34 protein-coding genes and 2 riboswitches (1 of these 36 running past the window's edge) are annotated in these 41,515 nt (G+C 71.8%); of the genes, 18 read left to right on the forward strand and 16 right to left on the reverse strand.

Annotated features, from left to right (window positions below; translation table 11 throughout):
• Positions 1 to 854, reverse strand: the beginning of a protein-coding gene (locus tag ACFQ79_RS11585) for a hypothetical protein (RefSeq protein ID WP_383581620.1). 1,339 nt of this gene lie to the left of the window's left edge; the window shows 854 of its 2,193 coding nt (coding positions 1-854); it begins with the start codon at positions 852 to 854; its stop codon lies beyond the left edge, outside the window.
• Here ACFQ79_RS11585 and ACFQ79_RS11590 point away from each other — a divergent pair.
• The 6 genes from ACFQ79_RS11590 to ACFQ79_RS11615 all read left to right on the forward strand — a co-directional run bounded on the left by ACFQ79_RS11590 (position 853) and on the right by ACFQ79_RS11615 (position 9,192).
• Positions 853 to 1,326 carry a transposase gene (locus ACFQ79_RS11590; RefSeq protein ID WP_383581623.1) on the forward strand — a complete coding sequence of 158 codons (474 nt, stop codon included), beginning with the start codon at positions 853 to 855 and terminating at the stop codon, positions 1,324 to 1,326. The genes ACFQ79_RS11585 and ACFQ79_RS11590 overlap by 2 nt on opposite strands.
• A 408-nt stretch (positions 1,327 to 1,734) precedes the next feature.
• The gene (locus ACFQ79_RS11595; protein ID WP_383581698.1) at positions 1,735 to 3,240 is read left to right on the forward strand and encodes a GMC family oxidoreductase; all 1,506 of its coding nucleotides are present in this window, start codon (positions 1,735 to 1,737) and stop codon (positions 3,238 to 3,240) included.
• A gap of 213 nt (positions 3,241 to 3,453) precedes the next feature.
• Positions 3,454 to 4,272 (forward strand): inositol monophosphatase family protein, encoded by an 819-nt coding sequence (locus ACFQ79_RS11600; RefSeq protein WP_383581626.1) that lies wholly within the window; start codon positions 3,454 to 3,456, stop codon positions 4,270 to 4,272.
• Between the two features lie 39 nt (positions 4,273 to 4,311).
• Entirely contained in the window at positions 4,312 to 4,908 is a 597-nt protein-coding gene (locus tag ACFQ79_RS11605) for an NADPH-dependent F420 reductase (protein WP_383581628.1), read from the forward strand.
• A gap of 350 nt (positions 4,909 to 5,258) precedes the next feature.
• Positions 5,259 to 6,203: a helix-turn-helix domain-containing protein gene (locus ACFQ79_RS11610; protein ID WP_383581630.1), complete on the forward strand. Its 945-nt coding sequence runs from the start codon at positions 5,259 to 5,261 to the stop codon at positions 6,201 to 6,203.
• A gap of 526 nt (positions 6,204 to 6,729) precedes the next feature.
• Positions 6,730 to 9,192 carry a SpoIIE family protein phosphatase gene (locus tag ACFQ79_RS11615; RefSeq protein WP_383581633.1) on the forward strand — a complete coding sequence of 821 codons (2,463 nt, stop codon included), beginning with the start codon at positions 6,730 to 6,732 and terminating at the stop codon, positions 9,190 to 9,192.
• 12 nt (positions 9,193 to 9,204) lie between these two features.
• Here the strand turns inward: ACFQ79_RS11615 and ACFQ79_RS11620 are convergent, their stop codons facing one another.
• The 6 genes from ACFQ79_RS11620 to ACFQ79_RS11645 all read right to left on the reverse strand — a co-directional run bounded on the left by ACFQ79_RS11620 (position 9,205) and on the right by ACFQ79_RS11645 (position 16,122).
• Positions 9,205 to 9,921: a DUF2993 domain-containing protein gene (locus tag ACFQ79_RS11620; RefSeq protein ID WP_383581636.1), complete on the reverse strand. Its 717-nt coding sequence runs from the start codon at positions 9,919 to 9,921 to the stop codon at positions 9,205 to 9,207.
• A 124-nt stretch (positions 9,922 to 10,045) separates the two neighbouring features.
• Positions 10,046 to 11,587: a protein kinase gene (locus ACFQ79_RS11625; protein WP_383581638.1), complete on the reverse strand. Its 1,542-nt coding sequence runs from the start codon at positions 11,585 to 11,587 to the stop codon at positions 10,046 to 10,048.
• Positions 11,588 to 11,847: 260 nt separating this feature from the next.
• On the reverse strand, positions 11,848 to 13,407 hold the full coding sequence (locus ACFQ79_RS11630) for an MFS transporter (protein WP_383581640.1): 1,560 nt from the start codon (positions 13,405 to 13,407) through the stop codon (positions 11,848 to 11,850).
• A gap of 12 nt (positions 13,408 to 13,419) precedes the next feature.
• Positions 13,420 to 14,469: an amidohydrolase family protein gene (locus ACFQ79_RS11635; protein WP_383581643.1), complete on the reverse strand. Its 1,050-nt coding sequence runs from the start codon at positions 14,467 to 14,469 to the stop codon at positions 13,420 to 13,422.
• A gap of 232 nt (positions 14,470 to 14,701) precedes the next feature.
• Positions 14,702 to 15,493 carry a 2-keto-4-pentenoate hydratase gene (locus tag ACFQ79_RS11640; RefSeq protein ID WP_383581646.1) on the reverse strand — a complete coding sequence of 264 codons (792 nt, stop codon included), beginning with the start codon at positions 15,491 to 15,493 and terminating at the stop codon, positions 14,702 to 14,704.
• Positions 15,490 to 16,122, reverse strand: coding sequence for a TetR family transcriptional regulator (locus tag ACFQ79_RS11645; RefSeq protein WP_383581648.1), 633 nt, complete (start codon positions 16,120 to 16,122; stop codon positions 15,490 to 15,492). Before ACFQ79_RS11645 ends, ACFQ79_RS11640 begins: the two co-directional genes overlap by 4 nt.
• Before the next feature lie 137 nt (positions 16,123 to 16,259).
• On the opposite strand from ACFQ79_RS11645, the gene ACFQ79_RS11650 reads away from it, so the two are divergent.
• The 5 genes from ACFQ79_RS11650 to ACFQ79_RS11670 all read left to right on the forward strand — a co-directional run bounded on the left by ACFQ79_RS11650 (position 16,260) and on the right by ACFQ79_RS11670 (position 22,123).
• Positions 16,260 to 17,861, forward strand: coding sequence for a bifunctional 3-(3-hydroxy-phenyl)propionate/3-hydroxycinnamic acid hydroxylase (locus tag ACFQ79_RS11650; RefSeq protein WP_383581650.1), 1,602 nt, complete (start codon positions 16,260 to 16,262; stop codon positions 17,859 to 17,861).
• A 7-nt stretch (positions 17,862 to 17,868) separates the two neighbouring features.
• Positions 17,869 to 18,732, forward strand: coding sequence for an alpha/beta fold hydrolase (locus ACFQ79_RS11655; RefSeq protein WP_383581652.1), 864 nt, complete (start codon positions 17,869 to 17,871; stop codon positions 18,730 to 18,732).
• Positions 18,729 to 19,736: a VOC family protein gene (locus ACFQ79_RS11660; protein WP_383581654.1), complete on the forward strand. Its 1,008-nt coding sequence runs from the start codon at positions 18,729 to 18,731 to the stop codon at positions 19,734 to 19,736. Before ACFQ79_RS11655 ends, ACFQ79_RS11660 begins: the two co-directional genes overlap by 4 nt.
• A 333-nt stretch (positions 19,737 to 20,069) precedes the next feature.
• Positions 20,070 to 20,486, forward strand: a complete 417-nt coding sequence (locus ACFQ79_RS11665; RefSeq protein ID WP_383581657.1) for a DUF485 domain-containing protein — start codon at positions 20,070 to 20,072, stop codon at positions 20,484 to 20,486.
• Positions 20,483 to 22,123: a cation acetate symporter gene (locus ACFQ79_RS11670; RefSeq protein WP_383581659.1), complete on the forward strand. Its 1,641-nt coding sequence runs from the start codon at positions 20,483 to 20,485 to the stop codon at positions 22,121 to 22,123. The genes ACFQ79_RS11665 and ACFQ79_RS11670 overlap by 4 nt, the downstream gene beginning before the upstream one ends.
• Before the next feature lie 93 nt (positions 22,124 to 22,216).
• Here ACFQ79_RS11670 and ACFQ79_RS11675 read toward each other — a convergent pair whose 3' ends face one another.
• The 3 genes from ACFQ79_RS11675 to ACFQ79_RS11685 form a co-directional block, all read right to left on the reverse strand.
• On the reverse strand, positions 22,217 to 22,495 hold the full coding sequence (locus ACFQ79_RS11675) for a hypothetical protein (RefSeq protein WP_383581661.1): 279 nt from the start codon (positions 22,493 to 22,495) through the stop codon (positions 22,217 to 22,219).
• Positions 22,496 to 22,530: 35 nt separating this feature from the next.
• On the reverse strand, positions 22,531 to 22,773 hold the full coding sequence (locus tag ACFQ79_RS11680; RefSeq protein ID WP_383581664.1) for a hypothetical protein: 243 nt from the start codon (positions 22,771 to 22,773) through the stop codon (positions 22,531 to 22,533).
• A 193-nt stretch (positions 22,774 to 22,966) separates the two neighbouring features.
• The gene (locus ACFQ79_RS11685; RefSeq protein WP_383581701.1) at positions 22,967 to 23,713 is read right to left on the reverse strand and encodes an IclR family transcriptional regulator; all 747 of its coding nucleotides are present in this window, start codon (positions 23,711 to 23,713) and stop codon (positions 22,967 to 22,969) included.
• Positions 23,714 to 23,851: 138 nt separating this feature from the next.
• Between ACFQ79_RS11685 and mhpD the strand changes: the two genes are divergently transcribed.
• From mhpD to dmpG, 3 genes are read left to right on the forward strand one after another with little or no spacing between them, the layout of a single operon-like run.
• Entirely contained in the window at positions 23,852 to 24,712 is an 861-nt protein-coding gene (gene mhpD, locus ACFQ79_RS11690; protein WP_383581666.1) for a 2-keto-4-pentenoate hydratase, read from the forward strand.
• Complete coding sequence (locus ACFQ79_RS11695; protein WP_383581668.1) at positions 24,709 to 25,659, forward strand: acetaldehyde dehydrogenase (acetylating); 951 nt, start codon at positions 24,709 to 24,711, stop codon at positions 25,657 to 25,659. The genes mhpD and ACFQ79_RS11695 overlap by 4 nt, the downstream gene beginning before the upstream one ends.
• A complete protein-coding gene (dmpG, locus tag ACFQ79_RS11700) occupies positions 25,656 to 26,687 on the forward strand; it encodes a 4-hydroxy-2-oxovalerate aldolase (RefSeq protein WP_383581670.1) in 1,032 nt (343 codons plus the stop codon). The genes ACFQ79_RS11695 and dmpG overlap by 4 nt, the downstream gene beginning before the upstream one ends.
• Before the next feature lie 41 nt (positions 26,688 to 26,728).
• A riboswitch (cobalamin riboswitch) is annotated at positions 26,729 to 26,916 on the reverse strand.
• A 36-nt stretch (positions 26,917 to 26,952) separates the two neighbouring features.
• Here dmpG and ACFQ79_RS11705 read toward each other — a convergent pair.
• The gene (locus tag ACFQ79_RS11705; RefSeq protein WP_383581672.1) at positions 26,953 to 28,476 is read right to left on the reverse strand and encodes an aldehyde dehydrogenase family protein; all 1,524 of its coding nucleotides are present in this window, start codon (positions 28,474 to 28,476) and stop codon (positions 26,953 to 26,955) included.
• A gap of 43 nt (positions 28,477 to 28,519) precedes the next feature.
• Positions 28,520 to 29,938 (reverse strand): GAF domain-containing protein, encoded by a 1,419-nt coding sequence (locus ACFQ79_RS11710; RefSeq protein ID WP_383581675.1) that lies wholly within the window; start codon positions 29,936 to 29,938, stop codon positions 28,520 to 28,522.
• A gap of 92 nt (positions 29,939 to 30,030) precedes the next feature.
• Positions 30,031 to 30,139: riboswitch (ZMP/ZTP riboswitch) on the forward strand.
• 28 nt (positions 30,140 to 30,167) lie between these two features.
• On the opposite strand from ACFQ79_RS11710, the gene ACFQ79_RS11715 reads away from it, so the two are divergent.
• Positions 30,168 to 31,022 carry a bifunctional 5,10-methylenetetrahydrofolate dehydrogenase/5,10-methenyltetrahydrofolate cyclohydrolase gene (locus tag ACFQ79_RS11715; protein WP_383581678.1) on the forward strand — a complete coding sequence of 285 codons (855 nt, stop codon included), beginning with the start codon at positions 30,168 to 30,170 and terminating at the stop codon, positions 31,020 to 31,022.
• Between the two features lie 441 nt (positions 31,023 to 31,463).
• A complete protein-coding gene (locus ACFQ79_RS11720; protein ID WP_383581680.1) occupies positions 31,464 to 32,345 on the forward strand; it encodes a hypothetical protein in 882 nt (293 codons plus the stop codon).
• Here the strand turns inward: ACFQ79_RS11720 and ACFQ79_RS11725 are convergent.
• Positions 32,326 to 33,708, reverse strand: a complete 1,383-nt coding sequence (locus ACFQ79_RS11725) for an SWF or SNF family helicase (RefSeq protein WP_383581682.1) — start codon at positions 33,706 to 33,708, stop codon at positions 32,326 to 32,328. The two genes, ACFQ79_RS11720 and ACFQ79_RS11725, sit on opposite strands and share 20 nt — an antisense overlap.
• The gene (locus ACFQ79_RS11730) at positions 33,705 to 36,827 is read right to left on the reverse strand and encodes a DEAD/DEAH box helicase (RefSeq protein ID WP_383581704.1); all 3,123 of its coding nucleotides are present in this window, start codon (positions 36,825 to 36,827) and stop codon (positions 33,705 to 33,707) included. Before ACFQ79_RS11730 ends, ACFQ79_RS11725 begins: the two co-directional genes overlap by 4 nt.
• Positions 36,828 to 37,173: 346 nt before the next feature.
• On the opposite strand from ACFQ79_RS11730, the gene ACFQ79_RS11735 reads away from it, so the two are divergent.
• Positions 37,174 to 38,265, forward strand: coding sequence for a fatty acid desaturase family protein (locus ACFQ79_RS11735; RefSeq protein WP_383581684.1), 1,092 nt, complete (start codon positions 37,174 to 37,176; stop codon positions 38,263 to 38,265).
• Positions 38,266 to 38,352: 87 nt separating this feature from the next.
• Complete coding sequence (locus tag ACFQ79_RS11740) at positions 38,353 to 38,898, forward strand: MOSC domain-containing protein (RefSeq protein WP_383581687.1); 546 nt, start codon at positions 38,353 to 38,355, stop codon at positions 38,896 to 38,898.
• Between the two features lie 44 nt (positions 38,899 to 38,942).
• Here the strand turns inward: ACFQ79_RS11740 and ACFQ79_RS11745 are convergent, their stop codons facing one another.
• A complete protein-coding gene (locus ACFQ79_RS11745; RefSeq protein ID WP_383581689.1) occupies positions 38,943 to 40,331 on the reverse strand; it encodes a tannase/feruloyl esterase family alpha/beta hydrolase in 1,389 nt (462 codons plus the stop codon).
• 276 nt (positions 40,332 to 40,607) lie between these two features.
• Positions 40,608 to 41,515, reverse strand: a 908-nt coding sequence (locus ACFQ79_RS11750; RefSeq protein ID WP_383581692.1) for a hypothetical protein, incomplete at its 5' end; no start/stop codon positions are given.

Here is a 41,515-nt window from a genome sequence, read left to right on the forward strand (position 1 = left end):
CAGCCGTACCCGCGGCCCTTGACGCCGGAGTACAGGGGCTTCGACTCCTTCCCGCACGTGGTGCAGCGGCAGTGCCAGCCCACCGAAGCACCGGGATACGGCTCCAGCGGTTCGAAGCCGTGCGCCCGCATCAGGGCGGTGGCCTCGGCCGGGTCGGTACGGCGGGCAGCAGCACGCTGCTTGTACCCCTCCGCCCGGCAGACCGGACACGGGTCGTAGCCGCTGCGGACGCTCGACGCCTTCACCCGGACCACCTCGCCGCACGCCGCATGACGGCAGCTCCACAGCGCTGCGGCGGACAGATACGGCTCCTGCGGCTCGTAACCTGCCTCGCGCATCATGGACTCGGCCCTTTCGGCGTTGGCCTCGCGCTGCCGCCGACCGCGGGCTCGGCGATTGCAGGTGGCGCAGCCTGACGCGACCCCCTCCTTGACCAGGTTCCGGACCGCGGACAGTCGTGGTGTGCCGACGGTCCCGCACGCGGTGCAGCGGCAGCGCCACGGTGTCTGACTGTTGAGATACGGCTCCAGCGGCTCCAGACCGACCGACCGCATGTCCGCCTCGGCCCGCTCGGCTCCGCCGGCCCGCTCCTGGAGGATCGCCCGGCGGCTCTCCTTCGCACACTCCGTACACCCGACCCGGCCTGCGCCGAGGTACGCCAATCGCGGGGAGACGATGCTTCCGCACGCCAGGTGCCGGGACCGCCACGGTTTCCCACTCCCGGGATAGGGCTCCAGCGGTTCGTATCCGGCCGCCTGCATCGCGGCGGTGTGCTTGGCTTCGGCCGCTTGGCTGCGCAGGCGCCCGGCCTCCTCGCGGTCGGAGTCAGAGCTGTGGAAGAACGAGCGAACCATGCCGACGATTCTCGCGCTTCAACGCGAGCAGCGAGACCTGGTTTGTGATCCTCCTCCTCCTCAAGAGTGGCCTTCCACAGGCACTCATAGTCCGCCGGGCAAGCGATCGCTGGCCGTGATGAGCAAGACCAGGGCGAGCCAGAAGCAGCTCCGCACGGTCATCGACATCAGCATGAATGCGCTCTCGTGTGCCTTGCATGCCCGGAGCCAACCTCGTCGTTTCGCCTGGGTGCGGCGGCTGTTGGGGCCGCGGGGGCGCCGGGCAGGGGTCCCCGCCGAGCAGTGGATGCCGCTGGAGGCGGGATCAGCGCACCAGGAATCGGACGGCACTGACGGCGTTCCCAGGACCACCACCGAACTCCGCGACAAGGGCGAACGGGTCGGCCACAAGCGAGTCGCCCGCGTGATGCGGAATCTCGATCTGGCGGGAGCGCGGTTGACGCAGACTGTCTCGCCACTCATATGGCGCTGAGGTTCCGAACGAACGTCGCGCAGGTTCAAGTACGTGCCGTGTCGGCATTCCTAAGATTCGACGGCAGAAGGGAAACCCGGGCTGCTCAGGGACGGGTACACACCAAGGACAAGGAACTCGTGAAACAAGAGAGGTCCAGCCGCGTGGCCGTCAGCACCAGCAGCGCGCGCAGCCTCCCTCCGGACAGCCCTGCTCCATTGGAGCCCGCTCGCTGCTGATCAGCCGGTTCACGCCTTCTGTGCGCCGAGCTGGGGGGCGGCCGAGCAGGCATAGGGCCGACCTGAAGAGAGTCATCCCAACGCTTCGGCCCCTTCTGTATATGCAAGCAATCAGCTCGTTGATCGTCGGGGAGCTCTTTCTCCTGAAACCCGGTGGTCGGACAGAGCTGCCGTGGGAAGCGGAGACATGATGGGCCAGAGTCCTTATGACTATGTCGTTGTGGGAGCGGGGACAGCGGGGTGCGTGATTGCCTCCCGGCTTTCGGAACGCCCCCGCGTGCGGGTGCTGTTGCTGGAGGCGGGAGCCCGGGACGCGACCGAGGCGATGGCATCTCCTTGGGGGTTCCTGGGGTTCGACCAGTCATCCCTCTGGCGGGGCGCCTCGACCGTGCAGGCCGGTACGGGCAGGGCCGCTGAGGTGCTGCGCGGTAAGGCGCTCGGCGGATCGTCGAGCATCAACGGCCTCTACCACCTGCGGGGGCACCACTCCGGTTACGACGAATGGCCCGGACTCGGTGCTCCGGGCTGGGGTTTCAACGATCTGCTGCCCTATTTCCGTCGCAGTGAGAGCACTCGCGGTCGTGATGCCTCCGTGCGGGGCACGGACGGGCCGGTCGTGGTCGCCCCGGTTCCGGAACCCCATCCCCTGGCCGTGGCGGGCGTCGACGCTGCGGTGCAGGCCGGGTTCACACGCGCCGACGACATCGGCGGCGGGCTGGAGACCGGGTTCGGGTGGAGTGACATGAATCTGCCCGGCGGCGCCCGCCAGAGCGCGGCCGACGCCTACATCCGTCCGTTCCTCGACCGGCCGAACCTGGACGTCGTCACGGACGCGACCGTGCAGCGGCTGCGCATCACCGCAGGCCGCTGCACCGGCGTCGAGTACACGGTGGGTGGCGCGCACCTGTCCGCTGAGAGCGCCGAGGTCGTGGTGACCGCGGGGGCCATCGGTTCCGCGCACCTTCTGATGCTGTCAGGGATCGGCCCGGCGCGACACCTTGGCGAACACGGCATCGGTGTCGTCGCCGACCTGCCGGGAGTGGGATCCCATCTGCAGGACCATCCGATGGCGGCAGTGGTGTACGAGGCCAGCCGGCCCGTACAGTTCGTTCCTGCCAACCCGCCGGCGGAAATGATGGGCCTGTCGTACAGTGACCCCGCCGCGGCCCGGCCGGACCTTCAGGTCTATGTCGTCGCCGCACCGCTCCCGTCGGCATGGGGCCGGCCGCCGGCCAACGGCTACTCCATCGCCTTCTCCGCGATGGCTCCGCACAGCAGCGGCACCGTGCGCCTGGCGGACGCCGATCCCGCCGGCGCTCCCGTCGTCGACCCGGGCTACCTGAGCGACGACCGTGACCTGGAGGTCATGCGCAGGGGCCTGGCAGTGGCACGCCGCATCGGGGAGGCCGACGCGTTCGCCGACTGGCGCAAGCAGGAAGCGGTGCCCGGCTCCGGGACGAGCGGCGAATCCGTGGACGAGTTCATCCGGAAGGCTACCGGCCCCTACTTCCACTTCACCGGCACCTGCCGCATGGGAACCGACGCCCATGCCGTCGTCGACCCTGCCAACCTGCGCGTACATGGGATCGCCGGGCTGCGGGTCTCCGATGCCTCGGTGATGCCGTCCATCCCCTCGGCCAACACCAATGCGACCGTCTACGCCATCGCCGAACGGGCTGCCGAACTGCTCGACTGAGCCTTCCCCCGCGCCCTCGGGACTTCCACATCTGGCTTCACCCAACGGCGCGTCGAGCGTGCAGGCAGGTTCAAACCCAATTGATACGAGTGATCCTTTCCGTTCTTCGAATGCATTCGAAGGTATCGGTGGGGCTCGAGCCGAAAGCACAAGAAGCAAAACGCAGTTCGGCCCCGACCGGCCTCATCCCCCTCCTCAGACAGGAGCACCATCATGTCCGAAACGCTTCAGACCAGCGACGTCGCCACCTCCGACGCCGACCTGCTCGATCAGACCGCAGCCGCCGTACGCGCAGCCGGTGCGGCGCTGCGCGAGTCCTTCGGCGGCGTAGTCCGCTACCAGACCCGCCAAGAGCTGATGCGCGCGCTCGCCGTCAACGACAACGCGGCGCTCGACATCCTGCGCCCCCGTCTCACGGACCTGCGCCCGGAGGCCAGTTGGGTGGAGGACGAACTGGACGGCGGGGCGCTGCCGCCCGGCGAGTGGTGGGTCGTGGACCCGGCCGAAGGCAACGTCAACCACCTGCACGCCCTGCCCGAGTGGGCGGTGACCGCCACCCTCGTACGGGAGAACCAGCCGGTGCTCACAGCGGTCCACCTGCCGTTGACGGGCGAGACCTACACCGCGCTCACCGGCGCCGGAGCCTACCTCGACGGCCGGCCACTGCGCGTCTCCGCAACCGCAGACCTCGGCCTGAGCATCGTGGCCACCAGCCAGGCTCGGCCGGATGAGGACGAGAAGGTCGTTCGGCGCGTCGGCTCCTCGATCACCGAGATGCTCTTCGACGCGCTTGTCGTCCGCACCGCCGTGCCTGCGACCCTGCACCTGACGAATGTGGCCGCCGGCCGGATCGACGTCTTCTGGCAGTTCGCCGGCGCCCGCGCGGACCTGCTGCCCGGGGCGCTGCTCGTCACCGAGGCGGGCGGACAGATCTCCGACACCGAGGGCCACCCCTGGACCCCGCAGAGCGAGAGCTTCCTGGCTGCCGCGCCCGGCGTCCACGCCGCGGCCGTCGCCACGCTCTCCCGCTGACCCCGTACACCACGACCGAACCCACGCAAGGACATCACCATGACCACGATCGCAGTTCTCGGAAACGGCCGCGTCGGAGGCAATCTGGCCGCAGCCCTCACCCGCGCAGGACACGAGGTGACGGTGGCGGACCGCGAGCCGGGCGCAGCCGTTGATGCCGCCCGGACGGCCCGGATCGTCATCAACGCCACCCCGGGCGCCGGCTCCCTGGAACGTCTCGCCGCCCTGCGCGAAGAGCTGCACGACAAGATCCTGGTGGACGTCTCCAACGCCACCGTCGACGGCCCGGACGGACTGCCCGCCGACCTCATTCACCCCGGATCGAGCCTCGCCGAGCGACTGCAAGAGGCGCTCCCCGAAACGCGGGTCGTCAAGACGCTCAACACCATGCTCTTCCCGGTGATGACCGCACCGGCCATGCTCACCCAGACGCCAACCGTCTTCCTCTCCGGCGAGGACCCGCTGGCCAAGCAGACCGTCCGCGAACTCCTCGTCGACCTCGGTTGGCACAAGGAATGGATCACCGATCTCGGCGGGATCCAGACCGCGCGCGCCACGGAGGCCGCGATACTGTTCGTCCCGCACGTCATTCGGTCCAGCGGATTCGCGCCCTTCGCGATCTCGATCGCCCGCTGACTGCCGAGCCGTGCCGACTGCAGGTGACCGGAGCCGGCACCGGCACGGATGGCTCCCGGTGGGCCCACTACTCGTACGGGGCTCTCGTTGCCGAACCGGGCGAACCGACCACGGCGGCGCGTACTCAGGCGCTCAGCTCATCTCGCCGCATCAGAAGCATCAGCTCTGCCTCTCGACCGCTGCCATGCGAGCCGTCCATAGGAAGATTGGCACGGTGCCCCCATGGGTCATCGCGGCGTCCTGCGGAACACGATCACCACAGGATGGTGTTGAAGCATGGAATACGAGGGGATCGGAGCGGGATGCACGGCACAGGAGCGGAAGTCGGCGGCAGCCGAGGGGTGTTCACAGTGGACTCGACTGCCCCGGGCTCCGCACCGCGGGGACTCGACGTCTTCCGGCGCGGGTGGGAGACGCAGGTCGGCGACGATGTCTTCCAACTGCCGGCCTTCAGCCCGGACACCATCGGTGACTTCCGGGTCAAGGGCAACGTGGTCAAGGTACACGGCGCGGCGATCGCCGATCTTCACGCCGCGTCGGCAACCCGGACCGCGGATGTCCCGGGCGGAGATCAAGACCTGGTTGCCATGTACGTCGTGCGGCGCGGCGCGTGGACGCTGGGGGGCCCGCCCGGTTACGGCGACCGGACCGTTTCGGCTGGCCAGTTCCTCGTCCGGCACCTCGGGCACCTGACGGCCTTCGAGACGTCGGCGCACCTCACGGCGAAGTTCCTTGTCCTACCCCCCGGCGAGCTCAAGCCCCTGCTCGGGAGCCGGGTCATTACGGGGCCGGCGGACTCGGCCGAGGTGCGCTTGCTGACGGCCCTTGCAGACATGATTCACACGACCGTGGCCGACCTCGGCCCGGCCGGTGTGGAAGCTGCCCAAGGCACTTTGGTCGAGCTGACCAAGGCGGTGGCGAAGGGCCGGTTCGACGACGTGGAACCCCGGTTGGCTCCCGCGCTCGCCCAGGCAGCCAAGGACCTCGCGGACCGTCGGCTCGCTGATCCCGAACTCTCTCCGGCGATGCTTGCGCGTGAGCTCAACGTTTCCGTCCGTACGCTGCACCGGGCGTTCGCCGCGGTGGGTGAGCAGGTGACCACCTACATACGCCACCGGCGACTGCATGAGGCCCGGCTCGCCCTTGTCTCGCCGCCAGGGCGCATGAGCATTTCGGAACTCGCGGCACACTGGCAGTTCGCGGACGGCAGTCACTTCACCCGGGCCTTCAAGAAGCACTACGGTCAGACTCCCACCGAGTACGCCCGCTCGACTTCGGGAGGGAGGGTGGCTTGACCGCCACCAGCTGCCGCGGCGCGGTGGCGGGTGCCTGGCTTCTTCGCGTGCCAGGCGGATCCGGTCGGCGGTGAGCTGACGGAAGGCGGTGTGTGCCTCGGGCTTCCCCTTGCAGCGGCGCCCGAAGGCGTCGCTGACGACGGTGGGCACCGAGAAGTCCTGGACGTCCAGGCGCTGCCAGGACCAGGTGGCTCGGTGACTCCACTCGCACCACGCTCGCCGGAAGGTGTTCTCCGCCTCCACTCCCAACCCGGCAAAGCCGGGATCGTCGGAGAACTGTGGCGTGGGCAGGACGGCCCACCACGCTGCTGAACGCTGCTGTTCGTTCTGAGTCGACCTCCCAGCCCGGTCGCACCGCCGGTGCAATCCAAGCCGACCGCTCCGGCCCCGGCCGTCGCTGGCAGCGTGCCGGAGGTGAGTGCGGCAGCTCTGCCGGAGGCCTCGGCCCTCTGGGCCTTCAAGACGTACCGAATGTCCCCTTCTCCTATGATGGCCAGAGGGCGAGGCCAGAAATGGACTGATGCCGATGAGCGGACCCTTGCACGCCAGGGGGACCGGCGCGGGAGGAAGGGGCCTGCCGCTGGAGCCGTATCCCGCCACCGCCTGGGTGGACCGGGTGGGCACCGTCCAGCTGTGGAGCGCGGAGGCGGAAGCCCTCCTTGGATACTCGGTGAAGGAAGTCTGCGGCACACCGGCGGTGGAGCTGCTGACCACACGCGGGGACCGCGAAGCGGCGCTGGCCGGGCACGCCCGGTCTGAGGCCCGGCAGAGCTGGGACGGCATTCTCGGCCTGCGGCACCGCGACGGGCACGAGGTGAGGGTCGCGCTACGCGTGCGTCCGGTCACGGACCGGGAGGGCCGGACGGGATGGTCGGTCTCCGCAGGAGACGCTGGGCGGATCGAGCGGGCGGACGTCGACCGGGCGATGATGTGCGCCGTGTTCCAGCAGTATCCCGCCCCCATCGCCATCATGGACGACGCGTTGCGGTACCGGTTGCTGAACGCAGCGGCAGAGCGAGCCCTCAGCCACCCCGGACACCAGCTCATCGGCCGGCACGTCGGCGCGGACACCTCCCACGTCGACTCCGGAGCGATCGACCGGGTTCTGCGGCAGGTGCGAGAGACCGGTGAGCCCGTCCTCGGCCTTCCGGTGCGCGAAAGCCCCCTGTCCGGTCCGGACGGCGACCGGATGTGGTCCCTGTCCACGTTCCGACTGACCGACCCGACCGACCGTCCCCTCGGCACGTGCCAGACGTACGTCGACATCACGGACGGGTACCGGGCCGAGCGGCGACTGGAACTGCTGACCAGAGCCGGAGCGGGCATCGGTGCCACGCTGGACGTGGCACGTACCGCGCAGGAGCTGGCGGACGTCCTCGTGCCTGCCCTTGGTGACGTCGCCTGGGTGGCCCTGTCCGAGGCCGTGCTCGAGGGGGACGAGCCCCCGAAGATGCTCGGTCCGGGGCAGTGGAATCTGCGCCGGATCGGCGTGGCCCCGCCGGGTGACGACTGGCCCGCCGGTCTCCCTGCCGTGGGCGCGGTTCCGCCCACGCTGCCGAACCACCCGCTTCTACGGAGAATCGGACAGGGCGAGACCGTCCTGCTGCCTGACCGGGACAGCGTGATCGCCGCAGCGGAGGGGCACTCGGAGCTGGCCCCTCTGTTCGTCCCCGAGCACCGCCACTCGGCGATCGCGGCTCCGTTGTTCGCCCGCGGCCTCGTCCTCGGCACCGTGGTCGTCTGGCGCACCCGCCGACCCGGCCCCTTCGGCCAGGAGGACGCCGACCTGCTGACGGAGATAGCCTCCCGGGCCGCACTCGGCGTGGACAACGCCCGCCGTTACACGCGCGAGCACCGGGCGGCCGTCGCTCTGCAACAGCGCCTGCTCCCCGCCGCCACCACCGACACCCCCGCGGCGGAGACCGTGGGGTTCTACGTGCCGGCGGGAGGCGGGGCGGAGATCGGCGGCGACTGGTACGACGTCATAGCTCTCCCCTCCTTCCGCGTCGCCCTCGTCGCGGGTGACGTCACGGGACACGGTCTGCCCGCCACCGCCACCATGGGCCGGCTGCGCACGGCCGTCGACACTCTGGCCGACCTGGAACTGGACCCGGACGAACTCCTCACCCACGTCGACGACCTCGTCCACCAACTCCAGGCCGAGGCGCCCCACCAAGGGGACACCATCGGAGCCAGCTGCCTGTACGCCGTCTACGACCCCATCACCTGCCAATGCACCCTGGCCAGCGCCGGACACCCACCGCCCGTCGTGATCCGACCCGACGGCACCGTCGAATCCGTCGAGATCTCGCCCGGACCGCTGCTCGGTGTGGGCGGGCTGCCGTTCGAGGCGACCACGTTCGACCTCGAGCCCGGCAGCATCGTCGCGGTGTACACCAAGGGCGTCATCTACCGCGACGACCACGATCCCGACGCCGGTCTGCGACGGCTGACCGACCGTCTCGCGCGGTTCGCCGGCCCCGGCCGTGGTCTGGACGGCGCGGGACACGAGCTTCTCCGCAGCCTGGGCGACGCTCCGGCCCGCGACGACATGGCCCTGCTCCTGGCACGCACGCGTGCCATCGACCCGGGGAACACCGCGACCTGGGAATTCCCCGCAGACGCCTCCGTCGTCGCCGCCGCGCGCAAGGCGGCGGCCGGGCAGCTGGCCGCGTGGGGACTGGACGAGGTGTCCTTCATCACCGAACTGGTCGTCAGCGAACTCGTCACCAACGCCGTCCGGTACGCGGGCGGTCCCATCGGCATGCGGCTCATCCGGGGAGACGTATTGGTCTGCGAGGTCAACGATCCCAGCAACACCCAGCCGCGGCTGCGCCGGGCCCGGTGGTCCGACGAAGGGGGCCGAGGCTTGTTCCTCATCGCCCAACTCACCACCCGCTGGGGCAGCCGCTACACCCGGAGCGGGAAGACCATCTGGACCGAGCAGCCCCTCACCGCCGATTTCGACCTGCTCGACCTGCCGCCTTGACCGGCTCGACTTCTATGCGGTGCGCGGCTGCAGGTCGACATCACTCCCGGACATGAGGGCAACGATTCCGTGGTCGGTGACGGCCACGGACCGGAGTGCGAGCCCTTCGGGCAGGTTGTCGAGCGGGGCCTGACGCTCCAGGGACTTCTCCAGCAGGGTGCGTGCGGCAGGAGGCACGTTCTGGGAGAGCCGGACGTCGTCGACCCCGATGGCTCTCGAGCCGGCGACGCCGACGTGCGCGGAGGCCGAGACCTGTCCAAGCAGCGGGACCTGAGTGGTCGCTACCACTTGGTCGTCGCCGTTGCCTCGGTTGATGTCGACCCCGTAGAAGGCCGAGAGGTCTTCGTACGCGATGGTCGCCGTGACCTCGGCCTCGTCGGCCTGCTCCCGCCCGCCCTGCTCTTGGCGTATTCCGTGCAGATGGATGGCGAGATCCTGAATGGTCAGGACGCGACCGTTCAGGGTGGCTGGAACCTGTGCGGCGTCGATGTCCGCCTCGGTGATCACCTTTCGAGCCAGCTGAAGTGACACGGGAAAGCCGTTCACACGCACCTGGGGAGCGGAGTTCAGGCCGATGTCCCGCCGAATCGAGTCGGCGATGCGGTCCTGCGCGTACTGCGTGGCCAGTACCTCGCTGCCGGCGGCGGTGAGCAGCGCCAGGGCCGCTGCGACCCATACGTTCCGGCGACGCCTGCGCCGCATTGCCCGGCCGTTCTCTGGTCCGTTCATGTTCTCTCCTTCTACAGACCCCGCAGCCTTGCGCCGCGCGTCTAAGCGAGCCGTCACAAACTTCTGATTGCCCATCAGGCGAGTTCCGCGGGACGTGACGGTCGGTCGCAGCGGTGTCGGCCTGTCAGCTGTGCATCGGCGGTCGGCGGATCATCGGGCCGTTGCTGGTGGTCGTGGGTGATGCCGAGGTGCTGGGGCTGTTGCTTGAGGCACTCGGGCTGGGGCTTGGCGATTCGCTCGTCGGCCTCGCACTGGCGGGTTCCTCCGTTTCGGTCCGGGTGGCGAGGAGGACGGTGTCGCCGCGTTTCAGTTGCGTACCGGCAGTCGGGATGGTTGCGATCACGGTGCTGGTGCCGGCGGCGCTGGAACGGGGAGTGAGTGCGATGTTCAGGCCCAGCTCGGCCAGGTCTGCTTTGGCTTGTGCGAGGGTCTTCCCGACCAGGCTTCCGGGGACGGCGACGGTGGGGGTCGTGGGCTCCGTCGATGCATGAGGGCTCATCGGGCTGGCGCCGCTGCTGGGATCGGTGGTGCCTTCCAGACCACTGGTGGTGGGCTCTGGCTCGGGCGAAGGGCTTGCGGAGGAGGAGGAGGAGGAGGAGGGCGAGGTCTGCGTGCGGGGGCCGATGGCGTGCGTCGCATCCGGAGCCGCAGCGAGGACAGCGGTGACGACTGCGCCTGCGCCGAGGAGGGCCAACGCCGCGAGTGCCGCCCGTTGGGGACCGCGGGATCTCCTGGAGGACCTGAGAGCCGTTGTCGCCTCTTCCTCCGGGAAGGTCGGCGCTCCCGCGAGCGTGGTGTCCTGAGGAGGCGCGATGTCGTGACTTCCGGGGGTGAGCAATGCGTCACGCATGGCCGCGGCGTCGGCGAACCGGTCGTCGGGACTCTTGGCCATGGCGCGGGCAAGCGCCGTCTGGACGTGCCCGGGCAGTTCCACTCCGAGGTCCCTCGGGGCCTGCGGGTCCGCGTACATGTGCTGGTAGGCGATGGCGAACGGGCTGTCCCCGGTGAAGGGCCGGCGGCCGGTGAGGAGCTCGTAGAGCATGCAGCCGGTCGAGTAGAGGTCGGAGCGCGCGTCGACAGGCCGCCCCTGGGCCTGCTCGGGGGACATGTACGCGGTGGTGCCGACCGAGATGCCCGTGCCGGTCACGCTCGTGTCGTGCCCGTGGGATACGTGGGCGATCCCGAAGTCCATGACCTTGACCAGCCCGTCGGCGGTGATCATGACATTGGCCGGCTTGATGTCCCGGTGGACCAGACCGGCCGCGTGGGCGCAGGCGAGTGCTTCCAGTGTTCCCGCGACCCAGTCGATCGCCTCCTGCGTAGAGGGTGGGGCCGACCTCAGCCGTTCGGCGGCCGTGTGTCCGGTGATGTGCTCCATGACCAGGAACGGGCGCGGGGGCGCTGTCGGAAGCCAGCCGGCGTCGTAGACGGCTGCGACGCATGGATGGTTGAGGGAGGCGGCCGCGCGTACCTCGCGCTGGAAGCGGCTCTGGGCGACGTCGTCGAGGGCGAGCTGTGTGTGCATCAGCTTCACGGCGACCGCGCGGTGCAGGACCAGGTCGTCGGCCGACCAGACCTCGCCCATGCCGCCGCGGCCGATCAGCTCGCGTAGCGCGTACCGGTCGCCGATCAGGCCGGCCCACGGGTCGTGGAGGGGGTACTGCATGACGGATACCTGCGATCCTTCAGTGGTCAGGCTGACGGGGAGGGGTGCGGTGGGGTTTCCGACTCGGGTTGTCGGAAACCCCGTGGGGCTGTCTTCCGCTCGGCAACGGGAAGAGGCTGTACGGGTCCACCGACTCTCGTGCGGCGCCATCGGGGTGAATGAGAGCGGCCGAGGTGCGTCGTTGCCGCAGTCGGCGGCGCCGTTCGGAGCCGAGGGCCCTGCGCCACCAGAGGTCCGCAGGGCATCCGATCGCCAGCCGTTCAGTCCGACGTCGGTGGTGTCTTCGGCGCGCGGAGCAGGCACCCGATGGCTGCGGCGAGAACGATGACGCCGACGGCGACGAGGGATGCGGACAGGCCGTCCATGAAGGCGGACTTGACGCCGTCCGCCAGGGCCGCGCCCTGTGCACCGAGCTGGTCGGCGACGTGCAGGCCCGCCGCGGCGGAGTCGCGCGCGGCCTCGGCTGCTTCGGAGGGGAGTCGGTCGAGTGAGTCGGGCAGGTTCGAGCGGTAGTGGCTGCCGTAGATCGAGCCCATGAGGGCGATGCCGACGGCCGAGCCGACCTCACGGGTGGTGTCGTTCATCGCGGAGGCGACTCCCTGCTGGCCGCGGCCGAGCGAGCCGGTGATGGCGGAGGTGCCCACGGCCCCGGACAGGCCGATGCCGAAGCCCGCCAGGACGAGTCCGCCGAGGAACGGCAGGTAACCGGAGCCGACGTCGAGCCGGGAGATGACGAACAGGCCGGCGCTCAGCAGGAGCAGCCCGACGGTCATGGTGGCCTTCATCCCGACCCGTCGCACCAGGTGGGGGGTGGCCTGGGAGGTCGGCAGGACGACGACCGCGACGGGTACGAGGGCCGCGGCGGCCTTGAGCGGGCTGTAGCCGAGGATGAGCTGCAGGTACTGCAGGCCGACGAAGAAGAACCCGAAGACGGCCATGAACTGTACGAGGACGACGATCGCGCCGGCCCGGAAGCCGCGGATGCCGAACAGGGCGGGGTCGAGCAGGGGGTGCTCACGCCGCAGGCCGAGCCAGGCGTACGCGGTGAAGGCCAGCACCGTGACCACGAGGGCGGCGATGACGACAGGCTCCGTCCAGCCCTGCTCGTTGCCTTCGATGATGGCGAAGACGAGGGTGCCGATGCCGACGGCGGTGCAGACGGCCCCGGGCACGTCGGGTGGGGAGGGGTGCTCGTCCTTGGTGTCGGGCGACAGGAGGAGGGCGGCGAGGGCGGCCAGCAGGGCGGTCGCGGCGCTGGTGATGAAGATCGACCGCCAGGAGAACCACTCCAGCAGGGCCCCTGCGGCGAGCATGCCGATGATGGCTCCGGCGGCGGCGAATCCGGACCAGGTGGCCACGCCCTTGACGCGCTGCTCGGGAGGGAAGGCGGCGGTGATCGTGGACAGGGTGCCCGGCATGATCATCGCGGCTCCCAGGCCCATGACGACTCGCCAGACGATGAGCGTGGTGGTGGAGTCGGCGAAGGAGGCGGCCAGTGAGGCGATGCCGAAGACGACGGTGCCCGCGACGAGGACGTTGCGGCGCCCGATCCGGTCTCCGATGGCACCGAGCGGCAGGACGAGAGCGGCCAGGGCGACGGTGTAGCCGTCGGCGATCCAGGTCAGTGAGGCGTTGGTGGCCGACAGGTCGATGGCGAGGTCGGGCAGGGCGAGGTTGAGCGCGGAGACGGAGGCGACGACGAGGACCAGGGACAGGCACATGGCGAAGAGCACGCCGTTGTGGCCGGCACGGCCGGTCGCGACGGCGTCCTGCCGGGCTTCGGGCTGGTCGTCGGAGGTGCGGAGGGGGCTGGTGGACATGAGGAACTCGTCTCAGTCGTTGCCGGGCTGGAGCAGTTTGAAGACCAGGCGCGCGGCGGTGCGCTGCGCCGCGTGGCGCAGGCGCACCGGGGCCGGCAGGGCCCGGGGCGGCGTCGGGGGAGTGGTGGCCAGGCGGGGGAAGAGTGCTTCGGCGTTGGTGCGGTTGACGGCCGTGAGCGTGGCCGTGTCGACGTTGCCGTCGAGGCCGCCCGCGAAGTACTGACCGGCGGGAGTGGGGGCGAAGGGCCAGTCGCTGCCGAAGAGGACGTGTCCGGGGCGGGCGAAGGCGAGCAGGGTGGGCAGGGCGGCGGGGCTGGAGGACAGGGCGGTGTCGAAGTAGAAGCAGCGGAAGTCGTCCAGTACGTCGAGCGGGCTGCGCGCGGTGTCGTTGGCGATGGTGAGGGCCATGCGGTGTGAGGAGTACGGCACGAAGCCGCCGGCGTGGCTGAGGATGAAGCGGATGTTCGGGTAGCGGCGCGGGATGCCGTTGCGGACCAGAAGGTAGGTGGCGCGGGTGGTGTCCAGGAGGAAGTCGGCGGCGAAGGCGGGAATGCCGTCGACCGGAGGAGCGGGTAGCTCGGCCGGGTGTATGAAGACCACCGCGCCGCGGTCGTTCAGCGCCTGCCACAGCGCGTCCTGACCGTCCACGCCGAGGTAGGTGCCCCGGCTGTTGGCGAGCAGGGTCACGCCGTCGGCGCGCAGCTGGTCCAGTGCGCGCGCGGCCTCGGTGGCCGAGGCGTCGGCGTCGGGCATGGGCAGGGTGGCGAAGAAGCCGAAGCGGCCGGGGTGGTCGGAGACCAGGGCCGCGCAGTGGTCGTTGAGGCGCCGGGTAAGGTCGGCGGCCTCGGCGGGTTCGGTGAGGAAGCCGGTGCCGGGAGTGGAGACGGAGAGGATCGACGTGGTGGTGCCGAGCAGGTCCATCAGTTGCAGGGCGGACTCGGGGTTCCAGGCGGGCAGGGCGCGGCCGCCGGCGTCGGTGATGCCGGCCTCTGCGAGCTTGCCGCGGTAGAAGTCGGGCACCACATGCTGGTGGACGTCGATGCGCTGTGCCGAAGGGGACATGAAGGGGCCTTTCATGCGGTCTACGGGTTATGGCGGGGAGTTCTTCCGGCCGGCGACCGTGCACTGCCGACCCAGCCGGCGCTCTGGGTATCGGTGTCCGGGGAGGCGAAGGAGCCCGGTTCGGCGGTGGCGCCAGGGCCTTTGGGCGACCGGATGGAGAGATCGGGGGTAGAGCGGATGTTCAGAGAGTCGCCGGTGTGGTCGGCGACGTCTCAGAGGGGGCGGGCCGTCGTCAGATGAAGGACACCGACACGGAGCCGAGGGCTCCGAATCGTGCCTCTGCCTTCTGGCCGGCGCTGATGAAGGGGGCGGTGGTGATGGCGCCGGGCAGGATCACGTGCCCGGGGTCCAGCCCTCTGCCGTAGGCGGTGAGAGCGTTGGCCAGCCAGGCGACCGCGGCGGCCGGGTGTCCCATGACCTCATTGCTGCTGCCGGTCGCCACGCGGCTTCCGTCGACGAGCAGGTCCACGTCCACCGCAGCGAGGTCGGGTGCGTACGCCATCGGCGTCCAGGAGCCGCAGACGAGCCCCGCGGAGCCGGCGTTGTCCGCGACGGTGTCGGCCAGGGTGATCCGCCAGTCGCGGATGCGGCTGTCGACGATCTCCAGTGCCGGCGCGACCGCATCGGTCGCGGCCAGTACGTCACTGAGGGTTACGCCGGGGCCGCGCAGCGGCCGGGCGAGGCGGAAGCAGATCTCGGGTTCGACGCGTGGGGCACAGTATCGAGCGGCGCGGACCGTCCCGCCGTCGCGGTGGACCATGTCGTCCAGCAGGTGCCCGAAGTCCGGCTCGTGCACGCCGAGCAGATCCCGCATCGAGGCCGAGGTGAGGCCGACCTTGTGCCCGATCACCGTCGAGCCGGTGGCCAGGCGGTGGGCGACGTTGTCCTGCTGGACGGCGTAGGCGTCGGCGAGATCGAGAGCGGACCACCTCGTGGTGAGCGGTTCGACCGGGGCCGTGCGGCGCTCGGCCTCGCGGAGAAGCCGGGCGGCCTCCACACGTCGCCGGGTGGCCGCCGGCCTCATGTCCTGCTCCTCGCCGCCAGGCGCGTCGCCGCCTCGTAGACCAGCTGGGCGTGCAGTTCGAACATCGCCACGAGGTCGACGTCGTCACCGTTGATCTCCCGCTGGACGAAGAGCCCGTCGGCGCCCGCGACCGCGTAGGTCGTCAGGGCGTGCACGGAGTCCTCGTCGAGGTCCGGGACGAGTTCCCGGGCCATGTCGGCGATCTTCGCCCGCGCGATGTCGCGGACCTGGAGGAAGACCGTCCGGCCGCGGGGTTCGGCAGGACGCCGTTCGAGCGCGAGCATCAGACCGAGGCGGAGGAAGTCGGGGGCGTCGATCAGCGACTTGCCCACGATTCCCGCCATGGCGGTGACCCGTTCCAGCGGGGTCCCCGTCTCTTCGCTCGGAAGCTCCACGGCGGCGAGCCACGTCTCGAAGCTGCGCTCGATGACTGCGGCGATCAAGTCGTCCTTGTCCTTGAAGTGCCAGTAGATCGAGCTGGCAGGCAGTCCGCACTTGGCGCTGACGGCCGCGATCGACGTGCCTTCGTATCCCCGCTCGCCCGCGATCTCGACGGCGGCGTCGAGGATGCGTTGCCGCGACTCCACTCCGTTCGCGCGCTTCTTGCGGGTCGTCTGCGGCTTTGTCATGGCAGGTGCCCCTCTGGTGTGCGCTTCTCGCCGGCTGCTTGACCCTATCCAGCGATGAGCCTACCGTAGCACTCGTTCCAATTGGAGTGAACACTACGGTAAGAATCGTGCAGCATGATCGACAGTGAGGTGGCCTGATGAGCGAGACCGCGGCCGGAGCAGAGGCCGAGGACAGCGCCTACGACGTGGCGGTGATCGGGTACGGGCCCACGGGCGTGACCGCGGCCAACCTGCTGGGCGCGATGGGGCTCCGCGTCGTCGTCCTGGAACGGGACGCCGAGATCTTCACGCGCGCCCGAGCCATCTCCACCGACGAGGAGGTCGTCCGCATCTGGCAGCGGATCGGGCTGGCCGAGCGCCTCAAGCAGGACATGCTGACGGAGCGGCCGGTGGACTTCGTCGACGCCGATGGCCGTACGTTCCTCAGCGCCTGCCCCACATCACGCGGCCACGGCCACCCGCCGCAGATGTTCATCTACCAGCCGGCCCTCGAGCAGGTCCTGCGTGACGGCGTCGACCGCTACCCGAACGTCAAGATCCTGCTGCGCCACGAGTGCCTGCGCCTGCGCCAGGACGCCGACGGGGTGGAGCTGACCGTGGTCGGCACGGCCGACGACTCGGTCCACCGGCTGCGCGCCTCCTACGTGATCGCGGCCGACGGCGGCTCCAGCCTCACCCGCGCGCAGCTCAACATCGGGTACGAGGGCCGCACGTACGAGGACCGCTGGATCGTCATCGACACCAAGATGCTCAAGCCCTGGCCCGACCACGACAAGCTGCGCTTCCACTGCGACCCGGCCCGCCCGGCCGTCGACTGCCCGACCCCGCTGGACCACCACCGCTACGAGTTCCCCCTCCTGCCCGGAGACGACGAGAAGCAGCTGGTCACCGAAGACGCCGTGTACCGGTTGATCTCCCGGTACGGGATCGGCCGCGACAGCATCGAGGTCCTGCGCGCCACCGTCTACAGCCACCACGTCCGGTTCGCCTCGCGCTTCCGCGTCGGCCGGGTCTTCCTCGCCGGCGACGCCGCGCACGCCATGCCGCCGTGGATCGGCCAGGGCATGGCCGCCGGCGTCCGGGACGTGGCCAACCTCTGCTGGAAGCTGCACGCCGTCCTCCACGGTGAACTGCCCGAAAGCGTCCTCGACAGCTACGAGACCGAACGCAAACCGCACGTCAGGGAGGTCACCAAGCGAGCGGTGTTCGTCGGCCGCATGATCACCGAGAGGCGGCGCCCGGTCGCCCGCGTCCGCAACGGCGCCCTGCGGGCCCTGGACCGCATACCCGGCTTCGGCGACTGGCTGCAGGACTCGAACTGGATCCCCGTGGCCCGCTACAACGCCGGCCTGCAGGCCGGCCCGCGCACCAAGGCGACCGGGCACCAGATTCCGCAGCCCTGGGTGACCGGTTCCGGCGGGGAACGCGTACGGCTGGACGACGCGCTCGGCGGCCGCTGGCTCCTGCTGTCTCTCGGCCGGCCCACCCCGCAGCCCGCGTGGGAGCGCCTCAGCGTCGAGTCGCTGGCCGTTCTGCCGGTGGGCTCGCGCCCGGCCGACGGCGCGGTCGTCGACAGCGACGGCGTCCTGCTCCCCTGGCTGATCGAGCACGGTGTCACCACTGTGGCCCTGCGCCCCGACGCCTATGTCTACGCCGCCGCCCCCGCCGGTGCCCCGCTCCCGCCGCCTCCGGCCGGACTCGCCCCCGCGTCACAGCCGGCCACGACCACCGCTCAGTGAGGACATCATGACCACACCCATCGAAGTCCCCGAGATGCAGGAGCACCTGCTCGACGTCGACGGCAAGAAGATCTTCGTCGCCGAGACGGGGCGGGGAGCTCCCGTCCTGCTGCTGCACGGTGGCGGCCCCGGAGCCTCCGGCATCTCCAACTACAGCCGCAACATCGCGGAACTGTCCCAGGAGTTCCGGGTCATCGTGCCCGACCTCCCCGGCTACGGCCGCAGCAGCAAGGGCATCGACCCCGCCGACCCCTTCGGCGCCCTGGCCACCGGAATCCGCGGCGTGCTCGACCAGCTCGGCCTGAAGAAGGCCCACTTCGTCGGCAACTCCTACGGCGGTGCCTGCGCCCTGCGTCTCGCCCTCGACACCCCCCAGCGGGTCGACCGCATGGTGCTCATGGGCCCCGGCGGCATCGGCACCACCCGCGCGCTGCCCACGCCGGGCCTGAACAACCTGCTGAACTACTACACGGGGGACGGGCCCTCGCGGCCGAAGCTGGAGAAGTTCATCCGCGACTACCTGGTCTTCAACTCCGCCCACGTGCCCGACTCCATCATCGACGCGCGCTACCGGGACAGCATCGACCCCGAGGTCGTCGCCGCCCCACCGCTCACCCGCCCGAAGTCGCTCGGCGCGCTGTGGAAGATGGACTTCACCCGCGACAAGCGCCTGAACCGGCTGGCCGTGCCCACCCTGGTGCTGTGGGGCGCCGCGGACAAGGTCAACCGGCCCTCGGGTGGCCGGATGCTGGCCGAGCGCATGCCCAACTGTGACCTGTACGAGGTCGCCAACACGGGGCACTGGGTGCAGTGGGAGCGCGCCGAGCTGTTCAACCGGCTCTGCGCCGACTTCCTGGCGGGCCGCCGATGAACACCGCGCCCTCCGTCTTCGGCTCCGTCCACCTCGGCTACATCGTCGTCGAGTCCAACCGCTTCGCCGACTGGCGCCGATTCGGCACCGACGCCATCGGCATGCACCACGACGACATCTCCCGTGACGTGATGCGCTTCCGCCTCGACGACCACGAGTGCCGCTTCCTGATCCGGCGCGGCCCCGCCGAAGACGTGGTGGCGATCGGCTGGCACATCGACGACCACGCCTCCTTCGAGCAGATCGAGACCCGCATCCGAGCCCACGGCGTTCCTGTCGTGCGGGGCTCCGACGAAGAGGCGGCCATGCGCGGCGTGGAACGCCTGCTGCGTTTCCCCGGGCCCAAGGGCATCGTGCAGGAGATCTACACCACTCCGCTCATCTCGCCCGAGCCGCTGCGGATGGTCGCCTCCGGCTGGGTCACCGGCGACGCGGGGATGGGACACGTCGCGATCACCTCCGCCAAGCCCACCCTGATGCGCGGCTACTACAACACGGTCTTCGACGCCCGCCTGACCGACTACATCGACGAGACGATCAGCGGCGTCAAGCTCAAGATCCGCTTCCTGCGCGTCAACGAACGCCACCACTCCATCGCGATCGCCGCCCTCCGCGGCCTGCCGGTCGACCCGATCCGCACCCGCGTCCAGCACCTCAACATCCAGGCCGACAGCCTGGACGACCTGGCCCAGAGCTACGAGCGCGTGCACGAACTCGGCTTCGACATGGCCCTGTCGGTGGGCCAGCACACCAACGACAAGGAACTCTCCTACTACGCCCGCACTCCCTCGGGCTTCGAGTGGGAGGTCGGCTGGAATCCCGTGGTCATCGACGAGAGCACCTGGGAGCCCTCCACCCACCAGGGCATCAGCATCTGGGGCCACAAACCCGTCGGCCAGACGATCGTCGACAAGCTCGACCAGTTCCGGCTCGGCGCCCGTTCCCTCGTCCGGCCGGAGAGGACCGTCCCCGCCCTCAGCGGTGCCGGCATCCCCGACGACTGAACCGGCACGGTCACCCCGCCGCCCGGCGGGGTGACCGCACTCGCTCGATCCCCGGCAGGGCGGCGGAACACCGTCGCCCGCCCCCTCGCCCGGTCGCACATCCCTCGCACTGGGGCTCCCACAGGCGCCCGGCCTCACGGCTCGATCACGGGCGAACTCCCGCAGGTCCGGCAATCCCGGACGCCCGCGGTTCCCCCTGCCTGCCCGTCGCCGTCCCGCACTGCTCGGGCCGTCCGGCACACCGCCCGGAGTGCTTCCCGTCATGGGACGCCGGGAACCGTGATGCCAGGGCCCCGGTGAGTGAACATCCACCTCGCGAGAGGACCCCGACGCATGTCCGTCCCGTCTCCCAGGCCCGGCAGCGGGCCCCCACCATACGAGCGGCCCCGTGAGGCTGACGCGAGCGCTCTGCAGGAACTGCCTCGCGCACATTCCGAAGCGCGCCGGCGGTTCCTGGCGGTCAATGGCGCCGCCTTCCTGGTCTGCGCAGCGCTGTCCGGCACACTCGGCGAGCTGTTCACCGCCCGCCTGGCCGGCAGGATGCCTCTGGGCATCGTGCTCGGCACTCTGCAGTTGGCCGTTCTGCTGCTGTCCTCATGGTGGTACGACCGCACGCTCAGCCGCCAGGCCGATCCGCTCGTCGACCGGCTGCGCCACCGTGCCCAGCTCGTGCACCCGTCACCGCCCCAGCCGGGTCCGGCAGGGACCACGTCCCGACGGCCGCAACCGTCGCAGGGGAGGCGGAGATGACCGAGCTGTCGCTCGCCGCGGGGCTCACATCGGTCTCGGGCGGTTCCGACGACCGGACAATGGTGCTGATCGGCTTCCTGGCGTTCATCGTTGTGTCCCTGCTGTTGTGCGTTCTGGCCGGCCCCGAGGACGACACCGCGGCCGACTTCTACACCGGCAACCGGTCACTGACGCCGGTGCAGAACGCGCTGGCGCTCACCGGGGACTACATATCGGCCGCCACACTCCTGGGCGTGTCCGGCCTGGTGGCCGTGGTCGGATACGACGGCATCTCCCTCGCGGTCAGCAGCTGCCTGGCCGTCGGGGTGTTCCTGCTCCTCGCCGGTCCGCTGCGCAATGCCGGCCGCTACACCCTGGGCGACGTCTTCGCGCTGCGTTCGCCGGGTTCGTCGTCCCGTATCGCCGCCGCCACGGCCACCTTGGCCGTCTGCCTGCCCTTTCTCGTCCTTCAACTGGCCGGAGCCGGCAGCGCCACGGCCCTCCTGCTCGGACTGACCAGCCTGGGAGCCGAACAAGTCTGCACCGTCTTCGTCGGAGCGCTGATGATCTGCTACGCGGTGCTCGGCGGCATGAGAGGGACGAGCCTCGTCCAGATCGTCAAGGTGGCCGTGGTGTTCACCACCATGGTGCTCCTCGCCCTTCTGGTCCTGCGGCACCACGACTTCGACCCGGGCGCCCTGCTGACCGCGGCCGAGCGGGGGAGCGGGCTTCACGACCGCTACTTCGAACCCGGGCACGCCCTGGGGGACAGCGCGGTCGGCCGCCTCGACTTCCTGAGCCTCCAACTGTCCGTCGTCCTGGGCGGCGCGTGCATGCCGCACGTGCTGATGAGAATCAACTCGGCCGCCGACGGCGCCACCGCCCGCCGAGCGACCCGCTACGCCATCGCCCTCATGGCCGTCTTCTTCCTCTGCGTCGTCATCGCGGGCCTCGGTGCCGCCGGCATCGTAGGAGGCCAGGAGATCCGTGCCGTCGACAGCAGCGGCCAGACGGCCCTCTTCCTCCTGGCCGGGGAGCTGGGAGGCGGTACCTCGGGACTTGCGGGCAGCGTGCTGTACACCGCTGTCGCCTGCTCCGTCTTCGTCACCGTACTGGCGGTGGTCGCCGGCATCGTCCTGAGCGCCGCGGCCGCCCTGGCGCACGACCTGCACGCGCACGTGGCACGCGCGGGACGCATGTCCGAGCGTCGGGAATTCCGATCGGCCCGATGGGCGGTAGGAGCCGTGGGCGGGATCGGCATCTTCCTGGCGGCGTTGGCCCAGGGGCGGGACCTTCAGTCCCTGACCCATCTGGCACTCGCTCTCGCCGCCTCCACGGTCCTGCCCGCCAGTCTGTACGGACTGTTCTGGAGCCGGTACAACCGGACCGGGCTGCTGTGGACCGTGTACGGCGGAATCTCCTGCACGACCGCCCTGTACGTCTGCTCCCTCTCCTTCTCGGGCGCGTCCACCTCGCTGCTGTCGGGACACGACTTCCACCTCATCGGTATGCAGTCGACCGCCGTGATGGCCGTTCCCGCGGGATTCCTGCTCGGGTGGGTGGGCAGCGCCGTCGGACGGCGTGGACGGCCGACGGCAGAACCCGGGGCGGACCTCCGCTGGCGCGAACGGGTTCTCGTCGGGGCGCGGGAGCAATGACGTGTGCCGCGGCCCGGCAGCCAGGCCGGGCCGCGGCACACGCCGCGCACTCACTGACGGCAACAGAACGGGCTCACCGCTGCCGGGCCCGGCTCAGGCCGGCTTGGCCCCGATCCTGGCGGCCAGCGCGGGGAACTGGGTCAGCGCGTTGGAGCGCTCGACAGCCAGTCGCTCAGCAGGCGAGAAGGTCTCGTTCAGCTGTGGGGCGGGGTCTCCTGCCGCGAGGAACAGAGCGCTGGTGAACGGCCAGTCGGTGGCGAAGGGAACGCGCTCCGTTCCGGCCGGCTCGCGCACTGATCTCATCGCCTGGGGTGCCGGAGACAGAGCGGTGTCGTAGAAGATCTCGCGGAAGTGCGGGCTGCTGTCGTCCAAGCCGGCGGCCCCCACCTGCTGCGCGATCGCCGGGGTCAGAGCCAGCAGGCTGGTGCGGTAGGAGATGTGTAGGTGACGCCCGGCTCGGAGACGGAGACCACCTGGGTCTGGATGCCGTAGCGGCTCATGAAGTTCACCGCGAGGTCCGGGCTCCACAGGGGGACCGGCACGCCTCCGATCTCGGTGATGCCGTGCGCCGCCAGGTCCCGGCGGTAGAAGTCCGGAATCAGATGACAGTGCACGTCGATGCGGTCTCTGCTGCGGCTTGACGCGGACATCGGGCAGCCACAGGTGACCGGCGCAGCGGCGGTGACCGCACCGGCTTCTTGTAGTGTTCACTACAGTGACTGGAATGACCGCTACGGTAAGAGGGGCGGGAGTGGGCGTCAAGGATCGAGGCAGGGGCGACCTGCTGAGGTGGGAGCCTGCCGGGTGCGTCCGTTGCCCACAGGCCGGGCGCCCGGTGCCGGCTCAGGAAGAGGTGCTGTCCACCGATCCGCGGCCCGAGCGCAGCACGCGGGACAGGCCCAGAGCGGCTGTCCGTACGGCGGGCGCCAGCTGGGCCGGGTGGAACCGGCCACGCGGCACGGCGACGGACAGGGCGGCCACCGCCGTCGCCCCGTCGAAGACGGGCGAGGCGATGCAGTTGACGCCGAGGGCGGCCTCCTGCTCCTCGTATGCGAGACCGGAGACCTGGATCTGCTCCAGGGTGGTACGCAGCCGTGCCGGATCGGTGACCGAGTGCGGGGTGAGGCGGGGCAGGGGCCCGGCCAGCACCTCGTCCGCCAACTCGGAGCCGGAGAAGGCCAGCAGCGCCTTGCCGACGCCCGTGCAGGTCAGGGGAAGACGCCCCCCGATGCGTGAGGGCAGCGTCAGGGTCTGGTGGCCGTGGATCCGCTCGACGTAGACCACGTCGTGCCCTTCCCGAATGCCGAGGTGCACGGTCTCGTGGGTCGCCTCGAAGAGGTCCTGGAGGTACGGCAGCGCGGCCTCCCGCAGGTCGAGCCGGCGTGGCACCAGCGAGCCCAGCTCGAAGAGCTTGCCGCCGAGCCGGTAGGTCTCTCCGCTGCGTTCGAGCAGGCCGAGGCGCACCAGGTCGGCGCAGAGGCGGAACGCGGTCGTCTTGGTCAGTCCCGTACGGGCGGTGATTTCCGTGAGACGGAACGTACCGCCGTCCGGACGGAAGCAGTCGAGGACGGCAGCCGCCTTGTCGAGCATGTTCCCCTGCGCGCTGTTCCGTGTCATGGAACATATTTTGCCGCCGCTCGAACCGTACGCCTATACCTGTCGTGGATCGACGGACGGCCAGCGCCGCCTCTCCGACAGCCCGCCACTCCCCGCCCGGAGGTACCCCTCATGACCGCACCGCTCCACCAGTCCCCGCGGGGGGCGACCGCGAGCCCTCACCCAGCCGCCGACGCCGTGAACCAGGCGGCCGCCGTCCTGGAGGAGGCCATCCGCACCGGCGTCCCGTGCGCCCCGGTGCGCTCGCTCCTGCCCGAAGCGGACGTCGAAGCTGCATACGCCGTGCAGCGGCTGCACGTGGAACGCGGGATCGCCGCCGGGCGGCGGCTTGTGGGCCGCAAGATCGGCCTGACCTCGCCCGCCGTGCAGCGGCAGCTCGGCGTGGACCGGCCGGACTTCGGCGCGCTGTTCGCCGACATGGCGGTGCCCGAAGGACGCCCGATCGCCCCCGGCCGGCTCCTCCAGCCGAAGGTCGAGGCCGAGGTCGCCCTGGTCCTCGGCACGGACCTGCCGCATGGCGACCCGACCGTCGCCGACCTGCTGCGCGCCACGGCGTTCGCGCTGCCCGCGCTGGAGATCGTCGACAGCCGCATCGCCGACTGGGACATCACCATCGTCGACACCGTCGCCGACAACGCCTCCTGCGGCCTGTACGTCCTGGGCGGCACCCCCGTCCCCCTGGACCGCGTCGACCTGCGGACCGTGACGATGACCCTCGCCAAGAACGGCGAGACGGTCTCCGAGGGCACCGGAGCCGACTGCCTGGGCAGCCCCCTCACCGCCGCCCTCTGGCTCGCCTCCACCCTCGCCGGGCTCGGCGACCCGCTGCGGGCCGGCGACGTCGTCCTGACCGGCGCGCTCGGCCCGATGGCCGTCGCCGCAGAGGGAGACGAGTTCACCGCGCACATCGAAGGGCTCGGCACGGTCACGGCCGCGTTCGCGCCCGCCGCCACGGAAGGAGCGGCGGCATGACCACGAAGGTCGCCGTCATCGGGTCGGGCAACATCGGCACCGACCTGATGATCAAGATCCTGCGGCTCTCCGACTCCCTGGAGATCGCCGCCATGGTCGGGATCGATCCCGACTCCGACGGCCTGGCCCGCGCCCGCCGTCTGAAGGTCGCCACCACCCACGAGGGCGTCGACGGCCTGGTGGGGCTCGACGAGTTCGCGGACGTCGAGATCGTCTTCGACGCCACTTCGGCCGGTGCGCACCGCCACCACGACGAGGTACTGCGCGCGCTGGGGCGCAGGATCGTGGACCTGACGCCCGCCGCGCTCGGCCCGTACGTCGTCCCGCCGGTCAACGGCGACGACCACCTCGGCGCACCGAACGTCAACATGGTCACCTGCGGCGGCCAGGCCACGATTCCGATCGTGGCTGCCGTCGGGGCCGTGACGCCCGTCCACTACGGCGAGATCGTCGCCTCGATCTCCTCCCGTTCGGCCGGTCCCGGCACCCGGGCCAACATCGACGAGTTCACCGAGACGACCTCGTCGGCCATCGAGAAGGTGGGCGGCGCCGCCCGGGGCAAGGCGATCATCGTACTGAACCCGGCCGAACCCCCGCTGATCATGCGCGACACCGTGTACTGCCTGGTCGGCGAGTGCGATGACACCGCAGTGACCGATTCGGTGGAGGAGATGGTCGCCCGGGTCCAGGCGTACGTGCCCGGATACCGCCTCAAGCAGAAGGTCCAGTTCGAGCGCGTCGCCGATGACGACCCCCTGCGCTCGCTGCTGCCCGCCGGCAGGCAGTCCACCGGCGCCGCGAAGGTGTCGGTCTTCCTGGAGGTCGAGGGCGCCGCCCACTACCTGCCCGCCTACGCCGGGAACCTCGACATCATGACCTCGGCCGCCCTGCGCACCGCCGAACGCATGGCCGCCGCGCAGCCCTTCACGGAGGTGGTCTCCCGATGACCGCGAACCAGCCCCCCGCCCTGTACGTACAGGACGTGACCCTGCGGGACGGCATGCACGCCGTACGCCACCGCTACACCGTCGACCAGGCCCGCACCATCGCGGCCGCGCTGGACGCCGCCGGGGTCGCCGCGATCGAGATCGCCCACGGCGACGGCCTGTCCGGCTCCAGCATCACCTACGGCGTCGGCGCGCACACCGACTGGGAGTGGATCGAAGCAGTCTGTGACGGCGTGAGACACGCGGTGCCCACCACGCTGCTCCTGCCCGGCATCGGCACCCTGCACGACCTGCGGCAGGCCCACGCCCTCGGCATTCGCTCCGTTCGCGTCGCCACCCACTGCACCGAGGCCGACATCTCCGCCCAGCACATCGCGGCCGCCCGCGACATGGGCATGGACGTGGCCGGGTTCCTGATGATGTCCCACATGGCCGAACCCGCCGAACTGGCCCGTCAGGCCAAGCTGATGGAGTCCTACGGGGCCGGATGCGTCTACGTCACCGACTCAGGCGGTCGCCTGACGATGGACGGCGTCCGCGATCGCGTCCGCGCCTACCGCGACGTCCTCGCACCCGACACCGGAATCGGCATCCACGCCCACCACAACCTCGGCCTGGGCGTCGCCAACTCCGTCGTCGCCGTCGAGAACGGCGTCACCCGCGTCGACGCCTCCCTCGCCGGCCAGGGCGCCGGAGCCGGGAACTGCCCGCTGGAGGCGTTCATCGCGGTCGCCGACCTGATGGGCTGGGAACACGGCTGCGACCTGTTCCCCCTGATGGACGCCGCCGACGACGTCGTACGTCCTCTGCAGGACCGCGAGGTCCGCGTCGACCGCGAGACCCTCACCCTCGGCTACGCGGGCGTGTACTCCAGCTTCCTGCGCCATGCCGAGACTGCCGCCCGCCGGCACGGCCTCGACACCCGCGCGATCCTCGTCGAGGTCGGCCGGCGCAAGATGGTCGGCGGCCAGGAGGACATGATCACGGACATCGCCCTCGACCTCGCGGCGGCCGGCTCCGCCGGCTGACCGGCAGCGGTCGGCGCCGAAGCCCCGTGGCTGTTCGGCGGAGACGGCGTCACCAACGACAGGGGCCGGACTCGGCAGGGGGAGGGAGAAGGTCGACGTACTCGCCGCTGGCGTGGTCCGGGCCCAGTGTTATGACGGCGGTCGTTCCCGCGCACCGCTGCGGGGCAGTCCCGGATTCCCACCGGGTTCCCCTTACAAGGCATCCTGCCTGGCGGACGGCTCGAACCGACTGCAGCCCTCACCCGACGGCTCGCACACGCTCAGCCTAGAAGAACCCAAGCTTCTTGGGGCTGTAACTCTGAAGAATGTTCTTCGTCTGCTGGTAGTGGTCCAGCATCATCCGGTGGGTCTCGCGGCCGATGCCCGACTGCTTGTAGCCGCCGAAGGCGGCGTGGGCCGGGTATGCGTGGTAGCAGTTCGTCCAGACGCGGCCCGCCTGGATGGCGCGGCCCGCGCGGTACGCCGTGTTCGTGTCGCGGGTCCAGACGCCGGCGCCCAGGCCGTACAGGGTGTCGTTCGCCGTGCTGATCGCGTCGTCGAAGTCCGTGAAGGACGTCACCGCCACCACCGGGCCGAAGATCTCCTCCTGGAAGACCCGCATGCGGTTGTCGCCCTCGAAGATCGTCGGCTGGACGTAGTAGCCGCCCGCCAGGTCGCCTCCGTGCTCGACGATCTGGCCGCCCGTCAGGATCCGCGCGCCTTCCTTCTGGCCGATCTCCAGGTAGGAGACGATCTTCCGCAGCTGCTCCGCCGACGCCTGCGCGCCGATCATCGTGTCGGTGTCCAGGGGATGGCCCGGGACGATCTTCTCCGTGCGGGCGACGGCCGCCTCCAGGAACTCGCCGTAGTGGCCCCGCTGGACGAGCGCGCGCGAGGGGCAGGTGCAGACCTCGCCCTGGTTGAGGGCGAACATCGTGAAGCCTTCGAGGGCCTTGTCGCGGAAGTCGTCGTCCGCCGCCCACACGTCGTCGAAGAAGATGTTCGGCGACTTGCCGCCGAGTTCCAGCGTCACCGGCTTCAGGTTCTCGGAGGCGTACCCCATGATCAGCCGGCCGGTCGAGGTCTCCCCGGTGAAGGCGATCTTGGCGACGCGCGGCGAGGACGCGAGCGGCTTCCCGGCCTCCTCGCCGAAGCCGTTGACGACGTTCAGGACGCCCGGCGGCAGCAGGTCCGCGACCAGGCTGAGCCAGAAGTGGATCGAGGCCGGGGTCTGTTCGGCCGGCTTGAGGACCACCGCGTTGCCCGCGGCGAGCGCAGGCGCCAGCTTCCACACCGCCATCAGGATCGGGAAGTTCCACGGGATGATCTGCGCGACCACCCCCAACGGCTCGTGGAAGTGGTACGCGACGGTGTCGTCGTCGATCTCGCTCAGCGCGCCCTCCTGGGCCCGCAACGCCCCCGCGAAGTAGCGGAAGTGGTCGATGGCGAGCGGGATGTCGGCGGCCAGCGTCTCCCGGACCGGCTTGCCGTTGTCCCAGCTCTCCGCGACCGCGAGCGCCTCCAGAGAGCTCTCCATCCGGTCCGCGATCCGCAGCAGGACGGCCGCGCGCTCGGCCGGCGCCGTCCGGCCCCACGCCGGTGCCGCCGCGTGCGCCGCGTCGAGGGCGCGCTCCACGTCCTCGGCGGTGCCGCGCGCGACCTCCGTGAAGGGGCGGCCGTCGACCGGGCTGGGGTTCTCGAAGTAGCCGCCGAGCGCCGGCGCGACGTACGCGCCTCCGATCCAGTGGTCGTAGCGGGCCTCGTACGACATGAGCGCGCCCTCGGTGCCGGGTGCGGCGTAACGGGTCATGGCATGGCCTCCCTGGGACGCGCCGGCCGTCCCTGGCCGGCGCTCACCGGCGAGTGTGCGGACCCGGACGTTGCAAGACCGTTGCACCGGCGGACAGTTCCGCCTCCAGGGAGTCGAGACGCGCACGTACGGGCGGGAGCCGAGCCGCCGGAACCGCCGCGCACAACGCCCGCCAGACCACCAGGTCGTCCTCGCCCCAGCTGCTGTACGCCCAGTCCGCGAGCAGCCCGGGATCGGCCCGGTCCACCAGCGCCGCCCGCAGCCGGCTCGCGAGCCGCTCCCGCAGCCGTACGACCCCGGGGGCGAGCGAGGAGGGAAGCAGCGGGCCCGCGTACTCCCCGGCCGCCGCCGCGACGGCACCCGAGGCGAGCCGCCGGTCCACCGCCGCGAAGTCCGCGTCCACCCCACCCGCCAGCCGGTACGGGCGCGAGCGCAACACATCCGGCCCCAGCAGCGCCCGGAGCCGCGACAGCTCCGCCCGCAGCGTCACCGGCGTGACGGACTCGTCCTCGTACAGGAGGGTGAGGAGCTCGTCGCCGCCGATCCCCTCCGGGCGGTGCGCGAGCAGGACCAGGATCTCGCTGTGCCGGCGGCTCAGCCGGACCCGTCGGCCGCCGAGCGACAGCGACGCCTCGTCGCGGCCGAGCGCCGCGAGGCTCGCGCCGCCCGCCCCCGGCGCGGGCCCGAGCAGCGCGAGTTGCGACTCCGCCGCCCGCGCCACCGCCTGGACGAAGCCCAGACTGTGCGGATGCGCGAGCCGCCTCCCGCCCGTGATGTCGACCGCGCCGAGCACCCGCCCGCTGTGCGGGTCGTGCACGGGGGCGGCGGCGCAGGTCCAGGCCCGTACCGGGTGCCGGAAGTGCTCGGCGGCGACCACCTGGACCGGCCGGTCGACGGCGAGGGCCGTGCCGGGCGCGTTCGTCCCGGCCGCCGCCTCCGACCAGCGGGCCCCGGCCACGAAGTTCATCCCCCGCGCCTTGCGCAGCGTGGCCGGGTGGCCCTCGACCCACAGCATCCGGCCGGCGGCGTCGCACACCGCGAGGAGATGTTCCCCGTCCGTCGCGTACGCCCCCATCAGCTCCCGGATCACCGGCATCGCCGCCGCCAGCGGATGGCCGTCCCGGAACTCGGCGAGCTCGTCCTCGTCCAGCTCCACCCGGGCCGCTCCGTCCGGACTCACGCGCGCGCGTGCGGAACGCCGCCACGAAGCGGCGACCAGCGGCCGGATCTGCCCGGAGCCGGGGGCCTCGAGAGGGAGGAGGTCGGGCGCCGCCGGCCCGGCGGGTCGGGATCTCGCGGCCGACAGGGATGACGGGGGTGACGGGGACGACGGGGACGACGGCGCGGTCCCCGCCTCCTCGCCGCCACTGGCCGTCCCGTCCGCCTGCTCGGTCCGTCCGGCCACCCACGCGTCGCTCAACTCGGCCTCCTCGTCGAGGTCGTCCCGGCCCGTCCGGCTCATCGTGATGCGCGGGGGCCCCGTCGACAAGCGCCTGGACAGCCCGTCCCGCTCACCCTGTCCGGGACCGGCCCCCGACCGCTCACGTACAGTAGGGCTCGGGCCGTGACTGGCGCTTGAGGTGGATCACCACCGGGGAGCGGCCCGGCGGGGGCGTGCTCGACCGGCGCGACCGTACCGATGCCGTGCGCCTGGGCGAATCACCTGTCAGAGACGACGCCCAGGAGTTGCCATGTCCACCAGCACCGCCACCCTCATGGACGGAACGGCCCTCGCCCGCCGTACGGTCGAGGAGACCGCCGCCCGCGCCGCCGAGATCACCCGTCGCACCGGTGTCACGCCGTGTCTCGCGACCGTCCTGGTCGGTGCGGACCCGGCCTCGGTCACGTACGTGAAGATGAAGCAGAACCGCTGCGCGAAGGCCGGAATCCGCTCCAAGCACGTCGAACTGCCCGCCACCACGACGACCGAGGAACTCGTCGCCGCGATCACGGCCCTCTCCCAGGACCCCGAGGTCCACGGCATCCTCCTCCAGCACCCCGTCGGCCCGCACATCGACGAGCGCGCCGCCTTCGAGGCCATCGCCCCGGAGAAGGACGTCGACGGTGTCACCATGGCCTCCTTCGCCGCCATGGGCTTCGGCCTGCCCGGCTTCGTCTCCTGCACGCCCGGCGGCATCATGCGCCTCCTCGACGCGTACGACGTGGAACTCCGCGGCAAGCGCGCCGTCGTCGTGGGCCGCAGCGCGATCCTCGGCAAGCCGGCCGGGCTCCTCCTTCTCGGCCGCGACGCCACGGTCACCTACTGCCACTCCCGCACCGAGGACCTCTCCTCCGTCGTCCGCGAGGCCGACGTCCTCGTGGCCGCCGTCGGCAAGCCGAACTTCATCAAGGGCGCCGACATCAAGCCCGGCGCCGTCGTCATCGACGCCGGTTACAACCCGGGCAACATCGGCGACGTCGACTTCGCATCGGCCGCCGAGCGCGCCTCCCTCATCACCCCCGTTCCGGGCGGCGTCGGTCCCATGACCATCGCCGTTCTCCTCGCCCAGACCGTCGAGGGCGCGGAGCGCCAGCTCGGGCTGTAGGACCGGTTCGTGACGGGGCGACGGGCGGGGCGACGAACGGGGTGGCGGGTGCGATCGCGGCCGCGGATGGTCACGTTTCCGTACAGGCCGCTCCGCGCACCCCTAAATGGGTGGCCGCGGAGCCGCCGACCGGCGAATCTTGACCTTGTGCCCCACCCGTCCCCCGCCACCCCGTCACCGGACCGCCGACCGGGCGAACCCCAGCCGCTCGGTGCACCCGAGTCGGTCGGTACGTCCGATCGCACCGATCGCACCGATCGCACCGATCGCGGAGACCGCACCGACCGCATCCACCGCACCGATCGCGCAGACCTGTCTGCCCTGTCGGGTGCGTCTGGTGCGTCTGAAGCGCCGGATGCGCCGGATGCGGTCGATGCGTGTGACCCGTCCGACCCGCTCGGCGAGCCCGTGTCGCGTGATGTCTCCGGTACGACGAGCCCGGTGACCCGCTCTGCCGCACCCCCACGACCCGGGAGCTCCACCTCCGCCTCCGACTCCGGCTGGTCGCCCCGCCTCGTCCGGCTCGGCACGCCCCGGCCCGGGCCGGCCGCCCGGGGCGCCCGCCGGTTCGGCGTGCCGCTCGTCCCGCTGCTCGTCGCAGGGCTCGTGGCGACCGCGTTCGTCGCCTCGCGGGGCGGCACCGAGCAGACCCTGTCCACGGGCGAACGGCCCGGCGGCGACCAGGTCGGCGTGCCGTCACCCGTCGTCTCTGGCGGCGGTCGCGTCGAGACCACCCCACCGGGAGGCGGAGGACGGACCGACACGCGCGCGGGCGACACCGGGGCCGCCGGCGCCCGCACCGCCGACACGCCGTCGGCCGCCCTGACCTCGGACGCCACGCCGACCCGTCCCGCTTCCCCACACCGGACCGCCGACCCCGGGGAGGTCACGTCCGCGACTCCGTCCCGGACCGGCGGCACCTCCGCCACACCCCGGCCGACCCGCTCCGCGAAGGGTGGCGCCGGCTCGCCGCGCCCGGTCTCCTTCGAGACGCTGCGCGTCGGTGACTGCTTCGACATCGACCGCGGCGCGCCGGGCACCGCACTCCGGCGCTCCTGCGACACGCCGCACCACGCCGAACTCGTCGCCCGGCTCCGCCTCACCGGTCGCCACACCACGGACATGGCGATCCGCGAGGCGGCCACACTGCTCTGTCGCGAACCGCTGCGCCGCAAGGCCGCACGGCAGCCGCTGGGCACGCGCTGGACCACCTTCGTCCAGTACCCGTACCGGACGAGCTACCTCCTCGGCTCGGACGCCGTCGCCTGCAGCCTGGCGGCCGGTTCCACCGGTGACGGCACCCTCAGCCGCCGACTCCAGTAGGACCGGCGGCGAGCGCCGTCGCCAGAGCCGTCGCGGGATCCCGGTCCGCCGGTCCGGCGGGGGACCAGCGGGCACCCGACTTCAGGTACGGCCACCAGCGCCCGTCCTCGCCGAGCCGCAGCTGCGCCTCCGCCCCCACCACCGTCCACCGCGCGCCACCCGACCGGCGCAGCGCCGGGCGCTCGTCGTCCTCCCAGGCCTCCGTGAGCCGGGTTCCCGCCCAGGCGAGCGCCTCGGCGTCCGGTGTCCACTCCTCCTCCAGTACGGCGAGGGCGGCGGCACCTCCGAATCCCCACGCGCGCGTGGCGAGGTCCATCTCCGCCCGCGTCCGGCCCGAGCCGGAGGTGAGCCGCGCCGTGATCCACGGCATGGGGGAGTCCGACGCGAGCCGCACCGCGTCCTGAGCGACCGTCAGGGACGCCGTCCGCGCCGCCGGAGCCGTAGCAACCGGGGACCCGCCGTGGATCGCCGCGCCGCCCGAGGCCCTGCCGCCCGCCACCCCGCCGGCGAGTGCCTCCACCAGCATCCGATGCGCGCGGCCCGCCGCGTCCGACGCGAGGAACTCCAGGGCAGCCGGGTCTACCCCGGGCTCCGGTTCCGTCTCCGTGTCCAGGGACGGCGACCGGCCCGGCGCGTCCTGGGCGACCGGAGGCGCGGGAAGCGGCGGCACGAGGAACGCCGCCGCGTAGGCCTCCTCGGCCGACACGCCCGGCATCCCTCCGGAGCCCTCGGCTGCGTCCGTGCCCGGGGTGTCGTCCGTTCCCCGCCCGCCGTGCGCGGCACGCGCGGCGCTGCGCTCCTGCAACTGGTCCAGGAGGGTGCGCTCGCCCCGCCCCCGCATGAGGAGCAGCACGAAGGGGTCCTCGTCGAGCAGGCGGGCCACCTGGTAGCAGAGCGCCGACGTGTGCGGACAGTGGTCCCACGCCTCGCAGCCGCACTCCGGGTCGAGATCCCCGATCCCCGGCAGCAGATCGAGCCCGGCCGCCGCCGCGTCCTCGACCAGGTGCGGCGGCATCTCGCGGTCGAGGAGCGCGGCGATGTGTCCCGCGCTGTCGACGGCGAGGCCGAGCAGCCGCTCCCACTCCTCCTCCGAGAACTCCCGCACCAGGACGTCGCTGCGGTACGCCGTGCCGTCACGGTCCTTCACCACCGCCGTGATGCGGCCGGGCCGTACCGACACGGCGCCCACCGCTCCCGCGCGCGCGTGCCGCCGTCCCGCCTTGAGCTGCTGGCCGTCGAGTGCGGTGTCCTCCAGGGCCTTCAGCCAGGCCAGGCCCCACCAGGTCCTGGCGAAGGCCGCACCCCGCGCGGGAGGCAGCGCCGCGAACGTCCGCTCGTCGCCCTCGTGTCCGTATCCGCTCATCGTGCGTCACCCCGCAGTCGTACGAGCTCCGCCAGCTCGGCATCGGTCAGTTCGGTCAGCTCCGGCGGCGTGTCCCCGCCGGTCCCGAGGACGGTGTCCGCCAGCTCCCGCTTCCGGTCGAGCATGGTCGCGATCCGGTCCTCGATCGTCCCCTCGGCGATCAGCCGGTGCACCTGCACGGGGCGGTCCTGCCCGATCCGGTACGCGCGGTCGGTGGCCTGGGCCTCCACGGCCGGGTTCCACCAGCGGTCGTAGTGCACGACGTGTTCGGCGCGGGTGAGATTGAGCCCCGTGCCGGCGGCCTTGAGGGAGAGCAGGAAGACGGGGACCTCGCCGCTCTGGAAACGGGCGACCATCGCCTCGCGCTCCGCGACCGGCGTCCCGCCGTGCAGGAACTGCGTGCGCACGCCCCGCGCCGCGAGGTGGGCCTCAAGCAGCCTGGCCATCCCCACGTACTGGGTGAAGACGAGGGTGCACGCGCCCTCGGCGAGGATCGTGTCGAGGAGCTCGTCGAGCAGTTCCAGTTTGCCCGAACGGCCCTCGATCCTGGGCCGCTCCTCCTTGAGGTACTGGGCGGGGTGGTTGCAGATCTGCTTGAGCCCGGTCAGCAGCTTGACGACCAGCCCGCGCCGCGCCATGCCGTCGGCCTCGGAGATCGCCGCAAGCGTCTCCCGTACCACCGCTTCGTAGAGACCGGCCTGTTCCGGCGTCAGGGAGACGGCCCGGTCGGTCTCCGTCTTCGGCGGCAGCTCGGGCGCGATGCCGGGGTCCGACTTGCGGCGGCGCAGCAGGAACGGGCGGACCAGCGCCGCGAGTCGCGCGGCCGCGGCCGGGTCCCTGCCGCCCTCCACGGCGGCCGCGAACCGGGTCCTGAAGGCGCCCAGGGTGCCGAGCAGCCCCGGCGTGGTCCAGTCGAGGATCGCCCACAGCTCGGAGAGGTTGTTCTCCACCGGCGTGCCGGACAGCGCCACGCGCGCGCGTGCCCCGATGGTCCGCAGCTGTCTGGCCGTCGCCGAGTACGGGTTCTTGACGTGCTGCGCCTCGTCCGCGACGACGAGTCCCCAGCTCCGCTCGGCGAGTCGTGCCGTGTCGAGCCGCATGGTGCCGTACGTGGTGAGGACGAAGCCGCCGTCGGCGAGATCCTCCAGGTCACGGGTCGCGCCGTGGAAGCGGCGCACCGGCGTGCCGGGCGCGAACTTCTCGATCTCGCGCTGCCAGTTGCCCATGAGGGAGGTCGGACAGACGACGAGGGTGGGCCCGGCGGAGTCGGGATCGGACTGGCGGTGCAGATGCAGCGCGATGACCGTGATGGTCTTGCCGAGACCCATGTCGTCGGCGAGGCATCCACCGAGGCCGAGCGAGGTCATCCGGTGCAGCCAGTCGAGGCCGCGCAGCTGGTAGTCGCGGAGGGTCGCGGCGAGCGCCGGGGGCTGGGTGACCTGCGGGTGGCCGCCCTCGGGGTCGGCGAGCCGCTCCCTCAGCCGCTCCAGCCAGCCGGTCGCCGCCACCTCGACGGGCCGGCCGTCGACCTCCGTGGTCCCGGTGAGGACGGCCGAGAGGGCGTCCACGGGAGTCACCGGGCGGTCCTGCTGGGACCGGGCCCGGCGCACCTCGGCAGGGTCGACCAGCACCCAGCGGTCGCGCAGGCGGACCAGGGGTCGCCCGGCCTCGGCGAGCCGGTCGAGCTCGGCGCGGGTCAGCTCCTGGTCGCCCACGGCGAAGCGCCAGTTGAAGCCGAGCAGGGCGCCTGCGGAGAGGAAGGAGGGGAGGATCGAGGAGGAACGTGCCTCCTCCGCCCTCTCGTCGGACCCGAGGCCGTCGGTTCCCGCCCCGGGTCCTTCGGCGGTGCTCGCTCCCTCCGGCGGTTCCCCGCCCACCGGTCCGATCACCGCACTCGTCGTCAGCCGGTCCGCGAGCTCGCGCGGCCAGTGCACCTGGACACCGGTGGCCGCCAGGGCCCGTCCCGCCGCACCGAGCAGCTCCGCGACCTCCTCGTCGGCGAGTTCGACGGTGTCCGGCACCGCCGCCGTCAGGAGCGGGGCCAGCGGGGGCCAGGCCCGTGCGGCGCGCCGGAGGGCGAGCAGGGCGTCCATACGGGCCCGGGGGCCGAACGCGGCCGCCGTCCGGCCGGACCCCGCCCACACCTCCGCGGCGTCCGCGACGAGGGTCGGGTCGGCGACGCCGTGCAGCTGCAGGACCGCCCGGAAGTCGGGAGCCTTCTCCGACTCGGCGGTGAAGCCCGGCAGTTCGAGCCGGAGCGACAGCCGGACGCCCGCGTCGTGCACCGCCGCCACATCGGCGGCCCACGCCCGCTGCTCGGGAACCGGCTGCGGCGCGTCGGCGGCGAAGGCGGGGCCGCCGGCGGCGAGCGGAGCGGCCGGGGTGCGGGGGAGGGTGTCCGCGACGGCGTCGGCGAACGCGCGCAGCAGGGCCTCGGGCTCGGGCAGGAACGGCGGCTCGTCCGACGAGAGGGGTACGGCGTGAGCCTCGGGAGGCATCGACGCGGCGAGCGTCCGCAGCGCGGCGAGCTCCCCGGGCCCGAGCGGACCGGCCCGCCACGCGTCGAGGTCGCCGGGGGTGAGGCCGGGCAGCAACAGGCCGCGTGAGGCCAGGTCGAGGGCGAGGAGCGTGGCGGCACCCCAGAAGGCGCTCGCGGGCGACGCGGTGTCGGAGAAGCGGGCGCTGGTGAGCAGCGGCAGGGCGTCCCGCACGGAGAGGACACGCGCGGGGACCGTCACCGGCCGGAGGCTCTCGCCGTCGACGACCGTGATGTCGACGAGCGCGATGTCCGGGCCCGCGATGTCGGTGCCCGTTGTGTCGACGAGCGTGATGTCGGGGCCCGCGATGTCGAGGAGCGTGACGTCGGTGCCCGTCATGCCGCTGCCCGCGACTCCGGCGCCACCGGCACGAGCGGAGTCCGCGTCGCTCCTGGCGTCAGGCCGGGTGACGGCCGCCAGGGCATCGGGGCCCGGCAGCGCGTCGCCGTCCGCGGACCAGAACGCGATCCGGCCCGCGCGCGGCGGATCGGCGGGGAGGAAGACGGCGGAGTGGCGGGTGAGTTCGCGGGCGACTTCGCGGGAGGCGTCCCGAGAGCTGTCCCGAGGGGCGTCCCGAGAGATGTCCCGGGAGGGCTCCCAGGTGGATACCGGAGGGGGTACATGAGCGGGTTCGCGGGCGGAATCATCGGGTCCGTGCGACAGCGACAACGCATTCCTCAAATTTGACTACCTGAAGTCCGAGCGGCCGAGGGTACCTCACCGCACCGGCCCGACGAGGCGCCCGCCACGCGTGATCCGCACCACAGCCTCCCGGGGGTGGGGCTCGCCCCACCCCCGGCCCCCGGCGCACCCCCGACCGGGGACGGGTGGTGACGCCATGGCCCCGGACGATCACGGATCCGTAGGTTCTCGAGAGGCACCCAACGACCGTCACCGCCACCGATGTCGACAGAAACCGGAGCCCGCCATGTCCCAGGCCACCGTCCTGCCCCCGGCCGCCGCCGCACCCGCCGCGGCGCCCACCCGTGCCAGGGGCGGCAGCGAGTTCACCCCGCTCCTGCGGACGGTCAGGTCCCAGGGCCTCCTCGAACACCGTCCCGGCTGGTACGCCCGCGGAATCGCCGTCAACCTGCTCGGCATCGCCGCCGTCGTGGCCGGGCTCGCCCTGATCGGCCCCTCCTGGTGGGCGCTCCTCCTCGCGGTACCCCTCGCACTGCTCTCCGCCCGGGCCGCGTTCGTCGGACACGACGCCGGCCACGCCCAGATCACCGCGAACCGCAAGGCCAGCCGGATCCTCCAGCTCGTCCACGCCAACCTCCTCCTCGGCATGAGCCGGGAGTGGTGGAACGACAAGCACAACCGCCACCACGCCCACCCCAACCACCTCGACAAGGACCCGGACGTCGCGGCCGACATCCTCGTCTTCGCCGAGCACCAGACCGCCGGCCGCACGGGGCTGCGCGGTTTCCTCACCCGTCACCAGGCGTGGCTGTTCTTCCCGCTGACGACCCTGGAGGGCATCGCGCTCAAGGTGTACGGAGTCCGGGCCCTGCTCGCCGAGGACGGGCCCTGCCGCTCCCGCCGTGAGCGGCTCGTCGAAGGCGCGCTGCTCCTCGCCCACTTCGCCGGCTACACGGCCCTGCTGCTCACCCTGCTCACCCCGGTCCAGGCGCTCGTCTTCGCCCTCCTCCACCAGATGCTGCTCGGTGTGCACCTGGGCATGGCCTTCGCCCCCAACCACAAGGGCATGGAGCGGCCCGACGAGCACCCGGACGGCGACGGCTGGGGGCACCTGCGACGCCAGGTGCTCACCTCGCGCAACATCCGGGGCGGCGCCCTGACCGACTGGTTCCTCGGCGGTCTCAACTACCAGGTCGAGCACCACCTCTTCCCGAGCATGCCGCGCCCGAACCTGCGTCTCGCCCAGCCCGCCGTCCGGGCCCACTGCGCCGCCCTGGGCGTCCCGTACACGGAGACCGGTTTCGTGGACTCGTACCGCCAGGCCCTCGGCCACCTGCACGACGTGGGTGCGCCGCTCCGGTCCGAGTGGGCCGAGTAGGGTCGCGGAGGGTCACACGCGATGTGATCATCGGTCCGGCGGTCGGTGTTGCGGCCGTCGGGAAGCGGAGAAGGGGAGCTCCTCGCCATGAGCGACGGCACGGTCACCACGGTCAGCAGCAACGGCACCTACACGTTCACCAAGCCCAACCGCGGGGCCATCACCCTCCTCGCCGGGCTCGGCGTGGAGGGCGACGTCCACGCGGGCGTGACGGTCAAGCACCGGTCGCGCGTCGCCCAGGACCCGACCCGGCCGAACCTGCGTCAGGTCCACCTCATCCACGCGGAGCTCTTCGACGACGTCGCCGGAGCCGGCTTCGATGTCGCTCCCGGCGACCTCGGCGAGAACGTCACCACCCGGGGGATCGACCTCCTCGGCCTGCCCACCGGCACCCGTCTGCACCTCGGCGCGGAGGCGGTCGTCGAGGTCACCGGACTCCGCAACCCCTGCGCGCAGATCGACAACTTCCGGCACGGACTGCTCAAGCAGGTGCTGGGCCGCGACGAGAACGGCGAGATCGTACGCAAGGCCGGGATCATGGGCGTCGTCCTGACCGGCGGCGAGGTGCGCCCCGGAGACCCGATCCGCGCCGAGCTGCCCGAGGGCCCGCACCGCCCGCTGGAGAAGGTCTGAGCCAGGGGCCCGCCCACAGCCAGGGTGGAAACGGGCCCCGCAGCTCAGCCCTCCAGGGCGCAGGAGTTGACCACGTCACCGCCGGCGGGCCGGGCGATCGTGCGATCCGCCGGCGGAGCCGTACCCTCCTCCACCCACCTGGTCAGCGCGTCGAACGCGGAGCGGTAGCACGGCAGGATCGGACGCAGACGGTCCGGATACGTGTCGTACAGGCCGTCGGTGTGCGTCCCGCCCTGCACCGTGTAGAACCGGTGCATCCCGCCCCGGCCCCGCGCCTCGACCATCCGCGCGTACACATCGGAGCCGGTGGCGAGGGGCAGCAGCGTGTCGAGGTCGCCGTGGAGGGTGATCAGCGGCTTGCCGATGCGACCGGTCAGCGCGACCCTCGCCACCGCACGGTGCACGGAGGCGGGCCGCGTGGCGTAGTCGTACGAGGCGTCCGAGGCACAGGGCGCGAAGATCTGCTCCACGGTCCCGCCGGCGGTGGAACCGGGGCAGGCGGGGTCGTACGAGGGGTCGAACTCGGCCCGGAAGATCTTCTGCGTCAGCCCCCAGTACGCCTTCTCGTGGTACGGCCACAGGAAGCGCGACCCGGGTGCGAAGCCGGCCCCGATCAGATCCTCGTCGGAGGCCTGCCCCAGCGACCGGGCCACCGTCACCGGCAGGCTGGTGAGGAGGTTGGGGCCGCGCGAGGTCCACAGCACGCCCTCCCAATCGACCCCGCCGTCGTACAGCTCGGGACGGTTCTCGAGCTGCCAGCGCGTCAGATAGCCGCCGTTGGAGATGCCCGTCATGTACGTGCGCTCCGGGGCGCTGCCGTAACGCTGCCGAACGGCCTTCTTCGCGGCCCGCGTCAGCTCGGTCACCCGGCGGTTCCACTCGGCGACCGCGTCGCCGGGACCGCGTCCGTCGGTGAAGAAGTCCGGTCCCGTGTTGCCCTTGTCGGTGGCCGCGTAGGCGAAGCCCCGGGCGAGGACCTGGTCGGAGATGAGCGCGTCCGTGGAGTACTGGCGGCGGGTGCCGGGCGCGCCGGTGACGACGAGGCCGCCGTTCCAGCGGTCGGGCAGCCTGATGACGAACTGCGCGTCGTGCGCCCAGCCGTGGGTCGCGTTGAGCCGCGAGTCGTCGGGGAAGTAGCCGTCGATCTGGACACCGGGCACGCCCGACGGGTTACGGGTCCCGAGGGCGGCGAGCCCGGCCTGGTCCGCCGTGTCGGTGTACGGCGTGCCCGCGAGCCCGGCGGTCGTCAGATCCGCCAGACAGGCGGACTGCTGGTGCTCGGCGCCGGGAACGTGGAGCCGGTCCTGGCGCGCGCAGTGCGCGGTGGTGCCCGCCACCGTCCGCTCCTCCGCCCCGGCGGGACTCGCGGGAGCCAGGACGGTGACGGCGGTCAGGAGCGCGGCGAGCAGCGGGACGCCTGGGAACAGGCGCATGGAGGCCTCCGGGGGCGAGGGAAAGGAATGCGGCGCCACATCGTGCGGCGCACCCTCACCACCGGGCCATGGTCCCGGACCACACCTCGGGTCGTCGGGCCGTGTGGACCGGCATGACACCCCCGGCGGCCCCCTCCCGGCAGGAAGCGGGCGGAGGGCGATCGGGAACCGGGCGGCGGCCCAGCGGGAACCGGGCGGAGGCCCAGCGGCACCCGATCGGGAGTCGAACCGGAGTCGAACCGGAGTCGATCGGGTGGATCGGGCCGATCGGCCCGATCAGGCGGGCCGGACCGCCATCGCGTCGAGCCCCTCCAGGAGCGCGGGCAGCCGCGGACCGCGGGCCACCGGCAGGACCTCGTTCGGCAGCTCGTCGAGCAGGACGAAGGCCATGTCGTCCGGACGCGCCACCAGCGACCAGCCGGGGCCGTCCGCACGCAAGGTCCGCACGCCCCCGTCCGTACCGCTGTCGGAGGACCGCACCCGCCCGACCGGCGGCGGCTCCACGAGGTAGCCGCGGAGCTCGTCGAGGGCCCGGCGGACTCCGGCGTACGGGTCGGCGACGGAGGCCGCGGCCGCCTCGTCGGGGGACGACACGCCGTCGCGCGACGGAGCCGCAGGGGTGGACGCCGCAGCCTCCGCGGGCGGCGCGGCCTTCCTCGAGGAGGGCCTGTCGAACCACGTGGTGGGCCTGGGCGTGGCCTCGGCCTGAGCCCTGGGCGTGGCGACGGACACGGACGACGGCGCCGCGGCTTCCGCCGGGACGAGTGCTCCGGACGGGACCGCAGCCCCTGAGCCGCTCGGTGTCCCGGACGGGACCGCCGTCCCCGCGCGGCTCGGTGTCCCGGACGGGACCGCAGCCCCCGCGCCGCTCGATGTCTCCGACGGGACCGCAGCCCCCGCGCCGGCCGGCGCGTCGTCCGTCACCTGGCTCCGCCACGCGGACCACTGGAGCGCGACCTCGTCCGCGCCGAGGCGCCGCTGGGCAGGACCCCACGTGTCGCCGGACGGCGGGACCAGCGGGGCCGGGTCGCCCTCCTCGGGCTCCGGGTCGTGCGGCGCCGGTACGCCGGGCGCGCGGGTCGCCACCGGGAGCGGCCAGCCCGGCAGCCCGGCGACCACCGATTCCAAGCCCGGGGAGAGGTCGAAGGCCATGCCGCAGTCACAGGAGGAGATGGCCACCGCGA

The sequence above is a fragment of the Streptomyces sp. NPDC056480 genome (assembly GCF_042795405.1).
Taxonomy (GTDB): domain Bacteria; phylum Actinomycetota; class Actinomycetes; order Streptomycetales; family Streptomycetaceae; genus Streptomyces.

Coding starts and splice junctions, on each gene's coding strand:
- ACFQ79_RS11600 (WP_383581626.1), top strand. CDS start 3,454: ATGTCCGAAACGCTTCAGACCAGCGACGTCGCCACCTCCGACGCCGAC.
- ACFQ79_RS11670 (WP_383581659.1), top strand. CDS start 20,483: ATGACCGAGCTGTCGCTCGCCGCGGGGCTCACATCGGTCTCGGGCGGT.
- ACFQ79_RS11740 (WP_383581687.1), top strand. CDS start 38,353: ATGAGCGACGGCACGGTCACCACGGTCAGCAGCAACGGCACCTACACG.
- ACFQ79_RS11725 (WP_383581682.1), bottom strand. CDS start 33,708: ATGAGCGGATACGGACACGAGGGCGACGAGCGGACGTTCGCGGCGCTG.
- ACFQ79_RS11590 (WP_383581623.1), top strand. CDS start 853: ATGCCGACGATTCTCGCGCTTCAACGCGAGCAGCGAGACCTGGTTTGT.
- ACFQ79_RS11655 (WP_383581652.1), top strand. CDS start 17,869: ATGACCACACCCATCGAAGTCCCCGAGATGCAGGAGCACCTGCTCGAC.
- ACFQ79_RS11715 (WP_383581678.1), top strand. CDS start 30,168: ATGTCCACCAGCACCGCCACCCTCATGGACGGAACGGCCCTCGCCCGC.
- ACFQ79_RS11645 (WP_383581648.1), bottom strand. CDS start 16,122: ATGACAAAGCCGCAGACGACCCGCAAGAAGCGCGCGAACGGAGTGGAG.
- ACFQ79_RS11735 (WP_383581684.1), top strand. CDS start 37,174: ATGTCCCAGGCCACCGTCCTGCCCCCGGCCGCCGCCGCACCCGCCGCG.
- ACFQ79_RS11615 (WP_383581633.1), top strand. CDS start 6,730: ATGAGCGGACCCTTGCACGCCAGGGGGACCGGCGCGGGAGGAAGGGGC.
- ACFQ79_RS11710 (WP_383581675.1), bottom strand. CDS start 29,938: ATGAGCCGGACGGGCCGGGACGACCTCGACGAGGAGGCCGAGTTGAGC.
- ACFQ79_RS11635 (WP_383581643.1), bottom strand. CDS start 14,469: ATGTCCCCTTCGGCACAGCGCATCGACGTCCACCAGCATGTGGTGCCC.
- ACFQ79_RS11625 (WP_383581638.1), bottom strand. CDS start 11,587: ATGCAGTACCCCCTCCACGACCCGTGGGCCGGCCTGATCGGCGACCGG.
- ACFQ79_RS11640 (WP_383581646.1), bottom strand. CDS start 15,493: ATGAGGCCGGCGGCCACCCGGCGACGTGTGGAGGCCGCCCGGCTTCTC.
- ACFQ79_RS11705 (WP_383581672.1), bottom strand. CDS start 28,476: ATGACCCGTTACGCCGCACCCGGCACCGAGGGCGCGCTCATGTCGTAC.
- ACFQ79_RS11650 (WP_383581650.1), top strand. CDS start 16,260: ATGAGCGAGACCGCGGCCGGAGCAGAGGCCGAGGACAGCGCCTACGAC.
- ACFQ79_RS11745 (WP_383581689.1), bottom strand. CDS start 40,331: ATGCGCCTGTTCCCAGGCGTCCCGCTGCTCGCCGCGCTCCTGACCGCC.
- dmpG (WP_383581670.1), top strand. CDS start 25,656: ATGACCGCGAACCAGCCCCCCGCCCTGTACGTACAGGACGTGACCCTG.
- ACFQ79_RS11630 (WP_383581640.1), bottom strand. CDS start 13,407: ATGTCCACCAGCCCCCTCCGCACCTCCGACGACCAGCCCGAAGCCCGG.
- ACFQ79_RS11695 (WP_383581668.1), top strand. CDS start 24,709: ATGACCACGAAGGTCGCCGTCATCGGGTCGGGCAACATCGGCACCGAC.
- ACFQ79_RS11680 (WP_383581664.1), bottom strand. CDS start 22,773: ATGTCCGCGTCAAGCCGCAGCAGAGACCGCATCGACGTGCACTGTCAT.
- mhpD (WP_383581666.1), top strand. CDS start 23,852: ATGACCGCACCGCTCCACCAGTCCCCGCGGGGGGCGACCGCGAGCCCT.
- ACFQ79_RS11595 (WP_383581698.1), top strand. CDS start 1,735: ATGGGCCAGAGTCCTTATGACTATGTCGTTGTGGGAGCGGGGACAGCG.
- ACFQ79_RS11665 (WP_383581657.1), top strand. CDS start 20,070: ATGTCCGTCCCGTCTCCCAGGCCCGGCAGCGGGCCCCCACCATACGAG.
- ACFQ79_RS11620 (WP_383581636.1), bottom strand. CDS start 9,921: ATGAACGGACCAGAGAACGGCCGGGCAATGCGGCGCAGGCGTCGCCGG.
- ACFQ79_RS11685 (WP_383581701.1), bottom strand. CDS start 23,713: ATGCTCGACAAGGCGGCTGCCGTCCTCGACTGCTTCCGTCCGGACGGC.
- ACFQ79_RS11660 (WP_383581654.1), top strand. CDS start 18,729: ATGAACACCGCGCCCTCCGTCTTCGGCTCCGTCCACCTCGGCTACATC.
- ACFQ79_RS11605 (WP_383581628.1), top strand. CDS start 4,312: ATGACCACGATCGCAGTTCTCGGAAACGGCCGCGTCGGAGGCAATCTG.